Source organism: Mycobacterium sp. shizuoka-1, assembly GCF_002723835.1.
Lineage (GTDB): Bacteria > Actinomycetota > Actinomycetes > Mycobacteriales > Mycobacteriaceae > Mycobacterium.
The window spans coordinates 1-56,202 of record NZ_BEWG01000050.1 but is presented as its reverse complement, the minus strand read 5'-3'; the positions used below and the strand labels follow the sequence as shown (position 1 = coordinate 56,202).

The following is a 56,202-nucleotide window of genomic DNA, read 5'->3' as shown; positions in this document are numbered from 1 at the left end:
AACGCCAACGGTGCAGCCGCGTGGTGGCCTCGTCGAGCACCTGATCGCTCCAGAACCGGTCGCTGCGGTAATGCCCGGCGAGCAGCCCGAGCCGGATGGCCGCCGGGTCCACACCCTGGGCGCGCAACCGGGACACCAGCACCAGGTTGCCCCGGCTCTTGGACATCTTGTGCCCGTCCCAGCCGATCATCCCGGCATGCACATAGTGCCGCGCGAAGCGGCGCTCCCCGGTGACCGATTCGGCGTGCGCCGCCGAGAACTCGTGGTGCGGGAACACCAGATCGCTGCCACCGCCCTGAACGTCGAAGCCGAAACCGATGCGGTTCAACGCGATTGCCGCGCACTCGACGTGCCAGCCCGGCCGCCCCGGTCCGAACGGTGCGGGCCAGCTGGGCTCGTCGGGCCGGGCGGCCCGCCACAGCAGTGCGTCGAGAGGGTCGGCCTTGCCCGCCCGATCGGGGTCGCCGCCCCGCTCGGCGAACAACCGCATCATCGTCTCGTGGTCATAACCCGATTCGTACCCGAACTGGGTGGTGGCGTCGGCGCGGTAATAGATGTCGGGGTACTCGGGGTCGTCGACCACATAGGCCGCCCCGGACGCCAGCATCTTCTCGACCAGCTCGACGACCTCGCCGATGGTGTCGGTGGCGGCGACGTAGTCGCGCGGAGGCAGCACCCGCAGTGCGGTCATGTCCTCGCGGAACAGCTGGGTCTCGCGGGCGCCCAGTTCGCGCCAGTCGATGCCGTCGCGGTTGGCGCGCTCGAACAGCGGGTCGTCCACGTCGGTGATGTTCTGCACGTAGTGCACCCGGTGACCGCCGTCCAGCCACACCCGATGAACGAGGTCGAAGGCCAGGTAGGTGGCGGCGTGGCCGAGATGGGTGGCGTCGTAGGGGGTGATCCCGCAGACATACATGGTCGCGGTCTGGCCCGGTGCCGTCGGACGGACCTGGCGGTCGGCGGTGTCATAGAGGCGCAGCCCCGGCCCACGACCGGGCAGCTGCGGGATATCGACGGCCGGCCACGACTGCATGGCGTCGACTCTAGGGGGTTCGCTGTTCACTGCACTCTCAGGTGGTCAGGGGCCGGTCTTGTCGCCCTACAGGGACAACGCGGGAGCCCATTTGATTCCCGGGCTAGCTGGCCAGCCACATGGCGTCGAGCAGCAGGTCGGCCACGTCGGCGCGACACATCAGCAGATCCGGCAGGTAGGGATCGGGCCGGTTGTAGCGCAGCGGTGAGCCGTCGATCCGGGTGGCGTGCAGGCCGGCGGCCTGGATGACGCCGGCGGGGGCGGCCGAATCCCACTCCCACTGGCCGCCGGCGTGGATGTAGGCGTCGGCGTCACCGCGGACCACCGCCATGGCTTTGGCGCCCGCCGAACCGATCCGGATGAAGTCGATGTCGAGACGGTCGCGCAGCCGCCACAGTACCGCGGGCGGGCGGTTGGAGCTGGCGGTGATGCGGATGGGTCCCGGCGGCGCCGGTGGCGGCGGGGTGACGGTGTCCGAACGATGTACCTCGCCCATCGCAGGAAGGGCGACGGCGGCGTCGGTGATCCGGCCCTCGGCACCGTCGGTGCGCTGCCACAGCGCCACGTGCACGGCCCAGTCCGTGCGGCGCGGCATCGAGAACTCCCGGGTGCCGTCGAGCGGGTCGATGATCCATACCCGGTCGGCATCGAGCCGCTTCAGGTCGTCGTAGGCCTCTTCGGAGAGCACCGCGTCACCGGGCCGCTCGGCGCGCAGCCGGCGCAGGATCAACGCATTGGCGCGCACATCACCGGCGTCGCCCAGGGCGGGCGGAAAGTCGAAACCGACCTCCTCACGCACCGCCAGAAGCAGCCGGCCCGCCTCCTCGGCCACGTCGGCCGCCAGCTCCGCGTCGGTCATGCTCATCGGGTCAGTATCCCCGCTCAGAAAGCCGGCCAGGGAATCGGGCGGTGCCGATCCGGGCCGGGCATCACCGGCTCGCTCAGCAGCGTCCGGACCCGTCGCCGCAGCGCGGCGACCTCCGCGGCGGTGATGTGCTCGCGCAACTGGTCGGCCAGCGGGCCGGCGAGCAGGTCGCCGAGGGCGGCCACCGATCCGAGCGTCTCGTCGTCGATCGGCTTTCCGGCCCAGCCCCACAACACCGTGCGCAGCTTGTCCTGGACGTGCAGCGACACCCCGTGGTCCACGCCGTACACCCGGCCGTCCACCCCGGCCAGGATGTGGCCGCCCTTGCGGTCGGCGTTGTTGACGATCACGTCGAACACGGCCATTCGGCGCAGCCGGGGATCGTCGGCATGCACGAGGGTGACCTCGTTGCCGGCGTAGTCATAGGCGCGGAGCACCGAAAGATAGCCTGGCGGAACCGATCCCGGTGGGCGCAGGTCCACCAGGTCCGGGCCGGCGGGCTGATCCTCGACGCTGTCGTCGGGCTGGTCGACCCACCGCTGCACCATCCCCGGCCCGGCAGGCCCGTCGCGAATGATGGTGTACGGCACGATGTTCCACCCCAATGCCGCCGACACCAGGTAGGCGCCCAGCTCGCGGCCCGCCAGCGTGCCGTCCGGGAAATCCCACAACGGCTGCTCCCCCGCCACCGGTTTGTACACACAGTGCACGGCTTGGCCCGACCAGTTCGCCTCGCACAGGAAGGTGGCATTGCTCGCCGAGCGGATTCGCCCCAGCAACGTGAGCTCACCGCAGCGCATTGCCTCCTGGGCGGACGCCTCGCCGGTGTCCGTCACGGCTCGAGATCGTCCTCGACCCCGCCCAGCGCGCCACGCCGATATCCGTTGGTACGCACGCAGATGTGTCCCTCGGGATCGAGCGGCTCGTCGCAGAGCGGGCAGGGCGGCCGACCGGCCGAGATGACCCGGTGGGAGCGGGAGGCAAACTGTCGTGCCGACTCCGGGGTGAGGAAGACCCGCACCGCGTCGGGCCCCTCCTCGGCGTCGTCGAGGACCACGGACGCGTCGAATTCGGTATCGGAAACCGCCAGCAGTTCGACGACGACGGTCTGCGCTTCGGAGTCCCAGCCCAGGCCCATCGTGCCGACCCGGAACTCGGCGTCCACCGGGGTGATGAGCGGGCTGAGGTCTTCCACCTCGGTCTCCGGCGGCAGCGGTGTGCCGAACCGGCGGTTGATCTCGACGAGCAGTGCCCCGATGCGCTCGGCGAGCACGGCGACCTGCTGTTTCTCCAGGATCACCGAGATCACCCGGCTGTCGTGCACGGCCTGCAGATAGAAGGTCCGGTTTCCGGGCTGCCCGACGGTCCCGGCGACGAATCGGTCGGGTGTGCGGAAGACGTGGATTGCGCGTGGCATGTTGATTCCAAAATACCGGCAGAAGCAGCTGAGTCGTAATTCGACGGGCGAGCGCACCCGTCAGTCGGTCGACCCACCCACCACGGCGTCGCCGTCGGAGGAGCCCTCGGCGGCCGGCGGCGGGGCGCTCAGCGCCGAGGCGAGTTCGGCACCGGTGTGGTTGACGTGCACCACGAATGGGCGCATCGAGGTATAGCGGATCACGCTCATCGACGCCGGGTCGGCGGTGATCCGCTGAAAACTGTCCAGGTGAGTGCCCAGCGCGTCGGCGACGACCGCCTTGATCACGTCGCCATGCGTACAGGCGATCCACAGCACGTCGTGGCCGTGCTCGTCGGCCAGCCGGCGATCATGCTCACGGACCGCGGTCACCGCGCGCGCCTGCACGTGGGCAAGGCCTTCACCGTCGGGAAAGACGGCGGCGCTGGGCTGATGCTGGACCACCGTCCACAGCGGCTCCTTGACCAGATCCTTCAGCGCGCGACCGGTCCACTGCCCGTAGTCGACCTCGGCGAGGCGGTCTTCGACCACCGGCTCCAGGCCGAGCTCGGCGGCCAGCGGCTCCACGGTGAGCCGGCAGCGCAGCAGCGGCGAGCGCACCACAGCCTTGATCGGCAGGCCCTTGACCCGCCCCACCAGCCCCTGGGCCTGCTCGCGGCCCTTGTCGTCGAGTTCCACACCCTCGGTGCGCCCGGCCAGGGTGTGCGCGGTGTTCGACGTCGACCGGCCGTGCCGGAGCAAGATGACGGTCATCCCGCGGCTACCACACCCGTAGCCAGCAGTGCCATCACCACCAGCGCCAGCACCACCCGGTAGCCCACGAACCAGTACATGACGTGGTGGGCGACGAATCGCAGCAGCCACGCGATCGCCACGAACCCGACCACGAAGGCGATGATCACCGAGACCAGCAATTGGGGGCCGGTGGCGCTCATCCCCTCGGTCACCGGGTGAAAGGCGTCCGGCAGCGAGAACAGGCCGGAGGCCAGGACGGCCGGAATGCCAAGCAGGAAGCCGAATCTCGCGGACAATTCGCGGTCGAGCCCCAAGAACAGGCCGGCGCTGATCGTCGAACCGGAGCGGGACACCCCGGGCACCAGCGCCAGACACTGGGCGATGCCCACCAGGATGCCGTCTCGCCAGGTCAGCTGTTCGACGTGGCGGGTCTGCCTGCCGAAGTACTCGGCGGCGGCGATCACACCGGAGAACACCAGCATCGCGGTGGCGATCACCCACAGATTGCGGACGTCGGAACGGATCAGATCCTTGAACGCCAGGCCGAGCGCGACGATCGGCAGCGTGCCGATGATGACGTACCAGCCCAGCCGGTAGTCCACATTGTCGCGGTGGGCCTTGACGAACAGGCCGTTGAACCAGGCCTTGAGGATGCGCCCGATGTCGCGGGCGAAATAGATCACCACGGCCGCCTCGGTGCCGAGTTGGGACACCGCGGTGAACGAGGCACCGGCATCACCGGCGAAGAAAACCCGCGACACGATCGCCAGGTGGCTGGAGGATGAGACCGGCAGAAACTCGGTCAAACCTTGCACGATCGACAGAACGACGACCTGCAGCCAGGACATGGGCGTGACATCCACGCCGCTGACCGTACTGGATGTTGCTGATGTTCAGCGGGCAGGCCGCGGCACCGGCTGGGCGGCGGCCACCGCGTCGCGCACGGCTGCGGTCAGGCTGCGCTCATCGTCGACGTCGAAATCGGTGAGGCTGCGGGTGGCGGTCGCCACCACGTCTTCTTCGTGCGGCACCGGACCGACGAGCCGGGGGTGATACACCTCGACCAGCAATTGGCCGCGGTGCACCTGGAAAGAGAAACTGCGGCCATCGCCGAGGTGCCCGAACCCGCTGGCGAAAACGCCAGTGGAAATGTCCTCGATAGCAAACTCGCGTCCGTCGGACTGCGGAGTCACGGCCAACGTCATCTGGCCACCATAACGCGAGTTACGGCGCCTGAGAAGACAAACTTCGCGGAATGTCTCCGGCGCGCCCGCATAGACTTGCTGATCGACAGAGGGCGACTTGATCGCTCGATCGTGAACACGTCCGAGGGCTACCCATTGCCAAAGCTCGTAAACCGGGCCGGTTTGCGCAGGTCGACCGCCGTGTTCGTGGCGCTCGCCGTGCTTGCGGCCGGATGTTCCTCAAACCCGCTGACCGCACCGCCGCCGACGATCACTCCGGCTGCGCCCGCGGTGTCCCCGCCGCCGTCGACACGCCCGGCCGGTGAGTTGCTGCCACTGGCCGGACGGCCCGCGGCCGCGATCTTCGACCAGCACACCGGGACATTGGCCGTGTTCAGCCCCGGGGCGGACCCCCAATCGGCGGCGACGCTGACGTTGTTTTCGGTGTCCGGCAGCACCCGCGAGCTCACCCTGCCCGGCCCGGCCACCGCGATCGCCGGTGACGGCAACGGAGCGGCGTACCTGTCGACCCGCGGCGGCTATTTCACCGTCGACCTGGCCGCCGGCACCGCGGCACCGGTGTCCATCAACGACGAGACCGGCACCGACTTCACCGCCATCGCCCGGCGGGCCGACGGGCGGCTGGTTCTCGGCAGCGCCGACGGCACCGCCTACACGCTGGGGTCGGAGACCGCGGTGGCGGAGAAGGTGAAGATCTTCGCGCGGGTCGACGCGATCGCCGCCGACGGGAACAACGCCGTCGTCCTCGACCGCGGCCAGACCTCGGTGACGTCCCTGAACAGCGATGGCCGCACCCAGCAGGCGCTGCGTGCCGGCGAAGGAGCGACGAACCTGGTCGCCGATCCGCTGGGCCGGGTCCTGGTGACCGACACCCGCGGGGGCCAGCTCCTGGTGTTCGGGGTCGATCCGCTGATCGAGCGACAGGCCTACCCGGTACCGCAGGCCCCGTACGGGCTGGCCGGATCCAAGGATCTGGCCTGGGTTTCACAGACCGCGACGAACACCGTGGTTGGTTACGATCTCAGTACTGGTATCCCTGTGGAAAAGGTGCGCTACCCGACCGTGCAGCAACCGAACTCGCTGGCCTTCGACGACACGTCCGGCACGCTCTATGTGGTGTCGGCGGCCGGTGGCGGCGTCCAGGTGATCCGCAACGCGGCCGGTGCCCGGTGAGTGCGGCGCACCGGGGCCGGATGCCGGCCAGCTGGGAAGTCGAACTGTCCGACGATTACGAGTGGATCCCACTGCGGTTGCCGCCGGACGTCACCCGGATCAGCGCCTCGACCCGGCTGTCCATCGAGGCCGAGTACCGCGGCTGGGAGTTGACCAGAGTGCGGCTCTACACCGACGGAAGTCGACGAGTGCTGTTGCGGCGCAAGAAATCCCGCCTCAATGGCCAGACCGCCGACCAGCCCGAGCTGTGATGTACGCCGCGCTGCGCCGTGCACTGTTCCTGCTGCCCCCCGAGCGCATCCACACCCTGGTGTTCGGCGCCCTGCGCACCGCCACCGCCACCGAGGCGACCCGCCGCGCGCTGCGCCGCCGGCTCGCCCCGTCCGATCCGGTGCTGGCCAGCACGGTCTTCGGGGTTCGGTTTCCCGGCCCGCTCGGACTGGCGGCCGGCTTCGACAAGGATGGTCTGGGGCTGAACACCTGGGGCGCACTGGGATTCGGTTACGCCGAGGTGGGCACCGTGACCGCCCAGCCGCAGCCGGGCAATCCCCAACCGCGGCTGTTCCGGTTGCCGGAAGACCGGGCGCTGCTCAACCGGATGGGATTCAACAACCACGGCGCCGGCGCGCTGGCGCTGCAGTTGGCCCGCCACCGCCCCGAGGGGCCGGTCGGCGTGAACATCGGCAAGTCGAAGGTCACCCCGCCGGAGTCGGCCGCCGAGGACTACCGCTCCAGCGCCCGGTTACTCGGACCGTTGGCCGACTACCTGGTGGTCAACGTCAGCTCCCCCAACACGCCGGGATTGCGCGACCTGCAGGCGGTGGAGTCCCTGCGCCCGATCCTGTCGGCGGTGTTGGCGGAGACCGCCACCCCGGTGCTGGTGAAGATCGCTCCGGACCTGTCCGACGAGGACGTCGACGCCGTCGCCGACCTCGCCGTCGAGCTGGGCCTGGCCGGCATCGTTGCCACCAATACCACGATCTCGCGGGCCGGGCTGCGCACTGCGGGCGTCGATCAGCTCGGCCCGGGCGGGATCTCCGGCCCGCCGGTCGCGGCGCGGTCGCTGGAGATCCTGCGCCGGCTGTACCACCGCGTCGGCACCGAGCTGGTGCTGATCAGCGTGGGCGGCATCGAAACCGCCGACGACGCCTGGGAGCGGATCACCGCCGGAGCCACGCTGCTGCAGGGCTACACCGGGTTCATCTACGGCGGCGGCACGTGGGCCAAACAGATTCACGACGGCGTCGCCGCCCGCCTGCATGCGGGCGGCTTCGCGTCACTGAGTGCCGCGGTCGGGTCGGCTGCGACCTAGTTTTGCTCGTAGGTGCCGTGAATGACCGCGCGGGCAATCGAATTCATGAACAGGTTGAATCCGAGGTAGGCCGGGCTGGCGTCCTCGGTGAGCTCCAGCTTTTCCACCTTCACCGCGTGTACGGCGACGAAGTAGCGGTGGTAGCCGTGCCCGGCGGGCGGGGCCGCGCCGAGGAAGCGGCGGATGCCGGCGTCGTTGACCAGGGTCAGCGCGTCGCCGGGCAGCACCGAGCCGTCGCCGACGCCGGCGGGCAGTTCGGTCACCGTGGCCGGCAGGTTGGCCACCGCCCAGTGCCAGAACCCGGAGGCGGTCGGGGCGTCGGGATCGTAGACGGTGACGGCGAAGCTGCGGGTCTCCTCCGGGAAACCCGACCAGCTCAGCTGCGGCGAGACGTCCTCGCCTCCGGCGCCCATGATGCCGCTGACCTGAGCGTTTTTCAGCGGCCGGCCGTCGGTGATGTCGGCACTGGTCAGCGTGAAGCTGGGCAACGACGGCAGAAAGTCATACGGGTTGTAGTCAAAAGCCATGAGAGGGCGATCCTTTCGAGGTAGGTCAGCAGTTTCTCAAGAAAGACTCGAGCACCTGGACGCCGAACTGCAGCGATTCGACGGGTACCCGCTCGTCGACGCCATGGAACAGCGCCGCGAAGTCCAGCTCCGGCGGCAACCGCAGCGGGATGAATCCGAAGCATCGGATACCAAGGCGGGCAAAGGCTTTGGCATCGGTCCCGCCGGACAGCATGTACGGGACGGTGCGGGCTTCCGGATCGACGGCCAGCAGCGCGGCGTTCATCGCATCGACCAGGTCGCCGTCGAACGTCGTCTCGTACGACGGCAGATCACGCTCCCAGGAGCGGGTGACGTCGGGGCCGATCAACTCATCGATCTCGCGCTCGAAGGCTTCCTTGCGCCCGGGCAGCACCCGGCAGTCGATCACCGCCTCGGCGGTCTGCGGGATCACGTTGGCCTTGTAGCCGGCCTTGAGCATGGTGGGGTTGGCGGTGTCGCGCAGGGTCGCGCCGACGATGCGCGCGATGCCGCCCAGCTTGGCGATCGTGCCGTCGAGATCCGGCGAGGCCGGGTCGAAGCTGTAGCCCGTCTCCTCGGCGACCGCGGTGAGGAATTGCTCGACGGAATCGGTGAGCACCAAAGGGAATTGGTGCCGGCCCAGCCGGGCGACAGCCTCGGCGACTGCGGTCACGGCATTGTCGTCGTGCACCATCGAGCCGTGTCCGGCGCGGCCGCGCGCGATCAGCCGCATCCAGGACAGGCCCTTTTCCGCGGTCTCGATCAGATAGAGCCGGCGCTCCCCGCCGTCCTTGTGCGGCACGGTCAGCGAGAAGCCGCCCACCTCGCCGATGGCCTCGGTGATGCCGTCGAACAGGTCGGGCCGGTTGTCCACCAGCCACTGGGCGCCGTAGGTGCCGCCGTGCTCCTCGTCGGCGACGAATGCGAAGACCAGGTCGCGGGGTGGGACGATGCCGGCCCGCTTGAAGTGCCGGGCGACGGCGATCATCATCCCGCACATGTCCTTCATGTCGACCGCGCCGCGGCCCCAGACATAGCCGTCGGCGACGGCGCCGGAGAAGGGATGCACGCTCCAGTCGGCGGGCTCGGCGGGGACCACGTCGAGGTGGCCGTGGATGAGCAGGGCACCGCGGCTGGGGTCGGCGCCGGGCAGCCGGGCGAACACGTTGCCCCGGCCGGGCGCCCCGGACTCGACGTACTCGGTGGCATATCCGACGGCGGACAACTGCTCGGCCACCCAGAGGGCACACTCCGCCTCGCCCTTGGTGGTCGCCAACTCACCGGTGTTGGAGGTGTCGAACCGGATCAGGGCGCTGACGAGATCGACCACCTCGTCGACGGGTTGTGTCACAGTCCCCTTTCCTACCACTGGCGCCGCCCGGCCGTCGCCGCGGTGGTCGCGCATTATCACAAGTTTCCCTCCAACCCCTCGCGCAACACGCCGAAGTAGGGTTTGATTTACCGGGTGACCCCCCGCCTGCCTGTGATCGCGGCACTGTTGTGCGTGTCGGTCAGCGGCTGTTCGGCCATCACGGCAGGCACCGCGATGCCCGCCGGGCAGGTGCCGCTGACCAGCCCCGATGCCTTGCCCGCGCTGTTGTTGCCGGCACCCGACGTCGGCGCGGCACTGTCCAGCGACGACGTCGTCGTCACCACCGACGTGGACAAGGCCTGGAACGACAGCGCACACTTCGCCGACGTGAACTGCCTGGCCATTGCCGGTGCCGCCCAAAAGGGCGTGTATGCCGGCAGCGGATCGACCGCCGTGCACGGTCAGGTGCTGCGCGAGCCACCGACCGCACCACGGTGGTCGCACTACGCCGTGCAGGCGGTGGTGTCGTTCCCGACCGCCCAGGCCGCCGCGGAGTTCTTCACCGCGTCGCAGCGGGGCTGGGCGGCCTGCTCCAACCGGGAGCTGAACTACGCCCAGCCCATCGGCCCGCCCCAGGTGTGGTCGGTCGGTGCGACCAGCACCGACAACGACGTGCTGGCGGTGTCGCGGGTCCAGCAGAGCCCGCAGCGCTGGGCCTGCCAGCGCGCGCTGACCGTGCACAGCAATGTCGCGGTGGACGTCGAGGCGTGCAGCCTGGACGGGCCGACCGCGGCGGCCAGCGCGATCGCCGGCCAGATCGCCGGTCGACTGCCAGCGGCATAGGCGGGCCGCGCGCCCCTCGCCCGCCGACGACAGTAACGCCAGGGCGCGATTCGGCCCCGAACGTCACCGTGGCGTTACTCTCGGCGGCGGAAGCGGGGTCATTTGGGGCTCGGGACGGTGGTCCGATACCCTTAAGCGCCCAATGCGGGTCCGAGTGGCGGAATGGCAGACGCGCTAGCTTGAGGTGCTAGTGCCCTATTAACGGGCGTGGGGGTTCAAGTCCCCCCTCGGACACAGAACAGGCAGGCGGCCCGCCGCCGAGCCCAGATCAATCGCCGACCTGCACGACGCTGGTGGTCCAGCCGGCGCCCATCCGAGTCGGGGTTGCCGAAAAGCCGCCGGCACCATTACCGAGATAGGCGGAGAGCTCACCCGTCTTGGCGATCGCCGCCAGATCCACTTTCCCGTCCCCGTTCATATCGCCCGCACCCAGTAGATACGGGACGGCGATCGGATTCAGGGCCACGCCGGTGTCTTCGCCCTTGGCGGTCACAAGTCCGCCTGCCCCGTTACCCCGGTACAGGAAGACCCGACCGTCATTGCGCCGTCCGATGAGATCGGATTTGCCGTCACCCGTCGCGTCGCCCACCGCGACCACGGTGAAAGTCGTCCAGGCCTGGCCGATCTGACGCGGGACGCCGAACCCGGTGCCGGTGCCGGAGGCCAGCCACATCGTGCCGTCGGGTCGTTGATCGAGCAGATCCACCTTGCCGTCACCGTCGAAGTCTCCCGGGGTCGTCATGTCGGACAGCGCCATCGCGGATGGCGAAGAAAGGATGTTCACCAACGGTGGCAACGCGGCGCCCTTGGTGAACGTGCCGTTGCACGCCCCGGTCCACACCTCCAGGGAGTTCATCGCGGTCCTGCCCAGCAGGTCGGGCTTGCCATCGCCGTTGACGTCGCCGGGCAAAAGCAGCTCACGGTACTTGTTGAGCCAGCCGGTGGCCACCCCCTTGGGAGCATCGGGAGCCCAGTTACCGTTGGTTCGCGCAAAGAACAGCAACTGGCCGTCCGAACCGACGGCCAGCATGTCGTCAGTGCCATCGCAATTGAGATCCTGTGCGGAAACGGCCGACGCGGGAGACGCCGGAAACACCTGACGCACCAACGTCTCCAGCTGGGCTCGCGCCGAGGCGACCTGGGCCGGTGTGCGGTTGTTGTCGACGAACGACGGGAACAGGCCATTGGCCACCGCCATGGTGTCAGCCTGCCTGCCGTTGGCCGCCAACAGATTCATGATCTCGTTGTCCTCGCGGCCGTCTCGGAAACGCTTGAGCCGCAGGGATTCAGCCGGGATCGGAGTGGTGCCGCCGATCTTTGCCTGATTCCACTTGTAAAAGAGGTTGCCGTCACCGTTCATCCCGGTGGCTTCCCCGGCCGCCGTGTACTGGCAGTTGGTGGGCTGCGTGCCGGAGCACAGATTCCATGCTTGGGAGTAGGAGCCGGTCGCGTTCCAGTAATGCTCTCCACTGATACCGACGCGGAATCCCTGCCACCCCATCGCGCGAGCCTCCGAGTTCGGCTGGTCGATGCCGAAGCTGGGCCTACCGTTGTACAGGGCGTTGTCAAGGTAGGCAGCGTTGCAGCCGCCCGACATGCAGCTGGTATACGCCCAGAACTCACGCCCCGCCGAAGCGGCCTTCCACTGCTGGAACCAAGTCACCTTGCCGTCGAGGTCCGTGACGATGGGCACCGCCGTCTGCGTTCGGCTTTCGAGATAGCCGGGGTCTGTCGTCGGCTTAAGGTACTGCGGGATCTGCTGCAGTTTGAGCCCGGGGTACGACGCCAATGCCGTGGTATACCAGCCCGAGCAGTCGGCGGTGGTCGCCTCGTCGCACCAGAACCGGCCGGCGTCTGCTCTGCCGAGCGAGGTCAACGCGCTGCGCCAATCGGCGGCGTTCGCGAAGTGGGTGATCGGGATTGTGGTGAGGCGAGCGCCAGCCAGGGGCACCTTGGGGTCGGTGCCGTTCAGCAGTGGGCCCAGGACCCCGGCCCCGGTGGCGGGGCTGAAACCGTCTGGGACAAGGGAAATTCGGTCGTTGAGCCCGAGTTCGGCCAGCTGCTGGTAGGTAGACCAGCCGCCGACGTCATTCGTGTGGACGAACACTTGCGACTGCATGGTCGAGGTCGACGGGATCGCGACGTTGAGCACCTCGACGCTCAACGGGATCATGACCAATGTCGTTGCGCCGGATTTGACGAGGATCGACCCGGTGTAGGTGCCGGCCGTTGCGGTGGCGGGAATCAGCACATCGATCCAGGCGACGCGGTTTTCGTTGGCGGGCACGACCGTTGGGAACGCGGCCCGGTCCTCGTTTACCAATTGGTCGCGCTCGGGGATGAGCGCGTCAGGGATACGGCAGTCCCCCGAGCAGGTTCCGGCTGCGTCGCGGGGGAACTCGGCCTTCATCTCGCCATCGCTCATCGTCGTGAGCTTGTAATAGTCCTCCCGGTAAAACCGGACGTTGCCGGCAGGGATGCTGGCGCCCTTCGGGCCGGTCAGGGAAGTTCCCAGCGACACCGACATCGCGTCGATCGGAGAGGCACCCGCGGCCACTTTCACCTGGAACGATTCGTATTCGTTCTTCGCAGCAGTGAGCTTGACGGTGTTGGCACCCCGGGCGGTCGAGGTGGGCAGCACAAGGCTCATCGAGTCGAAGACGTCGACGGTGGCCCCGGACGGTAAGTCGAAACCCACTGCCGCCGAGGGACTGACCTCAGACAGGCATACGCCGATCACCACGACGAGGACACCGACACGCCGCGCGGTGGCCGCGCGACCTACGGCAGTCATGAGACGTGTCAGGGCCAGTCGGCCCACTACGACGTTCGCGTGCCTGACCATGAACCCTCCGCGCCCCCGGACCGCAGCTGACCAATCAGCTACCGGAATGGTATGGCGCCGGATAGCTAAATCCCGCGAATATCCCCGGCGTTTCGCCTCTGACGATAGGGAGCCCTGTGCTTCCGACAAATAGCCCAGTCCACCCATACCTCCGTGCTGATCGGTGCTCTATCGGGCCGATCATCTTGCGGCTCATAACGATTGCGGTGATGCGTCCGGGCAAACGACGATGGATCACTTTTAACAGCGGCCGGTGGCGTCTCACCGGTCGAGGTCGGCGCGCACCGCTTCCGCCGCCGTCCACACCGCAATGCCCAGCAGCGCGATGTCCTTCACCAGGAACTGACCGGTCGAGGAGAGGACCGGGAAGCCGCCTGCCGACTGCTCGCCGATGTCCGGTGTGGTGACCAGAAAGCTGAGCGTGGCGCAGAACAGCCCGATCGCCGCGACGCTGCCGACCAGCGACACCTTCGGCCACCACGGCCTGACGGCGAGCAGCGCCGCTGTCGCCAACTCGACAACGCCGAGGATCGCCGAGAACGTGGTCACCGAGAAGATGCCGTAGACCCAGCTCATCAGCGGACTGTTGACCACCAGCGGCTCGATGCCGTGGGCTTCGTACGCGGTGAACTTCAGGGCCCCGATCCACGCGATCACGATCACAAGGCCGTAGCGCGCCGCAAGCGCACCGACGGTCGCACGTGCGTCGGTCCGATGGACCCGGGTGGCGATGGCGGTCATGGCGAAACCTTTCTGCACGAGGAGTCCCTACGACACCTGGGTGCGCCTCATCCCTTCGACCGTTACGTCGCCGCCCCGGCGTAACGGCTTCGCACCGGCAGCGCACTGTTGTCAGACAGCGGGAAAGGGAAACGCGATGGGGCAACCACACTATGACTTCACGGGCCTGCGGGCGCTGTTCGTCAACTGCACCCCGCGACACATCGACTAGAGCGTCCCGGCGCAGGCCCACGCGGGTTGGACCGGCGGGCCCGAGAACCATTCCGCCAATCCGGAATACCGCTGAGGCGATAGTATTTCGTCCCGATGATCGGGACGGAAGACGACGAGTCCTCGCTGGTGGCCTCGCTGCGCGCCGGCGACGAGCGCGCCTTTGCCGCGCTGGTCGACCGCCACTCCCCTGCCCTGTTACGGGTGGCGCGCGGCTACGTCCGAACCAGCGAAGCCGCCGAGGAAGTCGTCCAGGAGACCTGGATCGCCTTGATCAAGGGCATTGCCAAGTTCGAGGGCCGATCATCCCTTCGCACTTGGCTTTTCACGGTCATGATCAACATCGCCAAGACCAGAGGACTGCGCGATCAACGGGCCGCCGACGCGGAGGCGGCCGCCTTCGCAGGGGCCACCGTCGACCCGGCCCGGTTCCGGCCGGCCGGCGACCCGGACTGGCCCGGACACTGGACGAATCGCGGCGCGCCGGTGCCGTTCCCGGACACTCCCGAGGGGTCGGTTCTCGGGTCCGAGCTGCGTGCCGTGGCGCGCCGCGAACTCGACAAGCTTCCCGATCGCCAACGCACGGTCGTCACCTTGCGCGACATGTTGGGCTTCGACTCCGGTGAGGTGTGCGACATGCTGGACCTGTCCGTGGCCAACCAGCGCGTGCTGCTGCACCGCGGTCGCGCGGCCATCAGACAGGCGCTCGAGGACTACCTGCGGGAGGCGCCGTGAGCACTGAACCGATGGACTGCAACGAGCTCGTGGAGCTGGTCACCGGTTACCTCGACGGATCCCTCGACCCGCAAACCCGGGCGCGCTTCGACCTGCACCTGCTCGGCTGCGACGGCTGCGACGCCTACCTTGCGCAGTTCCGGGCCACGATCGACACCGTTGGCACGCTCGGCGGTGAGCAGCTTGACCCGGCGTTCCGGAACAAGCTGCTGAACGCCTTCCGCGACTGGAGCTGACGCCGCGGCCCGCGCAGCTCGACACGTCAGTCGCCGGCTGTCGCGCTGTCCGCCCGGCGGCGCCGTTGATTGCGCCGGAAGCGCGCCGGCGTCGTCCCGACCTCGGCACGGAAGGCGCGGCCGAATGCCGACTCGGATTGATAGCCCACTTGCCCCGCGACGGCGGCGATCGTGGCGTCGCTGGCCATGAGGAGTTCCGCCGCAGACATCACACGGACCCGCACCAAGAAAGCGCCCACCGTCATCCCCGTTTGCTGTCCAAAACGACGCAGGAATGTCGCTCGCGACATGGCCGCGACGCGACAGAGCCGATCGATGGTCCAGTGAGCACCCGGCCGATCGAGGACGCGCTCGATGGTCTCGGCAATACCAGGATCGGCCGCCGCGGTCCACGAGGCGGGCCCGGTGGTGGCATTCGACGCCGACCTCAGCACCATCGTCAGCAACGCGGTAGCCAGGGCCGACAACATGGCGCCGGTGCCGTTCCCTTCGCGCTGTGCTTCTGCGCGCATCATCACACTCAACATTTCCAGCGTCTCCGCGCCGTCGGCGGGTGGCCCGAGCGAAACGTGCAGCGGATCAGGCAGGCTGCGGAACAACACCGCACCCGCACCCGCATCGATCAGGTAGTGCCCGCAGAACAAGTCGACGACCGGCGCCCCACCGCGCGTGCTGTGAGTGGTGACGAACGCCTGACCGGTGGTCTCCACCGTGCCGTGCCTGCGACCGCCGCCCGGTGTGATCACCCGGTGCGGCGCCCCACTCGGGATCACCACCACGTCTCCCGGCCGCATCTGCAGGGTGGTGGCGTTCACCTGCAGCTCACACTCGCCGTCGAGCAAGACATGGAACGGCACGCGAAACTCCGGGTATGCCGCGACATCCATCCGCGTGGTGCTGCCCAGTAAACAGCGCCTGTCGACGGCGGCACCGAGGTGGGTCATGCTCAACAAGCGGCTGATCGCGTCCATGATGAGACTTTCAGGCTGAAATCCGAGACTATTCGATCTATTTGTACCAGTCCTCGCCGCCTACGTTTGAGAGCATGACCGAACGCATCAACCCCGAGGCCACTGAGATGGCCACTGGCAGAACAGACCTGGCCCGCAATGCGCGGCGCGCGCTCCCGGCCACCGACCTGCTGGCCGCCGCCCTCCTGCGGTACGGCCTTGTCGTCGTCATCGGCTGGATCGGCCTGCTCAAGTTCGCTCACTACGAGGCACACCAGATCGCACCCCTGGTCGCGCACAGCCCGTTCATGGGATGGCTGTACCGCGTATTTCCGGAATACACGTTCTCGGTACTGCTCGGCGTCATGGAGGTCAGTGCCGCGGTACTGCTGGCGGCCAAACCCTTAGCACCACGCATCTCGGTGATCGGGAGCCTGCTGTCGATTGTGCTGTTCATCTCGACGATCAGCTTCCTGTTCACCACACCGGGGATCAGCGAACCGGCCGGTGGCGGCTTTCCGGCAATCACACTGCTTGCCGAGTTTCTGTTGAAAGACCTTGTCCTGCTGGGTGCTTCGCTCTGGACGCTGGCCGACGCCATCCGGTCAGGATGGCCCGCCGCTACGACGGCGAGCTCGTCCGCCCCCTGGTTTTGGCCAGGCTCGCCACAGTGGTGATCGCCAGCACCACCCCGATCACGCTGATCGACATCCCGGTCGAGATCTCCGGAACCGCAACGTGCTCACCGCCGTTGATGAACGGCAGGCTGTTCTCGTGCAGCGCATGCAGCACCAGCTTGACACCGATGAACGCCAGGATCAGCGACAGGCCGTAGGACAGGTAGACGAGCCGGTCCAGCAGGCCCCCGATGAGGAAGTACAGCTGCCGCAGCCCCATCAGAGCGAACGCGTTGGCGGTGAAGACGATGTAGGGCTCTTTGGTCAGGCCGTAGATCGCCGGGATCGAATCCAACGCGAACAGCACGTCGGTGAATCCGATGGCGATGAGCGCCAACAACATCGGGGTGACGGTCCGCTTGCCGTCGAGCTTGGTGAGGAACTTGTCGCCGTCATAGTCGTCGGTGGTCGGCACGAAGCGGCGGACCAGCGCGATGATGCGGCTGTCGCGTTTCTCCTCGACCTCCTGCTCGTGGCCGGCCTCCTTGGCGAGCTTGACGGCGGTGAGCACGAGGAAGATGCCGAAGAGATAGAACACCCAACTGAAGGTGCTGATCGCCGCGGCGCCGACGGCGATGAACCCGGCGCGCATCACCAGCGCCAGCACGATCCCGATCAGCAACAGCTTCTGCTGAAACTCCCGCGGTACCGCGAACGTGCTCATGATGACCGTGAAGACGAACAAGTTGTCGACGGAGAGCGCCTTTTCGGTGACGTAGCCCGCGAAGTACTCGCCGGCGAACTCACCACCCCACTGCCACCAGACGACGAAGCCGAACACCACCGCGAGCCCGATATACACCGACGACCAGATCGCCGACTCTTTGAACGTCGGTTCGTGCGGCACTCGCACGTGGGCGTAGAAGTCGAACACGAACAAGCCGATGATCACCGCGCAGGTGATGGCCCAGACCGTTGTCGTCACGTCCATGACGCCATTATCCGGTATTAGCCAGACTTGACCGCGAGCACGGGTTTCGGGCATTCCAGCAGTAGCTGCTGCGCGACGCTGCCGAGCAGCAGCTTGCCGACGGGGTTGCGGTGCCGCAGGCCGATCACCAGCAGCTCGGCCTCGGGGCGCTCCATCGCCGCCAACAGCGCGTCGGCGGCGTACACCCCGACCGGCTGCGACAGCTCGTAGCGCACCCCACCGTCACGCAGGCGCTCCTCGAGATCGCGCACCTCGCCCGGCTGGGCGAACGCCGCGTCGACATAGGAGTCGCCCGGCGTCGAGTTGACCACCAGCAGGTCGGTATCGCGCAGTGCCGCCTCGGCGATGGCGGCCTCCACCGCAGCCCGGCCGTGCTGGTCGTTGGTGTATCCCACGACAATCATGAGGTCTGGGCCTTCTCTCTTTGGTCCTTGTCGTCCTCGACGACCAGCAGGGTCTCCTCGTCGCGATGCAGCAGCCGCAGCACCAGCGGGATGGCCAGCAGCACCACCATGCACACGTAGGTGACGATCGCGACCGGCTCGGTGAACAGACTCGACCAGTCGCCGCCGCCCAGCTGCAGGCTCTGCCGCAGCTGGCGTTCGATGCGCGGGCCCAGGATGACGCCGATGATCAGCGGCAGCACCGGAAGTCCGAAGCGGCGCATCATCAGACCGAGCAGTCCGAACAACAGCAGCAGGGCCAGATCGAGCGGCTGCACGTTCACCGCGAACGCCCCGAGGGTGGCGAAGAACAGGATGCCGGCGTACAGATACGGCCGCGGTGTGCGCAGCAGTTTGGCCCACAGCGGCGCCAGCGGCAGGTTGAGCACCAACAGCAGGAAGTTGCCGATGAACAGGCTGGCGATCAGCGTCCAGATCAGCAGCGGTTCCTTGCTGAACAGCGTTGGCCCAGGCTGGATTCCGTACGAGACGAAGGCGGTGAGCATGACCGCGGCGGTCGCGTTGGTCGGCAGGCCCAGCGACAGCATCGGCACCAGGGTGCCTGCGGCGGAGGCGTTGTTGGCCGCCTCGGGACCGGCCACACCCTCGATCGCGCCCCGGCCGAACTCCTCCGGATGCTTGGACAACTTCTTCTCCGTGATGTAGCTCAAGAACGTGGGCAGTTCGGCCCCACCCGCGGGTAGCGCACCGAACGGAAACCCGAACGCGGTGCCGCGCAGCCACGGCTTCCAGGACCGCCGCCAGTCCTCGCGGCCCATCCACGGTCGTCCCACCGGGATCACATCGGCCGGCCGCCTGCGCAGGTGCGCGGCCACCCAAAGCGCCTCGCCCACAGCGAAGATCGCAACCGCGATCACCACGATGTCGATGCCGTCCGACAGTTGCGGGATCCCGAATGTGGCCCGGGGCTGGCCGGTGAGGAAGTCGATGCCGACGATGCCGATCGCCAGACCGAGCACCAGCGAGATGGCGCCGCGCAGCTTCGAGGAGCCCAGCACCGCCGTCACCGCCACCAACGCGAAGAGCATGATCGCCAGATACGACGGGGCGCCGAGGGTGACCGCGAACCGCGAGATCGCGGGCGCGAACGCGGCCAGCAGCGCGGTGCCGATACTGCCCGCGACGAACGAGCCGATGGCCGCGGTGGCCAACGCCTGCGCGGCCCGGCCCGCTTTCGCCATCTTGTTGCCCTCGATCGCGGTGATCACCGACGACGACTCCCCCGGCGTGTTCAGCAGGATCGACGTGGTGGATCCGCCGTACATCCCGCCGTAGAAGATGCCGGCGAACATGATGAACGCCGCACTCGGGCTGACGTTGTAGGTGATCGGAAGCAGCAGGGCCACCGTCATCGCCGGGCCGATACCGGGCAGCACCCCCACCGCGGTGCCCAGGAGCACACCGATCACGGCGTACAGCAGGTTCATCGGGGTCGCCGCCTCGGCGAACCCTTGCAGCAGCCAGTTGAGGTTGTCCATCTACAGAATCCCGTCCAAGATGCCGGCGGGCAGCGGGATCCCGAGCCCGGAGTAGAACGCGTAGAAGCTGGCCAGCGCCACAACAACTCCGATGACGACGTTGCGCACGTAGTGCCGGCTACCCAGAATCGTTGCCGCACCGGCGAAGAACAACGCGCTGGTGATCACCCAGCCCAGCGGATTGACCAGCAGGATCATCGCGACGAACAGCGCGATCAGCAGCCCGACGGTACGCCAGTCCCCCGGCGCCTCGGGGTCGATGTCCTCGCCGGCGTCGGCCTCACCCTTGCTGCCGCGCGGGATCGCGACGGCCAGGATCACCGCGAGCACCAGCGCGGCGCTGCCGATGACCAACGGAAAGAACTTGGGCCCAACGGGATCGACCTTGGCGAACCCCGCATCCAGCGTCAGCCCGCTGTAGACCAGGAACCCACCGACGAGAACCAGAACGGCCACCACCACGTATTGCGCGTAGTCCACAGCGCGTGCCGGCTGCTCCGTCTGCCGGTCGTCAACGCTCACAGCAGCCCCAATTCGGTCAGGGTCGACGAGACCCGGTTGTCCTGGTCGACAAGGAATTGTTCGAACGCCGCGCCGGTGACGAAGGCGTCCGTCCAGCCGTTCTTGGCCAGCGCGTCCTTCCATTGCTGCGTACCGTGCAGCTCTTCGAGCGCTTTGACCATCTCGCTCTTGGCCTTGTCCGAAATGCCGGGCGGTGCAAGAACACCGCGCCAGTTGGCGAACGTGAGGTCGATGCCGGACTCGGTGAGCGTCGGTGCGTCGATGCCCTCGACCCGCTGCGCGCTCGACACCGCGAGCACCCGCAGCTGGCCGGCTTCGATCTGGTCGATCAGCTCGCCGGGGCTTGACGTTCCCACGGTGATCTTCTTCCCCAGTAGCGCGGTCAGCAGGTCACCGCCGCCGTCATAGGTGATGAAGTTGACCTGTCGCGGGTCGACCCCGACCTTCTTGGCGACCTCCATGGGGAACAGGTGATCGGGCCCGCCCGGTGAGGAGCCGCCGCCGATCGTCACCGAGCTCGGATCGGCCTTCCATGCCGCCACGAAGTCGGCGACCGTCTTGAACGGCGAGTCGGCGGGCACGAAGATCGCGCCCGGATCCTCGATCAGCTTGGCGATGGCCGTCGCGTCGGAGGCCTTGATCTTGGATCCGTTGGTGTAGGTCGCACCGACGACGCCCAGACCCATCGTCATCATCAGGTCGTCGTTGCCACGCTCGTTCATCAGCCGGGCCATCGCGACCGTGCCGCCGGCGCCGAGCACGTTGAACACCTCGACCCGGCCGGTGATGTCTTGGTCTTCCATGATCTTCACCGCGGTTCGCGCGGTCAGGTCGTAACCGCCGCCGGGGCTGTTCGGCACCATCATTCGCAACCGGTGCAGCCCGGACGGATCGTCGCCGCGCGTCACGCCGCACCCGGCCAACAGCAGCGCTACTGCCAGTGCCGTGACGATCGCCGCAAGCCGGGTGGCGCTGCGTCGCACCATTCGTCGACCCCGTTCCTCTCGAGAACAGTTCTTTCCACTGTGATGTTCAGCAATACTGGTGCGTGGACGTGACTGCCGTCACTCTTGAGGTCGCAGAGGAAGTTGTGGTCGTTGTGGTCATCGCTGGCACGTAGCGGTCGCAGCCTGGCGGGTCAGTTCCTCGTCTTCCAGTTGCTCGTGGTGGCGGTCGTGCTGATCGCCGTGGCTGCGGTGTCGATCGCCCAGTCGACCAAGGAGTTCCGTGATGTGCGCGGACAGCGGATGATCGCCGTCGCCGAGAACGTGGCGTCGACGCCGCTCGTGCGGGACCGGTACGCCGACCCGTTCGCGGCCCAGATGCTGGCGCCGGATGTCGACCGGGCGGTGGCGCTGTCCGGGGCCGGGCTGGCCGAGATCATCGATCCGTCCGGTCGGGTGCGGGTGTCCACCGACCCGTCACGGGTGGGCCGCAGCGCGGACTTCGGCCCCAGTCGGGTCGTCGAGGGCAGGGCGTGGTTCGGCGACCTCGACATCGACGGCCGCCACGCGTTGGTGGGGCAGGTCCCCATCCTGTCCACCGACGGCAGGGTGCTCTCGGTGGTGTCGGTCAGCGAGCCCTACCCGTCGGTGTGGCAGCTTCTCAGCGGGGCCGGTGAACGGCTCCTGGTGTATCTCGGAGTGGGAGCGGCGCTGGGTCTGTTCGCCTCGTGGTTGTTGTCCCGGCGGATCAAGCGGCACACCCGTGGTCTGGAGGTCGCCGAGATCGCCGGGCTGGCCGAACATCGAGAAGCGTTGCTGCACAGCATCCGTGAAGGCGTCATCGGGGTGAACACCGACGGGGTGATCACCGTGGTCAACGACAGCGCGCAAGAACTGCTCGGCATCGGCGCGGACGCGGTGAACCGCCGGGTGCGCGACGCCGGGATCGACCCGGCGGTGGCCGACTTCCTGCTCTCCGGCGAGGACGGCCACGACGTCGTCATCGCCACCCCCAACCGGGTGCTCGCGCTCAACCGACGCTCGGCGACCAGCCAGGGTCAGCGGATCGGGTCGGTCACCACCATGCGCGACAGCACCGAGCTGGCGTCGATGCAGGCGCAGCTGTCCTCGCACAAGAGCGTGACCGACACGTTGCGCGCCCAGACCCACGAGTTCGCAAACCAGCTGCACACCATCTCCGGGCTGGTCCAGCTGGGTGAGTACGACTCGGTGCGCGACCTGGTCGGCGCGCTGACCCGCCGCCGCGCGGAGATCAGCGACGCTGTCACCCAGCGCATCACCGATCCGGCCGTGGCCGCACTGCTGATCGCCAAGACCACGCTGGCCGCCGAGAGTGGGGTGTCGCTGCACTTGACCGAGGATTCCCACCTGGGTGTGTTGAGCCCGGCGCCGGCCACCGATGCGATCACGGTGCTGGGCAATCTGATCGACAACGCGGTGGACGTCTCGGAAGGCACGGCAGCGTCGCGAGTCACTGTGCGGGTGGACGACAGCGACGGCCTCGTCATCGAGGTCGCCGACTCCGGACCCGGTGTGCCGCAACCGCTTCGCACCCAGATCTTCGCCAGGGGTGTGACGTCCAAACCGGACGTCGCCGGTGGCCGCGGGATAGGGCTGGCCTTGGTCAGGCTCATCACCGCCCAGCACGGCGGTACGGCGCAGGTGTACGACGCCGACGGTGGCGGCGCCCTGTTCGTGGCCCGGCTGCCCCGGATCGAGTCGGTGAGCCATGCGTGAGGTCCTCGTCGTGGACGACGACTTCATGGTCGCCGAGATCCACCGCCGCTTCGTCGACCGCATCGAGGGATTCCGAACGGTCGAGGTGGCCCACACCGGAGCTGCCGCACTGGAAGTCGCCCGCCGGCTGCGCCCCGCGCTGATCCTGCTCGACGTGTACCTGCCCGACATGACCGGCCTGCAGGTGCTGCAACGGTTGCGGGCTCACGGCGACACCGTCGGCGTCATCATGATCACCGCGGCCCGGGAACTGGACACGGTCACCGGTGCCCTCGACGGTGGCGCCGCTGACTATCTGATCAAACCGTTCGAGTTCGACCAGCTGCGAACGAAATTGGAGTCGTTCGCCGCCCGCGCCGACGCGCTGGGCGCGGCAGTCGGCGTCGACCAGGGTTTCGTCGACACCCTCTTCGGGCATTCACCCGCGGCTGCCGAGCCGGCACCGAAGGCGATGCCGAAGGGACTTGGGGCCGAGACCGGGCAGCTGGTGCTCGACGCCGTGCGCGGTGCCGGTGAGGTGTCCGCGGCCGAATGCGCCGAGCTGGTGGGCATCTCCCGGGTCAGCGCACGCCGCTACCTCGAGCACTTCCTGAGCACCGGCACGGTGGGGCTGCGGCTGCAGTACGGCGCCGGTCGACCCGAGCGCCGCTACCACGCCCGCTGAGCCCGGTCGTCTTCGCCGCGCGCCGGGGCACCCGTGCTGGCATGATCTGACGCTTATGACGGTGCACCACCTTCCCGCGTCAGCGCAGACGGTGCACTGGGGGTTCTTCGATCCGCGCCAGACGCCCGCCCTGACGGTCGCATCGGGTGACCTGGTGGCGATCGAGACGCTGACCCATCACGCCGGCGATGCGCCGGATCTGCTGATGGACGACGGCATTTCGCGGGTGTTCGCCGAGGTGGACGACCGCGGGCCGGGTCCGCACATTCTCACCGGACCGATCGCGGTGGCCGGGGCCCGCCCGGGTGACGTGCTCCAGGTCGACATCCTGGAGGCCACTCCGCGGCTACCGTATGGATCCAACCTGGCGGGGCACTGGGGCTACCTCTACAACGAGATCCCCGTCGAACGGGTGACCGTCTACGAACTCGACGTCGACGCGCTGCTGGGTCGCGCGCTGTTCGGTTACGACTGGACCGCGACCCCGCTGGCCAACGAGCCGGGCACCATCGTCGTGCCTGATGCCGCCCACCGGGAGCCGGCGTTACCCGGCGTGGTGGTCCCGCTGCGCCCGCACTTCGGCACCATGGGGGTGGCGCCGGCCGAGCCGGTGCGGGTCTCCTCGGTTCCGCCCGGTGATCACGGCGGCAACGTCGACAACTGGCGCGTCGGCGCCGGTGGCCGGATGTACTACCCGGTCCAGGTGCCGGGAGCCCTGTTGTCGGTCGGCGACCCGCACGTCTCGCAGGGTGACGGTGAGGTCAGCGGTACCGCCCTGGAATCGTCACTGAACGGGTTGCTGCGCTTGACGATTCGGCGTGACCTACCGTTCACCGTGCCGGTACTGGAGACCTCGACGGAACTGCTGGTACACGGCTTCGGGGACAGCCTGGACGCGGCGATGAAATGCGCGACCCTGCGCACGCTGCAGCTGCTGCAGACCCACTTCGGGCTGTCCCGCGCCGACGCCTACTCGTTCATGTCGGTGGCGGTGGATTTCACCGTCACCCAGGTGGTCGACCAGCGCCAGGGTGTGCACGGCCGAATCGACAAGCGCTGCTTCCCACGCTGGCATAATCCCGCGGCATGACTGGAATCCGGGCGTTCACGTTCACCCCGGCCGACGGTGTCCCGCCCGCGGTGGCGCCGTTCTCCCACGCGACCGCCGCGGGCCAGACCTTGTACGTGACCGGGCAGATGCCCACCGACACCTCCGGTGCACTGGTCGGCGACGACGTCGCCACCCAGACCGACCAGGTGCTGGCCAACCTGTTGCGGGTCACCGAATTGTGCGGCGGGGCGCTGGCCGACGTGGTGTCGGTGCGGGCGTATCTGACCGACTGGACCGACTACGGCGCGTTCAACGCGGCCTACGCGCCGTGGTTTCCCGACCGGCTGCCCAGCCGCACCTGTGTGGGCACCACCGGCCTTGCGGTCGGCGCGCTGGTCGAGATCGACTGGGTGTGCTGGCGCGCCGACGGCTGGGGCTGACTCAGGCCTGATCGCCGTACCGGTCCAGCCGGCCGCCGATCGCGGCGGCCGCCCGCCGGACCTGTGCGCCCAGGCCGGTGATCGCCGCGGCGTCCAGCGTGGCGAACGGCGCGGCGGTGACCGACATGACCACCGCCCCGTCGGCTGCTGCGATCGGCGCCGACACCGTGGCGATGCTGTGCTCGGCGCCGTCGCCCAATTCGTCTGGCAGGACGTCGATCACGCTGAGATCGGCGAACGCCCGGGCGAGCTGCGCGGTGATCGCATCCACCTCGCCGTCACCCGACAGCGCCTGCAGCGCCGAATACACCCGCAGATACTCCCGGGTCAGCCGTTCCACGACGTAGCCGCGGGTCCGGGTCTCGTCGAGCACGGCCGAAATCCGCGCCCGCAGTGCGTCGCTGGGCAGGCCGATCGCCTCGAGCCAGGCACGCTGCGCCACCGGCGGGGACCACGCGACGTAGTCCCGGCCGAACGGGGCGACGAACGGTGTGCGGGTTCCGCGCCCGATCCGGGGTGCGGTCACGCTTTCGCCGGCGACGTCGACGATCACCAGGCTGTTCGCCTCACGGCGGGCCAGATACACCTGCGTGCCGGTGGCGGCAGCCAGTGCCTGCAGTTCGCCGCGAAACAGGTCGGCGGGTTTGGCCAAGCTGGCGATCGCCGGTCCCCAGGAGTACCTGGCCGACCGGGGGTCGCGGGTCACCCACTCGTGCGCGACCAGCGTGGCCAGGATCGCGTGGCCGGTGGCCCGGCTGATGCCGAGGCCGCGCGAGATTTCGGCTAGCGAGAACTGGCGGGCCGGATCGGCACCGAGCATTTCCATCACGGCGATCACCCGTCCGGTGGGCGGGGAGGACGCTTGACCCGCCGTCTGGGCAGGGTCTACCTTGAGCGTCATATTTCCGAACAGTACGTCGAATATTCGACGCTGACAAGCCGGACAAGGTGCGTGGACATGGCGTCGACCGAGACTCTGGACCTCGACGACCTGACCGCCCCGGTGCTCACCGAGACTCAGCGCCAGATCCTCGACTACACCGAGTCCCGCCCGGTGACCTTCGACGTCGACGCGATGCTGGCCGAGGCCGTGGCGGCGGCCGGCGCCGACGATCTGGCCGACGACGACGGTTTCGCCGACCGGCTGGCCGCGCACATCGCCGCCATCGAATCGGACACCGGACTGCGCCAGCTTAGCCGAAACACTCTGCGCGCCAGAGTGATTCGTAAACTGCGCAACCGGCTGTCGTTGACCGACCTGCTGAGGCGCTATCCGGAGATCGAATCGATCCCGATCGAGCGGCCGCTGATCGTGGTCGGCATGCCCCGGTCGGGCACCACCCACCTGGTGAACCTGATCGCGCAGGACCCGCGCCGGCGGGCGCTGCCCTACTGGGAGAGCGAGGACCCGATTCCCGCGCTCGGCCAGGGGGCCGGCATCGACGGTCTCGACCCCCGCTACGCCAGGGTCAAGGCCGAGCACGAGGCGCTGATGGCCAGCACGCCGTACGTGGCGGCCATGCACGACCGGTTCCCCGAGGCCATCGAGGAGGAAGTCGAGCTGCTCGACCTCGACATGGCCGGCTACGTGCTCGAATGGCATGCCCGCGTTCCGGTCTGGCGCGACTTCTACCTCGGCCTGGACCACACCCGCCACTACGCCTACCTGAGGAAGATCCTGCAGGCGTTGACATTTCTACGTGGCCCGCGAACCTGGGTTCTCAAATCCCCCCAGCACGCCGAGCAACTCGGACCGCTGATGACCACGTTCCCCGACGCCACCGTCGCCTTCACCCACCGCGACCCGGTCGCGGTGATCCAGTCCGCCATCACGATGATGGCCTACTCGGATCGCTTGCGCCGCACCAGTATCGACCCGGACTGGCTGGTCGACTACTGGACCGACCGGATCCACCGACTGCTGAGCGCCTGCGTCCGCGACCGGGAACTGGTGGCCGCCGAGCGCAGTCTGGACATCGGCTTCCATCACCTGAACGGCAACGAGATGCCCATACTCGAGGAGTTCTACCGGCGCGCGGGTATCGATATTCCCCCCAAGGTGGCCAAGCGTTTTCAGGCCTACGTCGACGACAACCGCCGCGGGGCCAAGGGACGCATCCCCTACGACATCAAGAAGCACTTCGGCGTCGAACCGGCGGACCTACGCTCGAAGTTCGACTTCTACGTCGACCGCTTCGACGTCCGCCCCGAGATCTAGAGGTACCCGTGGAACCCATCTACCGCAGCCGACCCGGCGCCGACGCCATGGCGCCCGCCGCGGCCGAACACGCCGCGCAAGTCGCGCCCGGAATCTGGTGCTCGCCCGGGCTGACCAACTCCTACCTGCTGACCACGTCGGACGGGCGCGTCGTGGTCAACACCGGCATGGGATTCGAAGGCCCGGTGCACCGGGCCAACTTCGACGCCGTCGACGCCTCCCCGGTGCGCTACATCCTGATCACCCAGGGCCACTACGACCATGTCGGCGGCATAGACACCCTGAGCGATCCGGGCACCCAGGTGGTGGCGCAAGCGAATTGGGAGCACTGGCGCGACGACAACGAGCGCCTGCTGCCCTACCGGGCCACCCGCAGCGCCTTCGCCTTCTCCGGCAAGCTTGCCGGTGGCATCGCCGCGATCCAGCAGCGCTTCGGCACCAAGCTGCCGGCGCAGAGCACCGCACGCGCCGACATCGTCGTGGCGGACCGGCTGGCGCTGACCGTCGGCGACCGACGGTTCGAGCTGATCGCCACCCCGGGCGGGGAAACCACCGACGCCATGGTGGTCTGGTTACCCGATGAACGAATCTGTCTGTGCAGCAACACGTTCGGACCGGTATTCGGCCATATCCCGAATCTGGTCACCATGCGCGGCGACCGGTACCGCGACGCCCTGACGGTGATCGACACCATCGAACGGGTGCGGGCATTACGACCCGAGGTACTGCTCACCGGGCACTTCGACCCGATCCGCGGGGCCGACCTGATCGACGCCGAGCTGAGCCGGCTGCGCGACGTCGTGCGCTACCTGCACGACGAGACGGTGGCGGGAATGAACGCAGGCAAGGACGTCGCGACCCTGATGCGCGAGATCACCCTGCCCGATCACCTCGAGGTCGGCCAAGGCTACGGCAAGGTGGCCTGGGATGTCCGCGCCATCTGGGAGAACTACTCCGGCTGGTTCCATCACCGGTCGACGACCGAGCTGTACCCGGTCGGTCCCGAGACCGTCAGCGCCGACCTGGTGGAACTGGCCGGCGCCGACGCACTGACCGAGCGGGCCCGTGCCCACCTGACCGCCGACCGCCCGCTGGCCGCCATCCACCTCGCCGAGCTGGTCACCGAGGCCGCCGGCGACCACCCGGAGGCGCGGGCGGTGCTCAAAGCCGCCCACGAGCGCCTGCTGGCGGGCAGCGTCAACTTCTGGGAGACCGCCTGGCTGACCAAGCAGATCGAGAGGTACTCATGACCGCGCAGCTCAGTTTCGACTTCACCGGCACCCGGGCACTGGTGACCGGGGCGACCAGCGGCATCGGCCACGCCGTCGCGGTGCTCTTGCGCGACGCCGGGGCGCAGGTCACGGTCACCGGCACCCGCGCAGCCGCCACCGACTACGACACCGACCTGTCCGGGATGACCTACCGGCAACTTCTCCTCACCGACAGTGCATCCATTGACAGCCTGGCGCAGAGCATCCCCACGCTCGACGTGCTGGTGAACAACGCGGGCGCCAACTTCCCCGGCGGCCTCGACGAATCCACGCCCGAGGGGTTCGCCGCCTCGGTCGCGCTGAACCTCACCGGCCCCTACCGGCTGACCGTCGGGCTCAGAGCGGCGCTGAAGGCGTCCACCGCGGCCGGCGGGGCCAGCGTGGTGAACCTGGCATCGATGTCGGCGCTGCGTGCGGTCACCATGGTGCCCGGCTACGGCGCCGCGAAATCCGGCGTCATCAACGTCACCCGCAACCTGGCGGTCAAGTGGGCCAAGTACGGGATCCGGGTCAACGCGGTCGCCCCGGGCACCATCGAGACCGCGATGACCGCGCCCATGCATGCGGTGCCCGAGATCGTGGCCGCAGAGATTGCGCACATCCCGGCCGGCCGGATGGGCACCGTCGACGAGGTGGCACCGGCGATCGCGTTCCTGTGCACGGCCCAGAGCAGCTACATCAACGGCGCCGTGCTGGTCGTCGACGGCGCCTCGGACTGCGTATAACGGCGTTCCTGCCGTACCGTAATCGGGTGCCCCGCCAGGTCCTGTTCATCTACAACGATCCGATCGCCCCCGAGGCACTGCTCGGCGAGACGTTCACCGACCTCGGTTTCGACGTCGACACATTCGAGGTGGTACCGGCGCACCGCGCCGCCGACCCGGTGCTCGACGTCACGTTCCCCGATCCCACCCGTTACGACGTGATCGTGCCGCTGGGGTCGCGCTGGGCGGTCTACGACGAACGCCTGCCCTGGGTGGCCGGCGAGATCGAGACCGTGCGCAGCGCCGTCGACGCCGGCGTCGGCGTGCTCGGGGTGTGCTTCGGCGGCCAGCTGGTGGCCACCGCACTCGGCGGTTCCGTGCAGCGCTCCACCGACCCCGAGATCGGCTGGCATCGGGTACGCAGCAGCGACCCGGATCTGGTGCCCGACGACGGGCCCTGGTTCCAGTGGCACTTCGACCGGTTCACCCCGCCGCCCGGAGCCGTCGAGATCGCCCGAAACGACCGCGCCTCACAGGCTTTCGTCCACGGCCGGGCGATGGGCCTGCAGTTCCACCCCGAACTCGACCACAAGCTGCTGGAGCTGTGGATCGACGACGACCGCAACCGCGACGGCGACGGCGATCTCGCCGCGCTCGGACTGTCCCAAGACGACCTGCGCGCACACACCGCCACCCACGTCGACGACGCCGCCCGCCGGCTGCGACGACTGGTCCGTGGCTTTCTCGACAAGGTCGCCGGCTAGCTACCCCGCGATCTCGCGCAGCACGGCTGCCGCCGCCGCCGGCACCGCGGCGGCCACCGCCGCGCTCAGCCCAGCGCCGTGGCCGAGATCGCCGGCGTCCACGGTGACCGCCACCGCGGCCTGCGGCGCCCGGCCAAGTGCTTGGGCCAGCCGAAACGTGGTGAGCAGACTCAGGTCGTGGGAGCTCACCGCGACGGTGTCGTCGACCTCGTGCAGGTCCACCCGGCGCACCCGCCCGGGCCGGTCCCCGGCCGCCGCGTCGATCACCACCGCCAGCGCCGCGTGCTCCCAGGCGTCGAGCAGCGCCGCCGGCTCGGCATCGCAGGTCAGCACCCGAACCCCGGGCGGGCAGTTCCTGGCCACCTCGGCGGCCACCGTCGGCCCGACACCGTCGTCGCGACGCAGATCGTTGCCCACACCGATCACCACCACGCTCACCGGCGGTCCACCGTCAGCGTCAGGAAATGGGTGGAGCACGAGATGCACGGGTCGTAGTTGCGAATCGCCCGCTCGCACATCGCCGTCAGCGCGGCATCGTCGAGGTCGAGCCCGGCCAGCACGACCCGGGTCAGGTCGTCCTCGATGGCCGCCTGGTTCTGGGCGGTGGGCGGCACGATGACCGCGGCCTTGACCAGTCCCTCGTCGTCGATCTCGTAGCGATGGTAGAGCAGCCCGCGGGGCGCCTCGCTGACCCCGTGTCCCACCCCGGGGCGGGCCGGCACGTCGACGAACGGCCGCGCCGGAACCTCGTAGTCGTCGATGATACGCAGCGCCTCCTCGACCGCGTATACCGTTTCGACCGCGCGAACCACGATGCTGCGGAACGGGTTTCGGCATTCCTGGCCCAAGCCTGCGGCGCCGGCAGCGTCCCGGGCCGCGCCGGTCAGCTGCGCCGAGTTCAGGCTGTAGCGGGCCAGCGGGCCGGTGAGGTGCCGGCCGCCGTCGAGCGTCGCATGCAGCGCGGTCGAATGCGGGACCTGGGTCTCCACCACATGCTCGCTGAATTCGTCGACGGGGAAAGGGTTTCCGGCGCTGCGGATGATCTGGCCGTCCTCGATCGCGTACCGCGGCGCGGTCAGCGCCAGCAGCTCGTGGTCCACAGTCAGATCGGGGAAATCGAAACCGGCCACCCACTCCACGGTGGCCAGCGCATCGTCGAGCGCGCGGCGAAGCTCTTCGGCCATGGCTTCGAGGGCGGCTTTGGTCGGCACCGAATAGAAGCCGCCCAGGCGGACGTTGATCGGGTGGATCGAGCGGCCGCCGACCAGTTCCATCAACCGGTTGCCCGCCTTCTTCAGCGCCAGACCACGTTCGACGGCGCCGCGATGGTTGCGCGCGACCGCGATGACGTCGGGTTCGGCCAGGAAATCCGGTGCGTGCAACAGGTAGATGTGCAGGGCATGGCTGTGGATCCACTCCCCGCAGTACAGCAGCCGGCGCAACGCCACCAACTCCGGGTCGACGGTGACACCGCAGGCGTCCTCCAGGGCGTTGCACGCACTGATCTGGTAGGCCACCGGGCAGATCCCGCAGATTCGGGCCGTGAGGTCCGGCGGCTCGGTGTGGGCGCGGCCGCGCAGGAACGCCTCGAAGAACCGCGGCGGCTCGTAGATGTTGAGCTCGACGCGCTCGGGCACCCCGCCACGAAGCTCGACGTGCAGGGCGCCCTCGCCCTCGACCCGGGTCAGCGCCCCGACCCGGAGCGTGCGTGAGTCGGTCATCGGTCTTCACCTTCCGCACCGAGCTCGGCATGGAACTGGGTCACATTGAACGTGTCGAACACCCGGTCGACCTGCGGACCCGACAACCCGTCGCGGTGCAGCAGCGGAATCAGCGCCGGCATGTTGGGCGTGGCCATCGGCCCGAAGCAGCCGTAGCACCCGCGGTGATGGCGCGGGCACAACGCGCCGCAGCCGGCGTGGGTCACCGGGCCCAGGCAGGCGATGCCCTCGGCGACCGTGACACAGGTGACCCCGGCGCGTTTGCACTCGGTACACACCGTGGCCGCCGGCAGCCGCGGTTTGCGGCCCACCAGCAGCGCGGCCAGGGTGTCGAGCAACTGGCCGCGGTCGATCGGGCAGCCCCGCAGCTCGTAGTCGACCTCGACGTGGGCCGACGCCGGGGTGGAGGTGGCCAGCGTGTGGATGTAGTCGGGGCGGGCGTAGACCAGCGAGGTGAACTCGGCGACGTCGACGAAATTGCGCAGGGCCTGAATCCCGCCGGCGGTCGCGCACGCCCCGATGGCCACCAGAACCGTTGACTGTGAACGGATTTCGCGGATCCGGCGCTCGTCGGACGGGGTGGTGATCGAGCCTTCCACCAGCGACAGATCGTACGGGCCGCCGACGATCGCGCTGGAGGCCTCGGCAAAGGTGGCGATCTGGACCTGCTCGGCCAGCGTCAGCAGCTCATCCTCGCAGTCCAGCAGCGAGAGCTGACAGCCGTCGCAGGAGGCGAACTTCCACACGGCCAGACTGGGCATCTCAGAGCTCCTTGACTTCCAGCAGCGGACGGGCCACGTCATAGCCGACCACCGGACCGTCGCGGCAGACCAGCAGCGGGCCCAGCTGGCAGTGCCCGCACCACCCGACGCCGCACTGCATGTTGCGTTCCAGCGACACCCGGATGTCGGCGGCGGCGACTCCCTTGTCCAGCAACGCCTGGGCACCGAACCGCATCATCGGCTCGGGACCGCACAGGAACGCGGTGACCTGCTGCGGGACAAGGGAAAGCCGCCGCAGCGGCTCGGTGACGAACCCGGTTTCCCCCGGCCAGCCCTGAATCGGCACGTCGACGGTCAGGTGGACCTCCAGGCGCGGGTCCTGCTGCCAGCGCCGCACCTCCTCGGCGTAGAGGAACTCCCGCTGGGACCTGGCCCCGGCGATCACCACCACTCGCCCGTAGCGATCCCGGTCGGCCAGCGCCCCCAGCACCATCGGGCGCAGCGGGGCCAGGCCGACTCCGCCGGCCACGATCACCAGATCGCGGCCCTGGGCCTCTTCCAGTCCCCAGCTGGTGCCGAACGGGCCCCGCACGCCGATCGTGGTGCCGGGCTCGGCTGCACACAGCGCGGCACTGACCGCGCCGACCGAACGAATCGTGTGGGTGATCGTGCCGTCCGACGACGACGGGTCGCCGCTGACCGAGATGGCGATCTCGCCGACGCCGAACGCGTACAGCATCATGAACTCCCCCGGCCGCGGCGCCGACAGCTCGGTGGCCACCGGTTCCAGGCACAGCGTCACCGAGTCGGCATTCTCGGCGACCTTCCACCGCACCCGATACGGCATCGGCGCCATCGGCGAGGACGCCGGGGCCCAGCCGCGTGTCACAGTCTCAGTCATCGCCATCCTCTGCCAGCCGGGCGAACGTGGCCATTTCCTCGGTGATGTCGATCCCGGTGGGACACCAGGCGATACACCGTCCGCACCCCACACATCCGGATGTGCCGAACTGGTCGTGCCAGGCCGACAGCTTGTGCGTCAGCCAGTGCCGGTAGCGCGACGGCCCGGAGGCGCGGACCGGGCCTTCGTGGATGAGCGTGAAGTCCAGTTCGAAACAGGACGCCCACTCCATCCAGCGCTCGGCGTGTTCGCCGGCCAGATCGGTGACATCGGACGTGCTGGTGCAAAAGCACGTCGGACACACCATGGTGCAGTTGCCGCAGGTCAGACACCGGCTGGCCACCTGCGACCAGTGCGACGACTCTCGCGAGGTGATCAACAGCTCACGCAGGTCGACGTCGGGCATCTGCCGGCCCATCTTGTCCGCTGCCGCACTGACTTGTGCTGCGGCACCGGCGATCTCGTCATCGTCGGCGGGGCGGGCCGGTATCGCTGCCAGCACCTCCGCGCCGGCGGCGCTGCCCACCTCGACGACATAGTCGGGCTCGCCGCCGTCGACCCGCTCGGTCAGTGCGAGGTCGTAGCCGCGCCGGCAGGCCGGCCCGGTGTCCATCGAGGCGCAGAAGCACAGCCGACCCGGCTCGGTGCAGTTGACCGCCACCACGAAGACCTGCCCGCGCCTGCCGACGTAGGAGCCGTCCGGGTGCGGGTCCGAGCCCAGCACCCGATCCAGGACACCGATGGCCGCCAGATCGCAGCCGTGCACGCCGAGGAAGGCGTACTTGGGCTCCGGTTCGTCGGCGGCGGCAACCCCGTCCGGGCCGCAGGACCACATCTTCTGGCGCGGCGGGTGCAGAAACTGCTTCCAGGACTGCGGACCCGATGAATGGCCGAAGGCGGCGCGGTCGGCGCGGCGGCGCAACTGATAGCTCCCCGGTGCGACATCGACTCCCCACCCGTGCGGTAGGTCGTCGGCACTGTCGAGTTCGGCCAGCACGATCGCGTTGTCGCGCAGGGTCGGACCGACCACCCGATACCCCCGAGAACGCAGTTCGTCGACCAGGCAGTGCAAACCCGTGCCGTCGAGCACCATGGCATCGCTGGTGGTCATGGGGCCATCGTCGTCCATGATCGCCACCGACCGCATGGGCCATTGGACGACGAGCCAGAAGGCCTAAAGTCACATCCGGCCAACCGTTCACTTGATGGCAACCTGGGATGACTAGCGTCCCGGCCATGCTTGCCGCAGCACAGCAACTCGACCGGCTCCAGAGCGAGGTCGACGCCCTTCTGGCCCGGCTGGCCGACGCCGAAGCCCGATGGCAGCCGTGGACCGATCCGGTGAGCGCCGACAATCGTTGCAGCGCAATCAATCTGGTGCACTACTGGGCGCTTCGCCAGGTCGACCTGCGCGACCTGCAACTGCGCCTGACCGGATGCGGGTTGTCGTCGCTGGGGCGCAGCGAAGCCCACGTGCACGCCACCCTGCGGCTGGTCTCGGCCGCGATCGCCGCGATGCGTGGTGAGCGCTGGACTCCCGACGAGCAGGCCCACATCGCGGTCGCCGCCGGCACCCGCCTGCTGGAACGCAACGCCGTCGAACTACTGGGCCCGGCCGCCGAGGACCGGGCGGCCCGCATCATGGTGACGCTGCCCTCGGAAGCCGCCACCGACGCCGCCCTGGTGCGGACCCTGCTCGACTCCGGGATGCGGATCGCCCGGATCAACTGCGCCCACGACGACGCCACGGCCTGGAAGGCGATGGCGGCCAACGTTCGCGCCGCCGCCGGTGCGGCCGGGCGCAGCTGCCTGGTGGCGATGGACCTGGGTGGCCCGAAGCTGCGCACCGGCCCACTGGAGCCCGGACCGCAGGTGGTTCGGCTGCGGCCGAGCCGCAACGCCCAGGGGCAGGTGGTCGCCGCCGCCCGCGGCTGGTTGACCTCGGCCAAACGTCCGGCTCGGCCGCCGGAGGCCGCACTGACCGTGCTGCCGGTCGACCCCGAGTGGCTGGCCCGCCGCAGCGAGGGCGACGAACTGGTGCTGCGCGACACCCGCGGGTCCAAGCGTCGGCTGCTGCTGGCCGCGGCCGCTCCCGGCGGGTTCGTGGTCACCACCGAGAAGACGACGTACGTGGGTAGCGGGACGGTGCTCACCGCCGACGGCGACGCGGGCGAGGTCGGCGAACTGCCTGCCGTCGAGCAGAGCATTCGCCTCAGCGCCGGCGACGTCGTCCGGTTGACCAGGGACTGCTCGCCGGCTCCCGTCGATGACGACCGGTCCCCGCAGATCGGGTGCACCCTGCCGGAGGTGTTCGACAACGCCGAAGTGGGCGAACGGATCTTCTTCGACGACGGCAAGCTCGGCGGTGCGGTGATCGCGGTCGCCGCCGACAGCATCGACGTCCGCATCGACCATCCGCCGCACGGCAGCGCGAAGCTGCACGCCGCCAAGGGAATCAACGTACCCGACACCGACCTGCCGATCTCGGCGCTGACCGACAAGGACCTGGCCGATCTGGCCGTGGTGACCGAGCTCGCCGACATCGTGCAGTTGTCGTTCGTCCGCGAGCCCGCCGACGTCATCCGCCTGTTCGGCGAGCTGGACCGGCTCGGCGACCACGATCTGGGCGTGGTCCTGAAGATCGAGACCCGCCAGGGCTTCGAACAGCTGCCCCAGCTGTTGCTCACCGCGATGCGCCGCCGCCGGGTCGGGGTGATGATCGCCCGCGGCGATTTGGCGGTCGAAACCGGCTACGAGCGGATGGCCGAGCTGCAGGAGGAGATGCTGTGGCTGTGCGAGGCCGCGCATCTACCGGTGATCTGGGCGACCCAGGTCCTCGAGCAGCTGGCCACCACCGGACGGCCGTCGCGCGCCGAGATCAGCGACGCCGCACTGGCCGAACGCGCCGAATGCGTGATGCTCAACAAGGGGCCCTACATCGCCGACGCGGTCGTCACCCTCGACGACATCCTGGGCAGGATGGCCGGTCACGAGTACAAGAAGAGCCCGCTGTTGCGCAGCCTGCACTCGTGGCGGGCCAGGCTGGATTAGTCACCCCGTCGGGTCGTGACCGAGTTGGTGGGCCAGCGCCTCGGAGATCGTCGGCTGCCGGAACCGGTGTCCCAGTGCCTGCAGAGCGGCGGGCGCGACCCGCTGGTCGGCCTCGGCCAGTTCGCGGGCGCCCTGCCTGCCCAGCAACAGTCGCGGACCGATGGCCGGCACCGGCAGCAGCGCGGGACGATGCAGGGTGGCCGCCAGGGCCTTCGTGTAGTCGTTGTTGCGCACCGGATTCGGCGCGACCGCGTTGACGGGGCCGGACAGGGCGGCGTCGTAGGCGGCCCGATAGTAGATGTCGAGCAAGTCGTCCAGACCGATCCAGGACAGCCATTGCCTGCCGCTGCCCAGCCGGCCACCGAGACCTGCGGCGAACAGCGGCCGCATCAGCCGCAGGGTGCCGCCGCGGGCTGCCTGCACGATGCCGGTCCGCACACACACCGTGCGCACACCGCCGTCGGCCGCCGGTTCGGTGGCCGCCTCCCAGTCGGCGACCACGTCGGCCAGGAAGCCGTCGCCACGGGCACTGCCCTCGTCCAGCACGGTGTCGCCGCGGTCGTATCCGTAGATGCCGATCGCCGATGCGCTGACGAACGCGCGCAGCCCCGGCGATGTGGCGGCCACCCGGGCCAACCGCCGGGTGGGTTCGATGCGCGAATCCCGGATCGCCCTGCGGTGCGCGTCGGTGAACCGGCCGGCGATCGTGGCACCGGCCAGATGGATCACGACGTCGATGTCCTCGAGCAGGTCATCTGCGGGATCGTCTGGGTCCCAACGACGTTCGTCGGGCCGGACCGGGTCGTTGCGCACCAGCCGGATCACCCGGTGCCCGCCGGTGGAGAGCAGGGCGGTCAACGCGCTGCCGACCAGCCCGGACGAACCGGTGATCGCCACCGCCAGCCCGCTCGCGCCCGCCTGGGCGGCATTCCGGTGTGCGGCCAGATCGTCGGCCAGCTGTCGGTGCCGGTAGACGAAGGTGGACCGCAGCGCCGCACCCGGCACCGTGGTGTCCACCTCGTCGTGCACCAGGGTTCGGCCCGCGCCGGCCTCGCTGAAGCGGTGGGTATGCCGCCACCACCCGATGATCCGCGGCGGCAGCGTCATCACGCCGTCCGACGAGAGCACGTCGACGAACTGATGCGGCGGGTCGTAGCCCGCCGGGTCGTGTCGGGCCACCCAGCGCAGCCCACCGGGCAGGCCCAGGACGGCACGGCCGTCGGCCAGCGACTCGGTCTCGGCCAGCACCCGCATCGGCTGCCACGGCGGAACCAGCCGCCGCATCGCGCCGGGGCGGGTGTGCCAGGCGAACACCTCGTCGAGCGGATGGTCGACGATGCTCTCGTAGCGGATGCTCATGGTCGTCTATACCCGCGCCGGCCGAGAAAAGATCAGCGGGAGCCGGACTCGGTCGAGGGTTCGTCCTCGGAGGTGTCGTCGGCCTCGGAGGTGTCGTCGGCCTCGGGCTCGGCCTCGGGCTCCGGGACGGGCTCGGGCTCGACTTCCTCGACCGGCTCGGATTCCTCGCCGGCCTCGGCGACGTCCGCGTCGTCCTCGGCGGCCGCGTCCTCGGGGTAGTCGGCGTCGAACGTCGAATACATGTCGTCGACTGTCTCACCGGTCTCGGAATAGGCCGTGGTCTCGGCGGTGGCCGACGACTCGGGTTCGGCGGCGACCGCAGCGCTCGCGGACTCGCCGGCACCGGCACGACGGCCCTGCCGCTCGCGGATCGCGTCGACGATCAGCAGGATGACTCCGAGCACGCTGGCTGCGATGCACACCCAGGCGACCAGCTCATTGCTGGTGACCACCGCGGTGACCAGGGCCGCGAGGCCGATCACCGCCAGAACCAGCGCAACGATCAGCATCGCTTTGCCTTCCGACCGGGCTTAGTTGTTGCCCCGGTTGAACTGGTTGAAGCCGCCGCCATCGGTGTTCGCGCCGGAGTCCACCGGTGCGGCCGACCCACGCTGACCGAGCTCCTCGAGCTGAGACTCCAGGTAGGTCTTGAGCCGGGTGCGGTACTCGCGCTCGAAGGTCCGCAACTGCTCCAGGCGTCCTTCGAGGACAGTCCGCTGCTGGTTGATGGTGCCCATGATCTCGGTGTGCTTGCGCTCGGCGTCGGCCTGCAAGGCGTCGGCCTTCTCCTGCGCCTGCCGCAGCTGGGTCTCCGACCGGGTCTGCGCATCGCTGAGCATCGCGTCCGCGCGCTGCTTGGCATCGGCCACCGTGGTTTCCGCCGTGTGCCGCGCCTCCGAGAGGATCTGGTCGGCGTTGGTGCGGGCGTCGGCCAGCAGCTTGTCGGCCTCGGCCTTCGCAGTCCCGGTGAGCCGGTCGGCGGTGTCCTGGGCCAGGGCCAGTACCCGAGCGGCCTTGATGGCCTGCTCCTCGCTGGCGGCCGGGCTCGGCGCCGGCTGCGGGGCGGCCTGCGGCGCCGGAGCGGGCTCCGGTTCCGGCTCCGGCTGATACACCGGGATCGCCTGGGTGGGCTGCGGTACCGCGCCACCGGCGCGGGCGGCGCCCAGTTCCTGATCGAGTTCGGCGACCCGCTGACGCAGATCGGAGTTCTCCTCGATGAGGCGGGTCAGCTCGTTCTCCACCAGGTCGAGGAAGGCGTCGACCTCGTCCTCGTTGTAGCCTCGCTTGCCGATGGGCGGCTTGCTGAACGCCACATTGTGCACGTCGGCCGGTGTAAGCGGCATCATCTGCCCCCTCGGGTCTGGGCGGTCAAACCGGTCTGGTGTAGAACGCGGTCTCACGTTCGTTCCGTACTGTAACTGGCGTCCATCCTGTCACACCAGAACCGCCGGTTGCCGCGGAGGCCAATAATTAAGAGTGAATTTCAATTTTTCGGCTCGGCCCGCCCGGCGTGGCTGATCGCAATTCGCCGGTCGATGCGGTAGGTTCGCGGCCCTTTCGGACCGATCAGGCCGCTGCGCCGAAAGCCAGCTGCATGCCGATGAAGGCCACCAGCAGCAGCACCATGATGGACAGGTCGAACCGGACCGCGCCGATCGTCAGCTGCGGGATAAGCCGACGTAACAGCTTCACCGGCGGGTCGGTGACCGTCATGATCAGTTCCAGGATCACGACGGTGAACCCACGGGGGTGCCAGTCGCGGCTGAACGAGCGGATGAACTCGACCACGACCCGGGCGATCAGCAGCAGCCAGAAGACAAACAGCGCGAAGCCAAGGATTTCGAAGAACAGCGACAACTAAAGCCGGTCCTTAATCAACAGCGGATGTGACATTGCCGACATCGCTGGTGGGATGCCAGCGCGACGCCGTCAGCCTACCTAAGTCCTACGGCGTCGTTCGACGCCGACCACCACGGCCGCTTACTGGTAGCTGTAGAAACCCGCCTCGGCGATCCGCCTGCGCTCCTCGGCGCTGACGTCGACGTCGGCCGGCGAGAGCAGGAACACCTTGGTGGCCACCTTGTCGAAGGATCCCCGCAGGGCGAAGGCGAGACCGGCGGCGAAGTCGACCAGCCGCTTGGCGTCGGCGTTGTCCATCGACACCAGGTCCATGATCACCGGCTGGCCGTCACGGAAGCGCTCGCCGATGGTGCGAGCCTCGCTGTAATCCTTGGGGCGCAGCGTGGTGATCTTCGACAGCGGGCTGCCCGCCTCGAACAGTTCGGCCATCCGGCGCGGGTCCATCGCCAGGGCGCCGCGGGTCGAGCCGCGCAGCGAGCCGAACCGCGACGCGCGCGGCATGTCATGCGGGTGGTCGAACTCGCGCGGCCGGAACCGCGGCTCGTCGCCGTACTGGGCGCGGAAGCCACCGGTCGGCGCGTAGTCGGCGTCGCGCGGATCCTCGTACTCGCGGGCCATCCGCGGGTCGCGGTCGTCGTAGCGGCCGGGGCGCTCGTACTCGTCGTCGGCGAAGCGCTCACGGCGGGCATAACCGCGGTGCGCGCCGCGGTCGTCGTCGTCGTAGTACTCGTCGTCGTAATCGTCCATAGGCGCCATACCGAAGTAGGCCTTGACCTTGTGGAGTGTGCTCATCGCTGGACCCTTCTGAAGCGTGAAGTGCGGTGTCTGTGATGAAGATGTGACTGGAGTGACTACTCAGGGAGACGTTAGAGGACGTTGTCCCATAAGCGCGGTTCCGACACGCACACACGTCGAACCGTGTCGCACCGCGGATTCCAGGTCACCGGACATGCCGGCCGACAGCTCTGTCGCCTCGGGGTGGTTGCGCAGGACACGCCGATGCTCGGCGGCCAGTGTCGTGAACGCGGCGTCGGGATCGACACCGAGCGGCGGGATGCCCATCAGCCCGACCAGCTGCAATGCATCGGCCCGGGCCACCTGGTCGCACAATGCGTCGACGGCGCCGGGATCGCCGACGTCCACCCCGCCGCGCGAGGTGTCGCCGTCCAGACTGATCTGGACGAACACCCGCACCGCAGTGGTCCGCAGCCCATCGTCGATCGCGTGCGCGGCGCCGCGGTCCAGCGCGGCCGCCACCTTGGCGCTGCTGAGCGAATGCACGGTATCCGCCCATGCGGCAACGGCTTTGGCCTTGTTGCTCTGGATCTGACCGACCATGTGCCAGCGCGCCGACGCACCGGTGAGCTCGCCGAACTCGGCGATCTTGGCCGAGGCTTCCTGCTCGCGGGATTCGCCGAACGCGCGAGCGCCCAGCCGCCACAGGATCGCGACGTCGGTGGCCGGGAAGAACTTGGTGATCGGCAGCAGCTCGACGTCGGCGGGGTCGCGGCCGGCAGCCAGGGCGGCGTCGGTGAGCCGGCCCTGTAGCGCGGCCAGCGCGGTCGCCAGGTCGGTGTCCCGAGCCGGGGTGGCGGTCATTCCATCCACACCAGACTGGCCAGCCGACCGGTCGGGGCGTCGCGGCGGTGGCTGAACAATGTCGTGTCGGCGACCGTGCAGCGCGGGTCCGCGTCGATGGCTTTCACACCGGCGTCGAGCAATTGGCGGGCGATTCCGGCCCGCAGGTCCAGTCCCGGTGTGCCTTTCGCGGTCCTGGTGCGGCTGCCCGGCAGCCGGGCTTCGACCTCGGCGGCCATTTGGCCGGGCACCTCATAGTTGGCGCCACTGACCGCGGGACCCAGCAGCACCGAGATGTCCCGCGCGTGCGCGCCTTCGGCCAGCATCGTCTCCAAGGTGCGCAGCACCACGCCATCGGCGGCGCCCACCCGACCGGCGTGCACGGCGGCCACCACACCGGCGCGGGCATCGGCCATCAGCACCGGCACGCAGTCGGCGGTCACCACGGCCAGCGCCAGTCCGGGGGTGGTGGTGACCAGGGCGTCGGTGTCGTCGACGGCATCGCTGCGAGGCCCGTCGACGAGCGCGACGTGATCGCTGTGCGTCTGGTTCATCCAGATCACGTGGTCGCCGGGAAGCCCGATCGCTGCGGCCAGCCGGGCCCGGTTGGCCGCGACGGCCTTGGGGTCGTCACCGACGTGGTCACCGAGGTTGAAGGTGTCGAACGGCGCGGCAGACACACCACCTGCGCGGGTGGTGGTCACGCGGCGGATGCGTGTCACAAAACCCAGTATCCGGGCGTGACGACGGGGTCAGTGCCGCATGAACGGCGGCACGTCGACGTCGTCGTCGGAGATGCCGTCGTCGCCACCGCCGATGCTCACCGTGGCGCCATTGGTGTGCACCGGCACGCTGGCGGCGTCGATCGGGTCGAACAGCGAGGAGCTCAGCTTGCCGGCCGCACCGGGGGCGATCGGCTGGGATCCGGTCGTCGCACCGCCGACCACCGGCTTGCGGCTGGGGCTGGCCGAGTCGAATCCGGCAGCGATCACCGTGACGCGTACCTCGTCGCCGAGCGAGTCGTCGATCACCGTGCCGAAGATGATGTTGGCGTCCTGGTGCGCGGCGTCCTGCACCAGCGAGGCGGCCTCGTTGATCTCGAACAAGCCGAGGTCGCTGCCACCGGCCACCGACAGCAGCACGCCCTGGGCGCCCTCCATCGAGGCCTCCAGCAGCGGCGAGTTGATGGCGATCTCGGCGGCCTTGAGCGCGCGGCCGTCGCCCCGCGCCGAGCCGATGCCCATCAGCGCGGTGCCCGCGCCGCTCATCACACCCTTGACGTCGGCGAAGTCGACGTTGATCAGACCCGGCGTGGTGATCAGGTCGGTGATGCCCTGCACGCCGTTGAGCAGCACCTCGTCGGCGCTGCGGAAGGCGTCCATCAACGAGACCTGGGCGTCGCCCATCTGCAGCAGCCGGTCGTTGGGGATCACGATCAGGGTGTCGCAGCTTTCGCGCAGCGACTGGATCCCGGCCTCGGCCTGGTTGGACCGGCGCTTGCCTTCGAAGGAGAACGGCCGGGTGACCACGCCGACGGTCAGCGCACCCAGCTTGCGGGCGATGGTGGCGACCACCGGCGCGCCGCCGGTGCCGGTGCCGCCGCCCTCACCGGCGGTGACGAACACCATGTCGGCGCCGCGCAGCAGCTCCTCGATCTCGTCCTTGGCGTCCTCGGCGGCCTTGCGACCCACCTCGGGGTCGGCGCCGGCGCCGAGGCCGCGGGTGGAGTCGCGGCCGACGTCGAGTTTGACGTCGGCGTCGCTCATCAACAGCGCCTGGGCGTCGGTGTTGATCGCGATGAACTCCACACCCTTGAGGCCCTGCTCGATCATGCGGTTGACGGCGTTGACGCCGCCGCCGCCGATGCCGACGACCTTGATAACGGCGAGGTAGTTATGCGGGGGGGTCATCGTCTGTCTTCCTCCCAGGTGGGGATCGGGTCTTGCGGCTCTGTGGCAAACCCTCAACCTCAACCAGAGGCTTAGAGTTATGTCAAGTAGTGCCGTGCAACCAGAACGGTATGGGCGGTGCGAGCTGGATTGGGGAGGCGCGCCGACGTGTCGCGGGCGAATTTCCGGCGAGGAACGTCACTTCACCGTCGGCAGATCCGGACTGGACACGTCGTAGACCTTGCCCGGCTGGGTCAGCAGCGCCGCCAGCTTCTCCGCCTTCTCGTCGGTGCGGTCGGTGGTCCCCCACACCACGGTGCGGCCGTCGGTCAGCGTCAGCGTCACCGAGGCCACCGACGGGGCGGCCACCCGGCTGACCTGAGCCACCACCTCCGGGCGCAGCGCCGTCATCACCTCGAGCGCGGCCCGGGTCGGCGGATCCGTCGGGCCCGGGTTGTCGACGTCGATATAGGGCAGGCCCGGCGGCGGCGGCGCCGTCGCGAAATCCACCCCGTCCCGGTCGAACAGGTGCGACCCGTCCGGATAGTCCTTCACCACGATCGGGATCCGCTCGACGATCGTGATCCGCAGCGTCGACGGGTACTCGCGCTGCACGCGCGCGCTGGCCACCCGCCGGATCCCGGCCACCCGGTCGGCGACCTGGTCGGTGTTGATCTGCAGCAGCGGCGTTCCGATCGCGACCTTCGCGGCGTCGACGACCTCCTCGCGGCTGATCGCGCCGATACCGGTGATCACCAGCGAGCGTGCCGACATCACCGGGGTGAAATAGAGGATGAGCCCCAGCGCGACGCTGACGATCGTCAGCACGATCAGCCAGGTGAGCAGCTTGAGCCCGCGAACAGCCCTCGTGCCCAACGGTTTCGGGGCTTCCACCGTGGCGCCGCGGACCCGGCGTTTGGCCTCCCGGCGGGCCTCCTCGATGGCCGTCGCCCTGGCCTGCGCGGCGCGCCGCTCGGCCCGCTCGCGCCGTTCCCGCATCCGGGGACCCTCGAGATCCTTCTCCTCGGGTGCCTGCGTTTGGTCATCGAGATCGACGTTGTGCACGTCTTCACTCGCACTTTCGCTGCCATGTGTCGGTTTGGGCAGGATCGGGGCGTCCTCGCCGGGCTCGCGCGGCTCGCTCACCGGCTCTCCCCCGGCGCGGAGCGGTTGGCCATCTCGTGCAAGGCGGTCAGGATCTCCTGGCCGAGCATCGTCACGTCACCGGCGCCCATCGTCACCACCACGTCACCCGGTCTGGCGACCTCGGCGACCTGTCCGGCGACCGCGGAGAAATCGGGCACGTAGTTCACCGGCACGCTGACCTGCTCGGCCACCGTCGCGCCGCTGACCCCGGCCAGCGGCTGCTCGCGCGCGGCGTACACGTCGAGCACGAACACCTCGTCGGCGGTGTCCAGCGCGGCGCCGAACTCGCGCGCGAAAGTCTTTGTCCGCGAATACAAGTGCGGCTGGAAGACCACGATCGCCCGGCCGCCGGTCTCCTGCGCCAGCCCGCGTAGGGTGGTCAGCGCCGCCGAGACCTTGGTCGGATGGTGGGCATAGTCGTCGAACACCTTGACCTCGGCGGCGGTCCCGATCAGCTCGAACCGCCGGCGCACCCCCTCGAACTCGGCGAGCGCCTCGAACACCACATCCGGGTGTGCGCCGGCCGCCACCGCCGCCAGCAACGCCGCCAGCGCATTGAGCGCCATATGGCGCCCGGGCACCGACAGGCGCATGGTGCGCGGGCTGCCCTCACCCGCCAGCTGGACCGTCGCCACCGCGGTGGTGCCCCGCTGCTCCCAGTCGACCAGCGCCGCGTCCAGGTCGGACCGCCCCGCGGTGCCGTAGCGCAACACCCGGATGCCCAACGCCGCGGTGCGCTCGGCCAGCGCGGCCGCACCCGGATCGTCGACGCAGGCGACCAGCGCGCCGCCCGGCCGCAGCCGTTCCATGAACGCGTCGAACACCTCGACGTAGGCCGCTTCGCTGCCGAAGAAGTCCAGGTGGTCGGCCTCGATATTGGTCACCACCGCGATGTCGGGCGCGTACTCCACCAGCGAGCCGTCACTCTCGTCGCCCTCGGCCACGAAGTACGGACCGCTGCCGTTGTGCGCGTTGGTGCCGGCCTCCCCCAGATCGCCGCCGACGGCGAACGACGGGTCCAGGCCGGCATGCTGCAGGGCGACGATCACCATCGACGTCGTCGTCGTCTTGCCTGCCGTCCCGGTGACCACCACCGTCGTGTCACCGGCCATCAGCTCGGCCAGCACCACCGGCCGCAGGATCACCGGGACCGCACGCCGGCGGGCCTCGACCAGCTCCGGGTTGGTCTTCGGGATCGCGGCGTGGGTGGTGATCACCGCGGTCGCCCCGCCGGGCAACAAGTCGAGGTTGGCCGCGTCGTGGCCGATGCTGATCACCGCACCCCGGGCCCGCAACGCCACCACACCGCGCGACTCCTTGGCGTCGGATCCCGACACCATGCCACCGCGGTCCAGCAAGATCCGCGCGATGCCGGACATGCCGGCTCCGCCGATGCCGACCATGTGCACCCGCTGCAGCTCCGGCGGCAGATCCTTGGGCCCCTTCGGCGCGCTCATCGCGGCACCTTCGCGGTGCGCGCCACATCCAGGGCGACCTCGGCGACCCGCTGGGCGGCGTCGCGATGGCCGACCAGCGAGGCGGCCGCGGTCATCGACTGCAGCCGCGCCACGTCGGTGAGCACCCCGGCCACCTGGCGGGCGACGAACTGCGGGGTCAGCTCGGCGTCCTCGACCAGGAGCCCGCCGCCGGCGTTGACCACCGGCAGCGCGTTGAGCCGCTGCTCGCCGTTGCCGATCGGCAGCGGCACATAGACCGCGGGCAGGCCGACCGCGGACACCTCGGCCACCGTCATCGCCCCGGACCGGCAGATCGCCAGGTCGGCGGCGGCGTAGGCCAGGTCCATCCGGTCCAGATAGGGCACCGCGACGTACGGCGGCTCACCGGGTTGCGGGCTGCGCAGGTCCAGGGTGTTCTTCGGGCCGTGCGCGTGCAGCACCGCGATCCCCGCGGCAGCCAGGTCGGCGGCGGCGGCGGAGACCGCGCGGTTGATCGACGCCGCGCCCTGCGAGCCGCCGAACACCAGCAGCACCGTCGCGTCGTCGGCGAAACCGAAGTACTCGCGGGCGGCCGACCGCAGCTCGGCGCGGTCCAGCGCGGTGATCGACGCACGCACCGGCATGCCGACCACCTCGGCGTGCCGCAGGCCGGAGTCGGCCACCGCCGACAGCACCCGCCGCGCGGTGCGGGCACCGACCCGGTTGGCCAGGCCGGCACTCGCGTTGGCCTCGTGGACGACCACCGGAACCCGGCGCCGGTGCACCGGCCCGCCGCGGGCGGCCAGGTAGGCAGGCAGCGCCACGTAACCGCCGAAGCCGATCACCACGTCGGCGTGGACGCCGTCGAGCACCGCCCGGGTCTCGGCCACCGCCCGGCGCACCCGCAGCGGCAGCCGGACCAGATCGCCGTTGAGTGTGCGCGGCAGCGGTACCGGCGTGATCAGTTCCAGGTCGTAGCCGCGGTCGGGCACCAGCCTGGTCTCCAGCCCGCGGGCGGTTCCCAACGCGGTGATGCGGATGCCGGGGTCGAGCGCACGCAGCGCATCGGCCACCGCCATGGCCGGTTCCACATGTCCGGCGGTGCCACCACCGGCAAGGACAACCGAGACCGAGTCGCCGCGATGCTCACCGCCGCCGACCCCCGAGACGCTCACCCGTAACGCTGACCTTCCAATGAACGGGACCGCCGTGCCCGGCTGCTTCCCTCGATCGGATGCTGCGCGCTGTTGCGCGGAGCGTCACCATGATGCCCTGAGCGCCGGGTGGGTCGCTGGGCCGTCCGGGTTCTGGCAGGTGACGCGCCCCGTTCGCGGGCGGGCTGGGAGGTGCGGGCCGGCTTCTTGGCGGACTTCGTGGCAGCCCGGGCGGCCTTGGCCGATTTGGCGGGCTTGGCCGATTTGGCGGGCTTGGCCGGCTTGGCGGGCTTGTCCCCCGGCTTGGCGCGCAGCCGGTCGCGCAGCGCCTCCACCCGCGACGGGGCGTAAGCCTCGGGCAGCGGAAGGCGCAGCAACCGGTTCATCCGGTCCTCGCGGCCGGCCCGCAGCGCGGCCACCGCCTCGGGTTCGTGGCGGGCGGCGTTGGCCATCAGCCCGATCATGAACAGTGTTGTCGCCGTGGAGGTTCCACCCGCCGAGATGAGCGGGAGCTGGATGCCGGTCACCGGCAGCAGGCCGATGACATAGCCGACGTTGATGAACACCTGGCCGATGACCCACATGGTGGCGGTGGCCGACAGCAGCCGCAGGAACGGGTCGGCCGAGCGCCGCGCGATCCGCATCCCGGTGTAGGCGAACAGCCCGAACAGGGCCAGCAGACCGAACGCGCCGACGAAGCCGAGCTCCTCGCCGATGATCGCGAAGATGAAGTCGTTGTGGGCGTTGGGCAGGTAGTTCCACTTCGCGGTGCCCTGACCCAGTCCGTCGCCGAAGACACCACCGTTGGCCAGCGCGAATTTGGCCTGGCGGGCCTGGTAGCCGGAGCCCTGCGCGTCCGCGCTGGGGTCCAGCCAGGACCGCACCCGGTCGGAGCGGTAGCCCTCCGAGACCGCCAGCACGGCTGCCGCGCCGACGGCGGCCATCAGCGAGCTGACGAACACCTTCAGCGGCAGGCCGGCGTACCAGAGCAGGGCCAGCAGGATGATGCCCAGTGACACCGTCTGCCCGAGGTCGGGCTGGGCGACGATCAGCACCAGTGCGACGACGGCCGCGGGGATCAACGGGATCAGCATCTCCCGCAGCGAGGCGCGCTCCATGCGCCGGGTCGCCAGCAGGTGCGCACCCCAGATCGCGAACGCGATCTTCGTGAGCTCCGAGGGCTGCATGGACAGGCCGGCGAAGACGAACCAGCCGCGGGAACCGTTGGATTCGTGGCCGATGCCGGGGATCAGCACCAGCACCAGCATCACGATGGTGACCGCGAACGCCGAGAACGCGGTGCGGCGCAGGAAGCGCACCGGCACCCGCAGCGCGAACCAGAAGCCGAACAGCCCCAGCGTGGTCCACATGACCTGCCGGGCGAAGATCGCCCAGGGTGAGCCGTCCTCGTCGTAGGAGTGCACGCCCGAGGCGGACAGCACCATGGTCAGGCCCAGGGTGACCAACAGAGCGGCGACCGAGATGATCAGGTGAAACGACGTCATCGGCCGGCCCAGCCAGGCGCCGAACTTGCGGTGCACGCCGAACCGGGACGCGGCGGGCGCCTCTGCGGTAGCGACGGGCCCGGTGACGGCCTCGGGATCGGCCGGAGAACCCGCCTGAGCGTCGGCCGGGGAGGTGGCGGCTTCGGTGCCGTCCGGCGCGGCAGAAGTGTCCGGGGTGTCGGCCGAGTCGCGACGGCGCAGCCGGGACAGCATCTTGGCCACGGCGGCTACCGGACGGCGCGCACGGCGGCGGCGAACGTGTCGCCACGGTCGGCGTAGCCGGCGAACTGGTCGAATGACGCACCGGCGGGAGCCAGCAGCACCGTGTCACCGGGTCGAGCCAGGCCGGCGGCCGCGGCGACGACCTCGGTCATCAGCCGGGCGCCCAGGCCGGGCCCGGAGGCGTCGACCACTCGAGTCTCATGAGTAACAGCTGACTCATTGGTCTCATGCACCACAGCATCCTCCCGCGTCACAACCTCGATGACGGGGACATCGGGCGCGTGTCGCGATAACGCATCGGCAACCACGGCCCGGTCACGGCCGATCAGCACCGCTGCGACCAGCCGATCTGCGACCCGGCTGACCATGTCGTCGACGGAGGCGCCCTTGAGCAGCCCACCGGCCACCCACACCACCCGCGGGTAGGCCAGCACCGACGCCAGCGCGGCATGGGGATTGGTGGCCTTGGAGTCGTCGACGTAGGACACCCCGTCCACGACGCCCACCCGCTCGGCGCGGTGGCGCCCGACCCGGAAGTTCACCAGGGCTTCGGCGATCGAGGCCGGCGCCACCCCGACCGCGCGGGCCAACGCAGCCGCCCCGAGCGCGTCCAGTACGCCGACCGGGCCCGCCACCGGGATCGATGCGACCGGGGCCAGGTCGAGGTCACCGGCGAAGGCCCGGTCGACCAGCATCCCGTGTTTGACGCCCAACTCCCCCGGCGCCGGTTCGCCGAGCCGGAAGCCCACCTTGACCGGCGCCGGGGCGGCAGGCAGCAACGCGGCCGCCCGCGCGTCGTCGAGCCCGACGACAGCCACCCGCCCGGTCAGCGCACCCGCCTTGGCCGCGGCGTAGGCGTCGAAACCGCCGTGCCAGTCGAGGTGATCTTCGGCGATGTTGAGCACCACGCCCGCCTCGGGGCGCAGCGACGGCGCCCAGAACAGCTGGAAGCTGGACAGTTCCACGGCCAGCACCTCGCTCGGTTCGCTCAGCACGTCGAGCACCGGGTCGCCGATGTTGCCGCACAGCGCCGCGCGCCTGCCGTCGGCGACCAGCATGGCGTGCAGCATCGAGGTGGTGGTGGTCTTGCCGTTGGTGCCGGTGACCACCAACCAGCGCCGCGGCGGCCCGTACTGCCCGGCCGCGTCCAGCCGCCAGGCCAGCTCGACGTCACCCCAGATCGGGATGCCGGCCGCGGCCGCCGCGGCCAGCACCGGAGCGGTCGGCGGGAAGCCCGGGCTGGTCACCACCAGGGTGAACTCGTCGATCGCGAGGACCGCATCAGCCGGAGTGATCGTGTCGATGCCGTTGGCCGCGAAGGCTTTCAGCGATTCGGCATTGTCGTCGCAGACCCGGATGTGCACGTCCCAGGAAGCCAGCGCGGCCACCACCGCCCGCCCGGTGACACCGGCGCCGGTCACCAACACCTGTGCCCCGGCAGTCAGCTCAGGCAGACGCACCTCAGGCGCCGATCGCCGACAGCCACTCGCCGTAGAACAACGCCACACCGAGCCCGCACGCGATCGCGGTGAGCAACCAGAACCTGATGATCACCGTCGTCTCGGCCCAGCCGACCAACTCGAAATGGTGATGGAACGGTGCCATCCGGAACACCCGGCGACCGGTCGTGCGGAAGGCCAGGATCTGGACCACCACCGAGGTCACCTCGGCGACGAACAACGCGCCGAGCACCACGGCCAGCACCTCGGTGCGGCTGGTGACCGACAGCCCGGCGATCATGCCGCCCAGCGCCAGCGAGCCGGTGTCGCCCATGAAGATCTTGGCGGGAGCGGCATTCCACCAGAGGAACCCGATGCACGCCCCGGCCGTCGCGGCGGCCAGCACCGCCAGGTCCAGCGGGTCGCGCACGTTGTAGCAGCCCAGCCCGGGGGCCGTGGCGCAGGCGTTGCGGTACTGCCAGAAGGTGATCAGCACGTAGGCGGCGCTGACCATGGCCATGCTGCCGCCGGCCAGCCCGTCGAGGCCGTCGGTGAAGTTCACCGCATTGGACCACGCGCTGACGATCACCACACAGAACAAGACGAACACCGCCGAACTCAAGGTGACGGTGGCGATCTCGCGCACGTAGGACAGCTCGGGGCTGCCCGGGGTGAGGCCGTCGGAGTTGCGGAACTGCAGCACCAGGATGCCGAACAGCACCGCGGCGGTGAGCTGGCCGACGGTCTTGGCGGTCTTGTTCAGGCCGAGGTTGCGGGAGCGGCGGATCTTGATCAGGTCGTCGACGAAGCCGACCGCGCCCAGCGCGGTGGCCAGGCCGAGTACCAGCAGCCCGGAGGCCGACGGGCCGTCCCCGTTCAGCGCGAGACCGACCAGGTGGGTGCCGAAATAGCCGGCCCAGATGCCGGCGAGGATCGCCACCCCGCCCATCGATGGCGTGCCGCGTTTGGTCTTGTGGCTGGGCGGGCCGTCCTCGCGGATCTCGTGGCCCAGGCCCTGGCGGGTGAACAGCCTGATCAGCGCCGGGGTCAGCAAGATCGACACCGTCAGCGCGATGCCGACGGCGATCAGGATCAGCCTCATGCGTCGCCGCCAAGCAGGGCCTCGGCCAGCGCCCCAAGCCCGGCCGAGTTCGACGCCTTCACCAGCACGACGTCACCGGGCGCCAGCTCGGCCCGCAACAATTCCAGGGCGGTGGCGGCATCGTCGACCATGGTGGATTCCGAGCCCCAGGATCCCTCCATGACCGCCCCGTGATGCATGGCGTTCATGGGCCTCCCGGTTCCGACGACGACGAGTCGACTGATATCTAAGCGCACGGCGAGTCGACCGACACGATCATGCTCGGTAATCGAGGCGTCCCCCAGCTCGGCCATCTCGCCGAGCACGGCCCAGCTGCGCGCGTTGTTCCGGCGGGACATCACGGCCAGCGCCTGCAGGCCGGCTTTCATCGAGTCGGGGTTGGCGTTGTAGGCGTCGTTGATCACGATCACCCCGTCGGCGCGGGTGCGCACCTCCATCCGGTGCCGCGACGCCGGGCCCGCGGCGCCCAGGGCGGCCGCCACCTGCTCGGGGGTGGCCCCGCATTCCAGCGCCACCGCCGCCGCCGACAGTGCGTTGCCGACCTGATGCTCGCCGTGCACGGCCAGCTGCACCGGCACCGCCTGGTCCGCGGTCACCAGCGTGAACCGGGGCCGGGCCAGCTCGTCGAGTTCGACGTCGGTCGCGCGGATGTCCGCGGAGTCCGATTGACCGACCCGCACCACCCGTGCGGCGGTCCGGCTCGCCATCGCCGACACCATCGGATCGTCGGCGTTGAGGATCGCCACCCCGGCGGCCGGAACAGCCTCGACCAGTTCACCTTTCGTTGCGGCGATGACCTCGCGGGAGCCGAACTCGCCGAGGTGCGCGGTGCCCACGTTGAGCACCACCGCGATCGACGGCGGGGCGATCGCGGCCAGCGCGGCGATATTGCCGAGGTGGCGGGCCGACATCTCCAGTACCAGGTAGTCGGTGTCCTCATCCGCCCGCAGCACGGTCCATGGATGCCCCAGCTCGTTGTTGAACGAGCCGGGCGGGGCCACCACGTGGCCCAGCGGGCGCAGCACGGCGGCGATGAGGTCCTTGGTCGAGGTCTTGCCCGACGACCCGGTGATGCCGACGATCGTCAGCCCGCCGGCGACCAGTTCGGCCGCCACCGCGGCGGCCAGTTTCGCCAGCGCGGCCAGCACTGCCGCACCTGAGCCGTCGGCGTCGTGTTCGAGCACCCCGGCGTGCGCGTCGGCAGCCGCCGCCGGCGGCACGACGATCGCGGGGGCGCCGACCGGCCGGGCGGCCAGCACGGCGGCGGCCCCGGCCGCGACCGCGGCCGCGGCGAAGTCGTGGCCGTCCGAGCGCGCCCCCGGCAGCGCCAGGAACAATCCGCCCGGGGTGACTGCGCGCGAGTCGAATTCGACCGTCCCGGTGATCCGGCGGGTGGCGGCGTCGTCGGCACCGATGTCGGCCAGCTCGCCACCGACGATCTCGGCGATCTGGGCGACGGTCAACGCGATCATCGGCTGGTTCCCTGCTCGTCCAGGGCGGCGGCCAGTTCAGCCCGGTCGTCGAATGGCCGGGTCTGCCCGGCCGCGGTCTGTCCCTTCTCATGCCCCTTGCCGGCAATCACCACGACGTCGCCGGCGCCGGCCCAGGCCACGGCGTGCCGGATCGCCGCACGCCGGTCCCCCATCTCGACGACCTCGGCGGGCGGGTCGACCTCGGCGGCTCCGGCCAGAATCGCCGCCCTGATCGTCGCCGGGTTCTCGTTGCGCGGGTTGTCGTCGGTGACGATCACCAGGTCGGCGAGCTCAGCGGCGATGCGGCCCATGGGTGCTCGCTTGCCCGGATCGCGGTCGCCGCCCGCGCCGAACACCACGGCCAGCCTCCCGCCGGGCCGCTTCAGCGTGGTCAGCACCGCCGCCAGGGCGCCAGGTTTGTGCGCGTAGTCGACAACAGCGAGGAAGTCCTGGCCGCGGTCGACGGATTCCAGCCGCCCCGGCACCGACGCCTCGCGCAGGCCGGGCGCGGCTTGCTCCGGCGACACTCCGACGGCGTCCAGCATCGCCAGCGCCAGCAGCGCGTTGGCGACGTTGTAGCGGCCCGGCAGACCGATCCGCAGCCGGTGGTGCACGCCGGCCGGGTCGACCGCGGTGAACTCCTGGCCGCCGTTGTCGAGCACCAAGAGGTCTTCGGCCCGCCAGTCGGCCGGGTGCCCGTCGGCCGACACCGTCACCGCGTCGGCGGCACGGCGGGCCATGTCCCGGCCCGCGGCGTCGTCGACGCAGATCACCGACGTCGCGGCGTGCGCCGGTGCGGCCGGGTCGAACAGCCGGGCCTTGGCCTCGAAGTAGGCCTCCATCGTGGGGTGGAAGTCGAGATGGTCGCGAGACAGATTGGTGAAGCCGCCGACCGCGAACCGGATTCCGTCGGTGCGGCCCAATTCCAGGGCGTGGCTGGACACCTCCATGACGGCGGTGTCGACGCCCTGCTCGGCCATGACGGCCAGCAGCGCCTGCAGCGCCGGGGCTTCGGGGGTGGTCAGCGCGCTCGGCACGTCGGCGCCGGCGATCCGGACGCCGACGGTGCCGATCAGCCCGGGAGTGCGGTCGGCCGAGCGCAGCCCGGCCTCGATCAGATGGGTGGTGGTGGTCTTGCCGGACGTCCCGGTGACCCCGAGCACCACCACCCGGTCCGACGGGTGGCCGTAGACGGCGGCCGCCAACTCGCCGAGCACCGAGCGAGGTGCCGCATGCACCAGGACCGGGATCGCGGCGGGTGTGCCCAGCCTGCGCCCGATGACGGCCGCGCCTTCGGGGTCGGTGAGCACCGCGACCGCGCCGCCATCGATGGCCGCCTGGACGTATTCGGCGCCGTGTGCCGACGATCCGGGCAGCGCAGCGAACAGATCGCCGGCCAGGGCGTCCTGGCCGCGCAGGGTGACACCGGTGATCCGCACCTCGGGCGTCGCCCCGCCCGCGAGCGGCACCGCGCCGACCCGGGCGGCCAAGGTCGGCAGGGTCAGCGCCGGCGTGGTGCGGGGCCGCAGGGCATTGGTCATCGGGTGCTCACCCTACCCAGCAACGGGGGGTAAGCCGGCACACAGGACTATTAAGTGGCCTGCAGGATCAGCGGCGGCCCGGGATCCGGCGAGAGCGGGACGTTCTGCCGCTGCAGCAGCCAGGCGGCGATGTTGTGGAACAGCGGTGCGGCTGAGTGACCCGGCGAACCGTCCGGGTTGCGCTGCGGGTTGTTCATCATGATGCCGATGACGTAACGAGGATCGTCGGCGGGCGCCATCCCGGCGAAGGTGATCCAGTAGACGTCGCTGTAGTAGCAGCCGCAAGCGGGGTTGATCTGCTGAGCGGTTCCCGTCTTGCCGGCGATCTGATAGCCGTCGACGGCGGCGGGCGCGCCGGTCCCCTGCTGATAACCCATCGGGTCGCGCTGGACGATGGCGCGGAACATGTTCCGCACGGTGCGGGCGGTCTCGGGCGAGACCACCCGGATGCCGCTCGGTCGCGCCTCTTCGGTACGGGTGCCGTCAGAGGCGATGGTGGCCTTGACGATTCGCGGCGGGATGCGCACCCCGTCGTTCGCGATGGCCTGGTACATCCCGGTCATCTGCAGCAACGTCATCGAAAGGCCCTGCCCGATGGGCAGGTTGGAGAACGTGCTGCCCGACCACTGGTCGATCGGCGGAACCAGGCCCGAACTCTCGCCGGGCAGCCCCACATTGGTGCGCTGGCCGAGCCCGAACTTGCCGAGCATGTCGTAGTAGCGCTCCGGCCCGATCCGCTGCGCGAGCATCAGGGTGCCGACGTTGGAGGACTTCCCGAACACCCCGGTGGTGGTGTACGGCATCACCCCGTGGCTCCATGCGTCGCCGACGGTGACGCCTCCCATGTTGATCGAGCCGGGCACCTGAAGCACCTCGTCGGGGTTGGACAGTCCGTACTCGATCACCGAGGAGGCGGTGACGATCTTGTTCACCGAGCCCGGCTCATACGGCGAGGTGACCGCCAGGTTGCCCAACTGCTTGTCCTGCTGGCGTCCGATGTCCTGGCTGGGGTCGAAGGTGTTGTCGTTCGACATGGCCAGCACTTCACCGGTTTTCGCGTCCAGCACGACCGCGGAGACATCCTTGGCACCGGAGGCATCCTTGGCCATCTGGACCTGCTGCTGGACGTAGAACTGGATGTCGTCGTCGAGGGTCAGCTGAACGGTGGAACCGTTCACGGCGTCGTGCTTGTTGCGATAGCTGCCGGGGATGACGACACCGTCGGAACCGCGGTCGTAGGTGATCGAACCGTCGGTGCCCGACAGCGTGGAATCCATCGAGTCTTCCAGGCCGAGCAGACCGTGGCCGTCCCAGTCGATGCCGCCGACGATGTTGGCCGCCAGCGCGCCGCCGGGATATTGGCGCAGGTCCTGACGTTCGGAGCCGACCTCGGGGAACTTCTTGGTGATGGCGCCTGCGATCGCCGGGTCGACGGCGCGCGCGAGATAGACGAAGGTCTCGTTGCTGCGCAGCTTCTTCAGCAGCGTGGCCGCGTCGGGCTTGTTGTTCAGCTTGCCTGCGACTTCGGTGGCGATCTGGGTCAGCCGCTTGTCGGGATCCGGTGCGGCGGGCGACTTCTCCTTGGCCTCGGCCAGCTGCTTGCGGATCTTGACCGGCTGGAAGGTCAGCGCCCGGGCCTCGATGGTGAAGGCCAGCTTGTCGAAGTTGCGGTCGACGATGCTGCCGCGCACCGCCTTTTCGACGTCGGTGACCTTGAGCTGGCTGGCGGCGGCCGCGCGCAGGCCGGCGGCCTGGGGTACCTGGAGGTTGAACAGCTGGGTGGCTGCCACCCCGAGGGCCAGAAAGATCACGATGTTGCCCGCACGGTGGCGGAAGACGAATGACGCTGTGCGGCTGCCACTTTCGACAAGTTCGCGGGTGCGCCGCGCCTTGGCCGAACGTCCGGGCCCGGCGTCCTGGCCAGTGGTGACAACCCGGGTGCGCTGCCGCTTGGCCTTGACCGGTCCGCCGGCCGCCTTGTCGGGCTTGCCGCGGCTCACTGACCAGCCTCGGGCGCCACGACCGGCGGAGCGGGCAGCACCGGTGCGGCGTCCGGCGCCGCCACCGGCGGGGCGGCGT

56 protein-coding genes and 1 tRNA gene (1 of these 57 only partly in view) are annotated in these 56,202 nt (G+C 69.4%); 17 read left to right on the top strand and 40 right to left on the bottom strand.

The annotated features are described in order from the left end of the window. The 7 genes from mshC to MSZK_RS15755 all read right to left on the bottom strand — a co-directional run. Positions 1-1,033: the 5' portion of a cysteine--1-D-myo-inosityl 2-amino-2-deoxy-alpha-D-glucopyranoside ligase gene (gene mshC, locus MSZK_RS15785; RefSeq protein ID WP_099249337.1), read on the bottom strand. 206 nt of this gene lie to the left of the window's left edge; only the first 1,033 of its 1,239 coding nucleotides appear in the window; the start codon lies at positions 1,031-1,033; its stop codon lies off the left edge, out of view. Positions 1,034-1,136: 103 nt separating this feature from the next. Then, positions 1,137-1,898: a 3'(2'),5'-bisphosphate nucleotidase CysQ gene (locus tag MSZK_RS15780; RefSeq protein ID WP_099249335.1), complete on the bottom strand. Its 762-nt coding sequence runs from the start codon at positions 1,896-1,898 to the stop codon at positions 1,137-1,139. A 17-nt stretch (positions 1,899-1,915) separates the two neighbouring features. Next, positions 1,916-2,698, bottom strand: a complete 783-nt coding sequence (locus tag MSZK_RS15775; protein ID WP_099249371.1) for an SCO1664 family protein — start codon at positions 2,696-2,698, stop codon at positions 1,916-1,918. Positions 2,699-2,730: 32 nt separating this feature from the next. Further along, positions 2,731-3,315, bottom strand: a complete 585-nt coding sequence (locus tag MSZK_RS15770; RefSeq protein ID WP_099249333.1) for a DUF3090 domain-containing protein — start codon at positions 3,313-3,315, stop codon at positions 2,731-2,733. A gap of 60 nt (positions 3,316-3,375) precedes the next feature. Continuing rightward, entirely contained in the window at positions 3,376-4,068 is a 693-nt protein-coding gene (locus tag MSZK_RS15765; protein ID WP_099249331.1) for a histidine phosphatase family protein, read from the bottom strand. Then, entirely contained in the window at positions 4,065-4,898 is an 834-nt protein-coding gene (locus MSZK_RS15760; protein ID WP_099249369.1) for an undecaprenyl-diphosphate phosphatase, read from the bottom strand. The genes MSZK_RS15765 and MSZK_RS15760 overlap by 4 nt, the downstream gene beginning before the upstream one ends. 45 nt (positions 4,899-4,943) lie before the next feature. Next, a complete protein-coding gene (locus MSZK_RS15755) occupies positions 4,944-5,255 on the bottom strand; it encodes a hypothetical protein (RefSeq protein ID WP_099249329.1) in 312 nt (103 codons plus the stop codon). Between the two features lie 162 nt (positions 5,256-5,417). Between MSZK_RS15755 and MSZK_RS15750 the strand changes: the two genes are divergently transcribed. The 3 genes from MSZK_RS15750 to MSZK_RS15740 are packed head-to-tail and all read left to right on the top strand — an operon-like array spanning position 5,418 to position 7,740. After that, a complete protein-coding gene (locus MSZK_RS15750; RefSeq protein ID WP_099249367.1) occupies positions 5,418-6,428 on the top strand; it encodes a YncE family protein in 1,011 nt (336 codons plus the stop codon). Then, positions 6,425-6,679 (top strand): DUF5703 family protein, encoded by a 255-nt coding sequence (locus MSZK_RS15745; RefSeq protein WP_099249327.1) that lies wholly within the window; start codon positions 6,425-6,427, stop codon positions 6,677-6,679. Before MSZK_RS15750 ends, MSZK_RS15745 begins: the two co-directional genes overlap by 4 nt. Further along, on the top strand, positions 6,679-7,740 hold the full coding sequence (locus tag MSZK_RS15740) for a quinone-dependent dihydroorotate dehydrogenase (protein ID WP_099249325.1): 1,062 nt from the start codon (positions 6,679-6,681) through the stop codon (positions 7,738-7,740). Before MSZK_RS15745 ends, MSZK_RS15740 begins: the two co-directional genes overlap by 1 nt. On the opposite strand, the gene MSZK_RS15735 is transcribed toward MSZK_RS15740, so the two are convergent. Then, positions 7,737-8,267, bottom strand: a complete 531-nt coding sequence (locus tag MSZK_RS15735) for a YbhB/YbcL family Raf kinase inhibitor-like protein (protein WP_099249323.1) — start codon at positions 8,265-8,267, stop codon at positions 7,737-7,739. The genes MSZK_RS15740 and MSZK_RS15735 overlap by 4 nt on opposite strands. Before the next feature lie 25 nt (positions 8,268-8,292). Beyond that, on the bottom strand, positions 8,293-9,672 hold the full coding sequence (locus tag MSZK_RS15730) for a M20/M25/M40 family metallo-hydrolase (protein WP_233211340.1): 1,380 nt from the start codon (positions 9,670-9,672) through the stop codon (positions 8,293-8,295). 60 nt (positions 9,673-9,732) lie between these two features. On the opposite strand from MSZK_RS15730, the gene MSZK_RS15725 reads away from it, so the two are divergent. Further along, positions 9,733-10,422: a sensor domain-containing protein gene (locus tag MSZK_RS15725; RefSeq protein ID WP_142389937.1), complete on the top strand. Its 690-nt coding sequence runs from the start codon at positions 9,733-9,735 to the stop codon at positions 10,420-10,422. 148 nt (positions 10,423-10,570) lie between these two features. Continuing rightward, a tRNA-Leu gene (locus MSZK_RS15720) sits at positions 10,571-10,656 on the top strand. Between the two features lie 34 nt (positions 10,657-10,690). On the opposite strand, the gene MSZK_RS15715 is transcribed toward MSZK_RS15720, so the two are convergent. Next, complete coding sequence (locus tag MSZK_RS15715) at positions 10,691-13,216, bottom strand: FG-GAP-like repeat-containing protein (RefSeq protein WP_158230589.1); 2,526 nt, start codon at positions 13,214-13,216, stop codon at positions 10,691-10,693. Between the two features lie 312 nt (positions 13,217-13,528). After that, positions 13,529-14,008 (bottom strand): YkgB family protein, encoded by a 480-nt coding sequence (locus MSZK_RS15710; RefSeq protein WP_099249365.1) that lies wholly within the window; start codon positions 14,006-14,008, stop codon positions 13,529-13,531. A gap of 306 nt (positions 14,009-14,314) precedes the next feature. On the opposite strand from MSZK_RS15710, the gene MSZK_RS15705 reads away from it, so the two are divergent. Both MSZK_RS15705 and MSZK_RS15700 read left to right on the top strand, forming a co-directional pair. Beyond that, entirely contained in the window at positions 14,315-14,953 is a 639-nt protein-coding gene (locus MSZK_RS15705; protein ID WP_099249315.1) for an RNA polymerase sigma factor, read from the top strand. After that, positions 14,950-15,189, top strand: coding sequence for an anti-sigma factor (locus MSZK_RS15700; RefSeq protein ID WP_233211339.1), 240 nt, complete (start codon positions 14,950-14,952; stop codon positions 15,187-15,189). The genes MSZK_RS15705 and MSZK_RS15700 overlap by 4 nt, the downstream gene beginning before the upstream one ends. Positions 15,190-15,215: 26 nt before the next feature. Here the strand turns inward: MSZK_RS15700 and MSZK_RS15695 are convergent, their stop codons facing one another. Further along, entirely contained in the window at positions 15,216-16,160 is a 945-nt protein-coding gene (locus MSZK_RS15695) for an AraC family transcriptional regulator (RefSeq protein WP_099249312.1), read from the bottom strand. A 107-nt stretch (positions 16,161-16,267) separates the two neighbouring features. Between MSZK_RS15695 and MSZK_RS15690 the strand changes: the two genes are divergently transcribed. Next, positions 16,268-16,816 (top strand): DUF417 family protein, encoded by a 549-nt coding sequence (locus MSZK_RS15690; protein ID WP_099249363.1) that lies wholly within the window; start codon positions 16,268-16,270, stop codon positions 16,814-16,816. Here the strand turns inward: MSZK_RS15690 and MSZK_RS15685 are convergent. Genes MSZK_RS15685 through MSZK_RS15665 form a run of 5 tightly spaced genes read right to left on the bottom strand, consistent with a single transcriptional unit; the run spans position 16,761 to position 21,197 of the window. Further along, positions 16,761-17,747: a TerC family protein gene (locus MSZK_RS15685; RefSeq protein ID WP_099249310.1), complete on the bottom strand. Its 987-nt coding sequence runs from the start codon at positions 17,745-17,747 to the stop codon at positions 16,761-16,763. The genes MSZK_RS15690 and MSZK_RS15685 overlap by 56 nt on opposite strands. A 17-nt stretch (positions 17,748-17,764) precedes the next feature. After that, a complete protein-coding gene (locus MSZK_RS15680) occupies positions 17,765-18,151 on the bottom strand; it encodes a universal stress protein (RefSeq protein ID WP_099249308.1) in 387 nt (128 codons plus the stop codon). Next, positions 18,148-19,689 carry a tripartite tricarboxylate transporter permease gene (locus MSZK_RS15675; RefSeq protein ID WP_099249306.1) on the bottom strand — a complete coding sequence of 514 codons (1,542 nt, stop codon included), beginning with the start codon at positions 19,687-19,689 and terminating at the stop codon, positions 18,148-18,150. The genes MSZK_RS15680 and MSZK_RS15675 overlap by 4 nt, the downstream gene beginning before the upstream one ends. Continuing rightward, entirely contained in the window at positions 19,690-20,211 is a 522-nt protein-coding gene (locus tag MSZK_RS15670) for a tripartite tricarboxylate transporter TctB family protein (protein WP_099249304.1), read from the bottom strand. Further along, the gene (locus tag MSZK_RS15665) at positions 20,208-21,197 is read right to left on the bottom strand and encodes a tripartite tricarboxylate transporter substrate binding protein (protein WP_099249302.1); all 990 of its coding nucleotides are present in this window, start codon (positions 21,195-21,197) and stop codon (positions 20,208-20,210) included. The genes MSZK_RS15670 and MSZK_RS15665 overlap by 4 nt, the downstream gene beginning before the upstream one ends. 102 nt (positions 21,198-21,299) lie before the next feature. On the opposite strand from MSZK_RS15665, the gene MSZK_RS15660 reads away from it, so the two are divergent. From MSZK_RS15660 to MSZK_RS15645, 4 genes are read left to right on the top strand one after another with little or no spacing between them, the layout of a single operon-like run. Next, complete coding sequence (locus MSZK_RS15660) at positions 21,300-22,913, top strand: ATP-binding protein (RefSeq protein ID WP_371411342.1); 1,614 nt, start codon at positions 21,300-21,302, stop codon at positions 22,911-22,913. After that, positions 22,906-23,577, top strand: a complete 672-nt coding sequence (locus MSZK_RS15655) for a response regulator (protein ID WP_099249300.1) — start codon at positions 22,906-22,908, stop codon at positions 23,575-23,577. The genes MSZK_RS15660 and MSZK_RS15655 overlap by 8 nt, the downstream gene beginning before the upstream one ends. A gap of 55 nt (positions 23,578-23,632) precedes the next feature. Beyond that, positions 23,633-24,667 (top strand): acetamidase/formamidase family protein, encoded by a 1,035-nt coding sequence (locus MSZK_RS15650; RefSeq protein ID WP_099249298.1) that lies wholly within the window; start codon positions 23,633-23,635, stop codon positions 24,665-24,667. Then, positions 24,664-25,068 (top strand): RidA family protein, encoded by a 405-nt coding sequence (locus tag MSZK_RS15645; protein ID WP_099249296.1) that lies wholly within the window; start codon positions 24,664-24,666, stop codon positions 25,066-25,068. Before MSZK_RS15650 ends, MSZK_RS15645 begins: the two co-directional genes overlap by 4 nt. A 1-nt stretch (position 25,069) precedes the next feature. Here MSZK_RS15645 and MSZK_RS15640 read toward each other — a convergent pair whose 3' ends face one another. After that, positions 25,070-25,969, bottom strand: coding sequence for a helix-turn-helix domain-containing protein (locus tag MSZK_RS15640; RefSeq protein WP_099249294.1), 900 nt, complete (start codon positions 25,967-25,969; stop codon positions 25,070-25,072). Between the two features lie 57 nt (positions 25,970-26,026). On the opposite strand from MSZK_RS15640, the gene MSZK_RS15635 reads away from it, so the two are divergent. The 4 genes from MSZK_RS15635 to MSZK_RS15620 are packed head-to-tail and all read left to right on the top strand — an operon-like array spanning position 26,027 to position 30,025. Then, positions 26,027-27,286, top strand: coding sequence for a sulfotransferase (locus MSZK_RS15635; RefSeq protein ID WP_099249359.1), 1,260 nt, complete (start codon positions 26,027-26,029; stop codon positions 27,284-27,286). Positions 27,287-27,333: 47 nt separating this feature from the next. Then, a complete protein-coding gene (locus tag MSZK_RS15630) occupies positions 27,334-28,536 on the top strand; it encodes an alkyl sulfatase dimerization domain-containing protein (protein ID WP_099249357.1) in 1,203 nt (400 codons plus the stop codon). Then, positions 28,533-29,282 (top strand): SDR family NAD(P)-dependent oxidoreductase, encoded by a 750-nt coding sequence (locus tag MSZK_RS15625; protein ID WP_099249292.1) that lies wholly within the window; start codon positions 28,533-28,535, stop codon positions 29,280-29,282. The genes MSZK_RS15630 and MSZK_RS15625 overlap by 4 nt, the downstream gene beginning before the upstream one ends. A 26-nt stretch (positions 29,283-29,308) precedes the next feature. Further along, positions 29,309-30,025 carry a type 1 glutamine amidotransferase gene (locus MSZK_RS15620; protein ID WP_099249290.1) on the top strand — a complete coding sequence of 239 codons (717 nt, stop codon included), beginning with the start codon at positions 29,309-29,311 and terminating at the stop codon, positions 30,023-30,025. Here MSZK_RS15620 and MSZK_RS15615 read toward each other — a convergent pair whose 3' ends face one another. Genes MSZK_RS15615 through MSZK_RS15595 form a run of 5 tightly spaced genes read right to left on the bottom strand, consistent with a single transcriptional unit; the run spans position 30,026 to position 34,480 of the window. After that, entirely contained in the window at positions 30,026-30,463 is a 438-nt protein-coding gene (locus MSZK_RS15615) for a hydrogenase maturation protease (protein WP_099249288.1), read from the bottom strand. It abuts the gene before it with no gap. Beyond that, positions 30,460-31,746 carry a Ni/Fe hydrogenase subunit alpha gene (locus MSZK_RS15610; protein ID WP_099249286.1) on the bottom strand — a complete coding sequence of 429 codons (1,287 nt, stop codon included), beginning with the start codon at positions 31,744-31,746 and terminating at the stop codon, positions 30,460-30,462. The genes MSZK_RS15615 and MSZK_RS15610 overlap by 4 nt, the downstream gene beginning before the upstream one ends. Then, entirely contained in the window at positions 31,743-32,507 is a 765-nt protein-coding gene (locus MSZK_RS15605; RefSeq protein ID WP_099249284.1) for an oxidoreductase, read from the bottom strand. Before MSZK_RS15605 ends, MSZK_RS15610 begins: the two co-directional genes overlap by 4 nt. A gap of 1 nt (position 32,508) precedes the next feature. Then, positions 32,509-33,369, bottom strand: a complete 861-nt coding sequence (locus tag MSZK_RS15600) for an FAD/NAD(P)-binding protein (protein WP_199203354.1) — start codon at positions 33,367-33,369, stop codon at positions 32,509-32,511. Further along, the gene (locus tag MSZK_RS15595) at positions 33,362-34,480 is read right to left on the bottom strand and encodes a 4Fe-4S dicluster domain-containing protein (RefSeq protein ID WP_233211337.1); all 1,119 of its coding nucleotides are present in this window, start codon (positions 34,478-34,480) and stop codon (positions 33,362-33,364) included. The genes MSZK_RS15600 and MSZK_RS15595 overlap by 8 nt, the downstream gene beginning before the upstream one ends. A gap of 107 nt (positions 34,481-34,587) precedes the next feature. Here MSZK_RS15595 and MSZK_RS15590 point away from each other — a divergent pair, with 107 nt between their 5' ends. Then, the gene (locus MSZK_RS15590) at positions 34,588-36,420 is read left to right on the top strand and encodes a pyruvate kinase (RefSeq protein WP_099249280.1); all 1,833 of its coding nucleotides are present in this window, start codon (positions 34,588-34,590) and stop codon (positions 36,418-36,420) included. On the opposite strand, the gene MSZK_RS15585 is transcribed toward MSZK_RS15590, so the two are convergent. From MSZK_RS15585 to MSZK_RS15500, 17 genes are all read right to left on the bottom strand, one after another. Beyond that, positions 36,421-37,779, bottom strand: coding sequence for a TIGR01777 family oxidoreductase (locus MSZK_RS15585; RefSeq protein WP_099249278.1), 1,359 nt, complete (start codon positions 37,777-37,779; stop codon positions 36,421-36,423). A gap of 32 nt (positions 37,780-37,811) precedes the next feature. Beyond that, the gene (locus MSZK_RS15580; RefSeq protein ID WP_099249276.1) at positions 37,812-38,288 is read right to left on the bottom strand and encodes a hypothetical protein; all 477 of its coding nucleotides are present in this window, start codon (positions 38,286-38,288) and stop codon (positions 37,812-37,814) included. Positions 38,289-38,309: 21 nt separating this feature from the next. Then, positions 38,310-39,122 (bottom strand): DivIVA domain-containing protein, encoded by an 813-nt coding sequence (locus tag MSZK_RS15575; RefSeq protein ID WP_099249353.1) that lies wholly within the window; start codon positions 39,120-39,122, stop codon positions 38,310-38,312. 223 nt (positions 39,123-39,345) lie between these two features. Beyond that, positions 39,346-39,636 (bottom strand): YggT family protein, encoded by a 291-nt coding sequence (locus MSZK_RS15570; RefSeq protein ID WP_099249274.1) that lies wholly within the window; start codon positions 39,634-39,636, stop codon positions 39,346-39,348. Between the two features lie 123 nt (positions 39,637-39,759). Continuing rightward, complete coding sequence (locus MSZK_RS15565; protein WP_099249272.1) at positions 39,760-40,431, bottom strand: cell division protein SepF; 672 nt, start codon at positions 40,429-40,431, stop codon at positions 39,760-39,762. 63 nt (positions 40,432-40,494) lie between these two features. Beyond that, on the bottom strand, positions 40,495-41,238 hold the full coding sequence (locus tag MSZK_RS15560; RefSeq protein WP_099249270.1) for a YggS family pyridoxal phosphate-dependent enzyme: 744 nt from the start codon (positions 41,236-41,238) through the stop codon (positions 40,495-40,497). Beyond that, on the bottom strand, positions 41,235-41,939 hold the full coding sequence (gene pgeF, locus MSZK_RS15555; RefSeq protein WP_099249268.1) for a peptidoglycan editing factor PgeF: 705 nt from the start codon (positions 41,937-41,939) through the stop codon (positions 41,235-41,237). The genes MSZK_RS15560 and pgeF overlap by 4 nt, the downstream gene beginning before the upstream one ends. A gap of 30 nt (positions 41,940-41,969) precedes the next feature. Continuing rightward, positions 41,970-43,127, bottom strand: a complete 1,158-nt coding sequence (ftsZ, locus tag MSZK_RS15550; protein WP_099249266.1) for a cell division protein FtsZ — start codon at positions 43,125-43,127, stop codon at positions 41,970-41,972. A gap of 177 nt (positions 43,128-43,304) precedes the next feature. Further along, positions 43,305-44,171 carry a cell division protein FtsQ/DivIB gene (locus MSZK_RS15540; RefSeq protein ID WP_233211341.1) on the bottom strand — a complete coding sequence of 289 codons (867 nt, stop codon included), beginning with the start codon at positions 44,169-44,171 and terminating at the stop codon, positions 43,305-43,307. Positions 44,172-44,248: 77 nt separating this feature from the next. After that, complete coding sequence (gene murC, locus MSZK_RS15535) at positions 44,249-45,709, bottom strand: UDP-N-acetylmuramate--L-alanine ligase (RefSeq protein WP_099249262.1); 1,461 nt, start codon at positions 45,707-45,709, stop codon at positions 44,249-44,251. Beyond that, the gene (murG, locus tag MSZK_RS15530) at positions 45,706-46,863 is read right to left on the bottom strand and encodes an undecaprenyldiphospho-muramoylpentapeptide beta-N-acetylglucosaminyltransferase (RefSeq protein WP_099249260.1); all 1,158 of its coding nucleotides are present in this window, start codon (positions 46,861-46,863) and stop codon (positions 45,706-45,708) included. Before murG ends, murC begins: the two co-directional genes overlap by 4 nt. Beyond that, positions 46,860-48,347, bottom strand: a complete 1,488-nt coding sequence (gene ftsW, locus MSZK_RS15525) for a putative lipid II flippase FtsW (protein WP_099249351.1) — start codon at positions 48,345-48,347, stop codon at positions 46,860-46,862. The genes murG and ftsW overlap by 4 nt, the downstream gene beginning before the upstream one ends. Before the next feature lie 227 nt (positions 48,348-48,574). Beyond that, the gene (gene murD / locus MSZK_RS15520; protein ID WP_099249258.1) at positions 48,575-50,029 is read right to left on the bottom strand and encodes a UDP-N-acetylmuramoyl-L-alanine--D-glutamate ligase; all 1,455 of its coding nucleotides are present in this window, start codon (positions 50,027-50,029) and stop codon (positions 48,575-48,577) included. Position 50,030: 1 nt separating this feature from the next. Further along, entirely contained in the window at positions 50,031-51,110 is a 1,080-nt protein-coding gene (gene mraY / locus MSZK_RS15515) for a phospho-N-acetylmuramoyl-pentapeptide-transferase (RefSeq protein WP_099249256.1), read from the bottom strand. Further along, positions 51,107-52,582: a UDP-N-acetylmuramoyl-tripeptide--D-alanyl-D-alanine ligase gene (gene murF / locus MSZK_RS15510; RefSeq protein ID WP_099249254.1), complete on the bottom strand. Its 1,476-nt coding sequence runs from the start codon at positions 52,580-52,582 to the stop codon at positions 51,107-51,109. The genes mraY and murF overlap by 4 nt, the downstream gene beginning before the upstream one ends. Further along, complete coding sequence (locus tag MSZK_RS15505; protein ID WP_099249252.1) at positions 52,579-54,123, bottom strand: UDP-N-acetylmuramoyl-L-alanyl-D-glutamate--2,6-diaminopimelate ligase; 1,545 nt, start codon at positions 54,121-54,123, stop codon at positions 52,579-52,581. The genes murF and MSZK_RS15505 overlap by 4 nt, the downstream gene beginning before the upstream one ends. Positions 54,124-54,173: 50 nt before the next feature. Further along, on the bottom strand, positions 54,174-56,123 hold the full coding sequence (locus MSZK_RS15500; protein WP_099249250.1) for a penicillin-binding protein 2: 1,950 nt from the start codon (positions 56,121-56,123) through the stop codon (positions 54,174-54,176). Positions 56,124-56,202 lie beyond the last annotated feature (79 nt).

Coding starts and splice junctions, on each gene's coding strand:
- MSZK_RS15780 (WP_099249335.1), bottom strand. CDS start 1,898: ATGAGCATGACCGACGCGGAGCTGGCGGCCGACGTGGCCGAGGAGGCG.
- MSZK_RS15775 (WP_099249371.1), bottom strand. CDS start 2,698: ATGCGCTGCGGTGAGCTCACGTTGCTGGGGCGAATCCGCTCGGCGAGC.
- MSZK_RS15770 (WP_099249333.1), bottom strand. CDS start 3,315: ATGCCACGCGCAATCCACGTCTTCCGCACACCCGACCGATTCGTCGCC.
- MSZK_RS15765 (WP_099249331.1), bottom strand. CDS start 4,068: ATGACCGTCATCTTGCTCCGGCACGGCCGGTCGACGTCGAACACCGCG.
- MSZK_RS15760 (WP_099249369.1), bottom strand. CDS start 4,898: ATGTCCTGGCTGCAGGTCGTCGTTCTGTCGATCGTGCAAGGTTTGACC.
- MSZK_RS15755 (WP_099249329.1), bottom strand. CDS start 5,255: ATGACGTTGGCCGTGACTCCGCAGTCCGACGGACGCGAGTTTGCTATC.
- MSZK_RS15740 (WP_099249325.1), top strand. CDS start 6,679: ATGTACGCCGCGCTGCGCCGTGCACTGTTCCTGCTGCCCCCCGAGCGC.
- MSZK_RS15735 (WP_099249323.1), bottom strand. CDS start 8,267: ATGGCTTTTGACTACAACCCGTATGACTTTCTGCCGTCGTTGCCCAGC.
- MSZK_RS15730 (WP_233211340.1), bottom strand. CDS start 9,672: ATGCGCGACCACCGCGGCGACGGCCGGGCGGCGCCAGTGGTAGGAAAG.
- MSZK_RS15715 (WP_158230589.1), bottom strand. CDS start 13,216: ATGACTGCCGTAGGTCGCGCGGCCACCGCGCGGCGTGTCGGTGTCCTC.
- MSZK_RS15710 (WP_099249365.1), bottom strand. CDS start 14,008: ATGACCGCCATCGCCACCCGGGTCCATCGGACCGACGCACGTGCGACC.
- MSZK_RS15705 (WP_099249315.1), top strand. CDS start 14,315: ATGATCGGGACGGAAGACGACGAGTCCTCGCTGGTGGCCTCGCTGCGC.
- MSZK_RS15695 (WP_099249312.1), bottom strand. CDS start 16,160: ATGGACGCGATCAGCCGCTTGTTGAGCATGACCCACCTCGGTGCCGCC.
- MSZK_RS15690 (WP_099249363.1), top strand. CDS start 16,268: ATGGCCACTGGCAGAACAGACCTGGCCCGCAATGCGCGGCGCGCGCTC.
- MSZK_RS15685 (WP_099249310.1), bottom strand. CDS start 17,747: ATGGACGTGACGACAACGGTCTGGGCCATCACCTGCGCGGTGATCATC.
- MSZK_RS15680 (WP_099249308.1), bottom strand. CDS start 18,151: ATGATTGTCGTGGGATACACCAACGACCAGCACGGCCGGGCTGCGGTG.
- MSZK_RS15675 (WP_099249306.1), bottom strand. CDS start 19,689: ATGGACAACCTCAACTGGCTGCTGCAAGGGTTCGCCGAGGCGGCGACC.
- MSZK_RS15665 (WP_099249302.1), bottom strand. CDS start 21,197: ATGGTGCGACGCAGCGCCACCCGGCTTGCGGCGATCGTCACGGCACTG.
- MSZK_RS15655 (WP_099249300.1), top strand. CDS start 22,906: ATGCGTGAGGTCCTCGTCGTGGACGACGACTTCATGGTCGCCGAGATC.
- MSZK_RS15650 (WP_099249298.1), top strand. CDS start 23,633: ATGACGGTGCACCACCTTCCCGCGTCAGCGCAGACGGTGCACTGGGGG.
- MSZK_RS15645 (WP_099249296.1), top strand. CDS start 24,664: ATGACTGGAATCCGGGCGTTCACGTTCACCCCGGCCGACGGTGTCCCG.
- MSZK_RS15640 (WP_099249294.1), bottom strand. CDS start 25,969: ATGACGCTCAAGGTAGACCCTGCCCAGACGGCGGGTCAAGCGTCCTCC.
- MSZK_RS15635 (WP_099249359.1), top strand. CDS start 26,027: ATGGCGTCGACCGAGACTCTGGACCTCGACGACCTGACCGCCCCGGTG.
- MSZK_RS15630 (WP_099249357.1), top strand. CDS start 27,334: ATGGCGCCCGCCGCGGCCGAACACGCCGCGCAAGTCGCGCCCGGAATC.
- MSZK_RS15625 (WP_099249292.1), top strand. CDS start 28,533: ATGACCGCGCAGCTCAGTTTCGACTTCACCGGCACCCGGGCACTGGTG.
- MSZK_RS15610 (WP_099249286.1), bottom strand. CDS start 31,746: ATGACCGACTCACGCACGCTCCGGGTCGGGGCGCTGACCCGGGTCGAG.
- MSZK_RS15605 (WP_099249284.1), bottom strand. CDS start 32,507: ATGCCCAGTCTGGCCGTGTGGAAGTTCGCCTCCTGCGACGGCTGTCAG.
- MSZK_RS15600 (WP_199203354.1), bottom strand. CDS start 33,369: ATGACTGAGACTGTGACACGCGGCTGGGCCCCGGCGTCCTCGCCGATG.
- MSZK_RS15595 (WP_233211337.1), bottom strand. CDS start 34,480: ATGACCACCAGCGATGCCATGGTGCTCGACGGCACGGGTTTGCACTGC.
- MSZK_RS15590 (WP_099249280.1), top strand. CDS start 34,588: ATGACTAGCGTCCCGGCCATGCTTGCCGCAGCACAGCAACTCGACCGG.
- MSZK_RS15585 (WP_099249278.1), bottom strand. CDS start 37,779: ATGAGCATCCGCTACGAGAGCATCGTCGACCATCCGCTCGACGAGGTG.
- MSZK_RS15580 (WP_099249276.1), bottom strand. CDS start 38,288: ATGCTGATCGTTGCGCTGGTTCTGGCGGTGATCGGCCTCGCGGCCCTG.
- MSZK_RS15575 (WP_099249353.1), bottom strand. CDS start 39,122: ATGCCGCTTACACCGGCCGACGTGCACAATGTGGCGTTCAGCAAGCCG.
- MSZK_RS15565 (WP_099249272.1), bottom strand. CDS start 40,431: ATGAGCACACTCCACAAGGTCAAGGCCTACTTCGGTATGGCGCCTATG.
- MSZK_RS15560 (WP_099249270.1), bottom strand. CDS start 41,238: ATGACCGCCACCCCGGCTCGGGACACCGACCTGGCGACCGCGCTGGCC.
- ftsZ (WP_099249266.1), bottom strand. CDS start 43,127: ATGACCCCCCCGCATAACTACCTCGCCGTTATCAAGGTCGTCGGCATC.
- murC (WP_099249262.1), bottom strand. CDS start 45,709: ATGAGCGCGCCGAAGGGGCCCAAGGATCTGCCGCCGGAGCTGCAGCGG.
- ftsW (WP_099249351.1), bottom strand. CDS start 48,347: ATGACGTCGTTTCACCTGATCATCTCGGTCGCCGCTCTGTTGGTCACC.
- mraY (WP_099249256.1), bottom strand. CDS start 51,110: ATGAGGCTGATCCTGATCGCCGTCGGCATCGCGCTGACGGTGTCGATC.
- murF (WP_099249254.1), bottom strand. CDS start 52,582: ATGATCGCGTTGACCGTCGCCCAGATCGCCGAGATCGTCGGTGGCGAG.
- MSZK_RS15505 (WP_099249252.1), bottom strand. CDS start 54,123: ATGACCAATGCCCTGCGGCCCCGCACCACGCCGGCGCTGACCCTGCCG.